The 46,119-nt window shown below is 47.6% G+C and carries 35 protein-coding genes; 22 read left to right on the plus strand and 13 right to left on the minus strand.

Annotated features, from left to right (window positions below; all coding sequences use genetic code 11):
- The coding region (locus tag VIM72_RS23930; protein WP_332005343.1) for a phospho-sugar mutase at window positions 1–1,557 on the plus strand (1,557 nt) is incomplete at its 5' end.
- Between the two features lie 89 nt (window positions 1,558–1,646).
- Window positions 1,647–2,585 carry a DUF2279 domain-containing protein gene (locus tag VIM72_RS23935; RefSeq protein ID WP_332005344.1) on the plus strand — a complete coding sequence of 313 codons (939 nt, stop codon included), beginning with the start codon at window positions 1,647–1,649 and terminating at the stop codon, window positions 2,583–2,585.
- Window positions 2,586–2,589: 4 nt separating this feature from the next.
- Here the strand turns inward: VIM72_RS23935 and VIM72_RS23940 are convergent, their stop codons facing one another.
- Window positions 2,590–3,087 (minus strand): phosphoribosyltransferase family protein, encoded by a 498-nt coding sequence (locus VIM72_RS23940; protein WP_332005345.1) that lies wholly within the window; start codon window positions 3,085–3,087, stop codon window positions 2,590–2,592.
- A 213-nt stretch (window positions 3,088–3,300) separates the two neighbouring features.
- Here VIM72_RS23940 and VIM72_RS23945 point away from each other — a divergent pair, with 213 nt between their 5' ends.
- Window positions 3,301–4,617: a (Fe-S)-binding protein gene (locus tag VIM72_RS23945; RefSeq protein WP_332005346.1), complete on the plus strand. Its 1,317-nt coding sequence runs from the start codon at window positions 3,301–3,303 to the stop codon at window positions 4,615–4,617.
- 231 nt (window positions 4,618–4,848) lie between these two features.
- Window positions 4,849–5,826 carry a glycoside hydrolase family 18 gene (locus tag VIM72_RS23950; protein WP_332005347.1) on the plus strand — a complete coding sequence of 326 codons (978 nt, stop codon included), beginning with the start codon at window positions 4,849–4,851 and terminating at the stop codon, window positions 5,824–5,826.
- A 112-nt stretch (window positions 5,827–5,938) separates the two neighbouring features.
- Here the strand turns inward: VIM72_RS23950 and VIM72_RS23955 are convergent, their stop codons facing one another.
- From VIM72_RS23955 to VIM72_RS23980, 6 genes are all read right to left on the minus strand, one after another.
- On the minus strand, window positions 5,939–7,345 hold the full coding sequence (locus VIM72_RS23955; protein ID WP_332005348.1) for a PKD-like family lipoprotein: 1,407 nt from the start codon (window positions 7,343–7,345) through the stop codon (window positions 5,939–5,941).
- Between the two features lie 18 nt (window positions 7,346–7,363).
- Window positions 7,364–8,203 (minus strand): DUF4843 domain-containing protein, encoded by an 840-nt coding sequence (locus VIM72_RS23960; protein ID WP_332005349.1) that lies wholly within the window; start codon window positions 8,201–8,203, stop codon window positions 7,364–7,366.
- A gap of 10 nt (window positions 8,204–8,213) precedes the next feature.
- The gene (locus VIM72_RS23965) at window positions 8,214–9,668 is read right to left on the minus strand and encodes a RagB/SusD family nutrient uptake outer membrane protein (RefSeq protein WP_332005350.1); all 1,455 of its coding nucleotides are present in this window, start codon (window positions 9,666–9,668) and stop codon (window positions 8,214–8,216) included.
- A 10-nt stretch (window positions 9,669–9,678) separates the two neighbouring features.
- On the minus strand, window positions 9,679–13,158 hold the full coding sequence (locus tag VIM72_RS23970) for a SusC/RagA family TonB-linked outer membrane protein (protein WP_332005351.1): 3,480 nt from the start codon (window positions 13,156–13,158) through the stop codon (window positions 9,679–9,681).
- Between the two features lie 125 nt (window positions 13,159–13,283).
- The gene (locus VIM72_RS23975; protein ID WP_332005352.1) at window positions 13,284–14,327 is read right to left on the minus strand and encodes a FecR family protein; all 1,044 of its coding nucleotides are present in this window, start codon (window positions 14,325–14,327) and stop codon (window positions 13,284–13,286) included.
- A gap of 107 nt (window positions 14,328–14,434) precedes the next feature.
- Window positions 14,435–15,013: a sigma-70 family RNA polymerase sigma factor gene (locus tag VIM72_RS23980; RefSeq protein ID WP_332005353.1), complete on the minus strand. Its 579-nt coding sequence runs from the start codon at window positions 15,011–15,013 to the stop codon at window positions 14,435–14,437.
- Between the two features lie 195 nt (window positions 15,014–15,208).
- Between VIM72_RS23980 and VIM72_RS23985 the strand changes: the two genes are divergently transcribed.
- The 12 genes from VIM72_RS23985 (at window position 15,209) to VIM72_RS24040 (ending at window position 25,089) form a co-directional block, all read left to right on the plus strand.
- Complete coding sequence (locus VIM72_RS23985; protein ID WP_332005354.1) at window positions 15,209–15,988, plus strand: (Fe-S)-binding protein; 780 nt, start codon at window positions 15,209–15,211, stop codon at window positions 15,986–15,988.
- 23 nt (window positions 15,989–16,011) lie between these two features.
- Window positions 16,012–16,518, plus strand: a complete 507-nt coding sequence (locus VIM72_RS23990; protein WP_332005355.1) for a hypothetical protein — start codon at window positions 16,012–16,014, stop codon at window positions 16,516–16,518.
- A 214-nt stretch (window positions 16,519–16,732) separates the two neighbouring features.
- A complete protein-coding gene (miaB, locus tag VIM72_RS23995) occupies window positions 16,733–18,145 on the plus strand; it encodes a tRNA (N6-isopentenyl adenosine(37)-C2)-methylthiotransferase MiaB (protein ID WP_332005356.1) in 1,413 nt (470 codons plus the stop codon).
- A gap of 15 nt (window positions 18,146–18,160) precedes the next feature.
- Complete coding sequence (locus tag VIM72_RS24000) at window positions 18,161–18,475, plus strand: nucleotidyltransferase family protein (protein WP_332005357.1); 315 nt, start codon at window positions 18,161–18,163, stop codon at window positions 18,473–18,475.
- Complete coding sequence (locus tag VIM72_RS24005) at window positions 18,465–18,779, plus strand: DUF86 domain-containing protein (RefSeq protein ID WP_332005358.1); 315 nt, start codon at window positions 18,465–18,467, stop codon at window positions 18,777–18,779. Before VIM72_RS24000 ends, VIM72_RS24005 begins: the two co-directional genes overlap by 11 nt.
- Before the next feature lie 6 nt (window positions 18,780–18,785).
- Window positions 18,786–20,024, plus strand: coding sequence for a sigma-54 dependent transcriptional regulator (locus VIM72_RS24010; protein WP_332005359.1), 1,239 nt, complete (start codon window positions 18,786–18,788; stop codon window positions 20,022–20,024).
- A 22-nt stretch (window positions 20,025–20,046) separates the two neighbouring features.
- Window positions 20,047–20,568, plus strand: a complete 522-nt coding sequence (locus VIM72_RS24015; RefSeq protein ID WP_332005360.1) for an LptE family protein — start codon at window positions 20,047–20,049, stop codon at window positions 20,566–20,568.
- Window positions 20,569–20,601: 33 nt separating this feature from the next.
- On the plus strand, window positions 20,602–21,801 hold the full coding sequence (locus VIM72_RS24020; protein WP_332005361.1) for a hypothetical protein: 1,200 nt from the start codon (window positions 20,602–20,604) through the stop codon (window positions 21,799–21,801).
- Between the two features lie 5 nt (window positions 21,802–21,806).
- A complete protein-coding gene (secG, locus tag VIM72_RS24025; protein ID WP_332005362.1) occupies window positions 21,807–22,166 on the plus strand; it encodes a preprotein translocase subunit SecG in 360 nt (119 codons plus the stop codon).
- A 134-nt stretch (window positions 22,167–22,300) separates the two neighbouring features.
- Entirely contained in the window at window positions 22,301–23,353 is a 1,053-nt protein-coding gene (gene mltG, locus VIM72_RS24030; RefSeq protein ID WP_332005363.1) for an endolytic transglycosylase MltG, read from the plus strand.
- A 14-nt stretch (window positions 23,354–23,367) separates the two neighbouring features.
- The gene (locus VIM72_RS24035; RefSeq protein ID WP_332005364.1) at window positions 23,368–24,327 is read left to right on the plus strand and encodes a YihY/virulence factor BrkB family protein; all 960 of its coding nucleotides are present in this window, start codon (window positions 23,368–23,370) and stop codon (window positions 24,325–24,327) included.
- A gap of 153 nt (window positions 24,328–24,480) precedes the next feature.
- Entirely contained in the window at window positions 24,481–25,089 is a 609-nt protein-coding gene (locus VIM72_RS24040) for a redoxin family protein (protein ID WP_332005365.1), read from the plus strand.
- An 83-nt stretch (window positions 25,090–25,172) separates the two neighbouring features.
- On the opposite strand, the gene VIM72_RS24045 is transcribed toward VIM72_RS24040, so the two are convergent.
- Window positions 25,173–27,704 carry a M14 family metallopeptidase gene (locus VIM72_RS24045; RefSeq protein ID WP_332005366.1) on the minus strand — a complete coding sequence of 844 codons (2,532 nt, stop codon included), beginning with the start codon at window positions 27,702–27,704 and terminating at the stop codon, window positions 25,173–25,175.
- A gap of 125 nt (window positions 27,705–27,829) precedes the next feature.
- On the opposite strand from VIM72_RS24045, the gene ggt reads away from it, so the two are divergent.
- The 4 genes from ggt to VIM72_RS24065 are packed head-to-tail and all read left to right on the plus strand — an operon-like array spanning window position 27,830 to window position 31,566.
- Window positions 27,830–29,536, plus strand: coding sequence for a gamma-glutamyltransferase (gene ggt, locus VIM72_RS24050; RefSeq protein ID WP_332005367.1), 1,707 nt, complete (start codon window positions 27,830–27,832; stop codon window positions 29,534–29,536).
- 15 nt (window positions 29,537–29,551) lie between these two features.
- Entirely contained in the window at window positions 29,552–30,079 is a 528-nt protein-coding gene (locus VIM72_RS24055; protein WP_332005368.1) for a DUF1572 family protein, read from the plus strand.
- A gap of 6 nt (window positions 30,080–30,085) precedes the next feature.
- Window positions 30,086–30,508 carry a hypothetical protein gene (locus tag VIM72_RS24060; RefSeq protein ID WP_332005369.1) on the plus strand — a complete coding sequence of 141 codons (423 nt, stop codon included), beginning with the start codon at window positions 30,086–30,088 and terminating at the stop codon, window positions 30,506–30,508.
- Window positions 30,509–30,513: 5 nt separating this feature from the next.
- Complete coding sequence (locus VIM72_RS24065) at window positions 30,514–31,566, plus strand: hypothetical protein (protein WP_332005370.1); 1,053 nt, start codon at window positions 30,514–30,516, stop codon at window positions 31,564–31,566.
- A 54-nt stretch (window positions 31,567–31,620) separates the two neighbouring features.
- Here VIM72_RS24065 and VIM72_RS24070 read toward each other — a convergent pair whose 3' ends face one another.
- The 4 genes from VIM72_RS24070 to VIM72_RS24085 are packed head-to-tail and all read right to left on the minus strand — an operon-like array spanning window position 31,621 to window position 38,071.
- On the minus strand, window positions 31,621–32,610 hold the full coding sequence (locus VIM72_RS24070) for a DUF5007 domain-containing protein (protein ID WP_332005371.1): 990 nt from the start codon (window positions 32,608–32,610) through the stop codon (window positions 31,621–31,623).
- A 26-nt stretch (window positions 32,611–32,636) separates the two neighbouring features.
- A complete protein-coding gene (locus VIM72_RS24075; protein WP_332005372.1) occupies window positions 32,637–33,311 on the minus strand; it encodes a fasciclin domain-containing protein in 675 nt (224 codons plus the stop codon).
- A gap of 25 nt (window positions 33,312–33,336) precedes the next feature.
- A complete protein-coding gene (locus VIM72_RS24080; RefSeq protein WP_332005373.1) occupies window positions 33,337–34,896 on the minus strand; it encodes a RagB/SusD family nutrient uptake outer membrane protein in 1,560 nt (519 codons plus the stop codon).
- 19 nt (window positions 34,897–34,915) lie between these two features.
- Window positions 34,916–38,071, minus strand: a complete 3,156-nt coding sequence (locus tag VIM72_RS24085) for a SusC/RagA family TonB-linked outer membrane protein (RefSeq protein WP_332005374.1) — start codon at window positions 38,069–38,071, stop codon at window positions 34,916–34,918.
- Window positions 38,072–38,762: 691 nt separating this feature from the next.
- Between VIM72_RS24085 and VIM72_RS24090 the strand changes: the two genes are divergently transcribed.
- The gene (locus tag VIM72_RS24090) at window positions 38,763–43,553 is read left to right on the plus strand and encodes a translocation/assembly module TamB domain-containing protein (RefSeq protein ID WP_332005375.1); all 4,791 of its coding nucleotides are present in this window, start codon (window positions 38,763–38,765) and stop codon (window positions 43,551–43,553) included.
- 111 nt (window positions 43,554–43,664) lie between these two features.
- Here VIM72_RS24090 and VIM72_RS24095 read toward each other — a convergent pair whose 3' ends face one another.
- Entirely contained in the window at window positions 43,665–44,867 is a 1,203-nt protein-coding gene (locus VIM72_RS24095; RefSeq protein ID WP_332005376.1) for a bifunctional 3,4-dihydroxy-2-butanone-4-phosphate synthase/GTP cyclohydrolase II, read from the minus strand.
- 425 nt (window positions 44,868–45,292) lie between these two features.
- Here VIM72_RS24095 and VIM72_RS24100 point away from each other — a divergent pair.
- A partial coding sequence (locus VIM72_RS24100; RefSeq protein ID WP_332005377.1) for a TonB-dependent receptor occupies window positions 45,293–46,119 on the plus strand: 827 nt, incomplete at its 3' end.

Raw genomic sequence — 46,119 nt, forward strand, 5'->3', positions numbered from 1 at the left:
GTTGGTACCAACCGCATGAATAAATATACCCTTGGAATGGCCACCCAGGGCTTCGCCAATTATCTCAAAAAAACCTTTACCGGCGAAATCAAGGTAGCCATTGCACACGATAGCCGCAATAACGCCCGCTTTTTTGCAGAAACCGTTGCCAACGTTTTTGCCGCCAACGATATCAAAGTATTTCTTTTTGAAAGCCTGCGCCCTACCCCGGAGCTTTCTTTCACCATCCGCCACCTGAAATGCCAGGGAGGTGTGGTGCTCACCGCTTCCCACAACCCCAAGGAATACAATGGCTATAAGGCCTACTGGAACGACGGCGCCCAGCTGGTGCCTCCACACGACAACAACGTGATCCGTGAAGTGGAAAACATCGTTTCCCCGGATGATGTGAAATGGACCGGCGGCGAAGCCAATATCACCCTCATCGGGAAAGAAGTGGACGAGGCTTACCGTAAAGAGCTGCTCAGCCTGTCCATCAACCCGGACATCAACAAACAACAACACGATCTTAAAATAGTATATACGCCTATTCACGGCACCGGTATCACCCAGGTGCCCCAGCTGCTGGAACAATACGGCTTTACCAATGTAAACATTGTACAGGAACAGGCTACCCCGGATGGTAACTTCCCAACCGTGGTATACCCTAACCCGGAAGAATCCGAGGCCATGAACCTGGGCCTTAAAAAAGCCAAAGAACTGGATGCGGACATCCTCCTGGGCACCGACCCGGATGCGGATCGTGTAGGCATTGCCGTGAAAGACCTGAAAGGCGAATGGATCCTGCTCAACGGTAACCAAACAGGTGTACTGCTGTTTAACTACATCGTGGAAAACCGCAAAAGCAAAGGCCTGGCCAAACCAAACGATTATATTGCCAAAACCGTGGTAACATCCGACCTGATCGATGTATTTGCCGCCAAAAACAATATTACCTGCTATAACGTGCTCACCGGCTTCAAATGGATCGCAGACCTGATCCGCCGTAAAGAGCCAAAGGAAAACTTCATCTGCGGTGGGGAGGAATCTTACGGCTACATGATTGGCCAGAATGTGCGCGATAAAGACGCGATCGCTTCCGTTGCCATGATCTGTGAAATGGCCGCCTATGCACGCAGCCAGGGCAAAACCCTGTTCGAGCAGCTGATCGATATCTATATACGCTATGGCTATTACATGGAAAGTTTAATTTCCATTACCAAGAAGGGCATGAGGGGCGCCGAAGAAATCGCCGACATGATGCGCGGATACCGCGAAAATCCGCCGGTTACCATCAACGGTTCACCGGTTGTAACCCTTTACGACTACCAGTTGCAGCAGATCAGGGACATCAAAACCGGCGATGTCAAAGCGCTGGACCTCCCCAAATCCAATGTACTGCAGTTTGTACTGGAAGATGGCAGCAAAATATCCGCCCGCCCTTCCGGCACGGAACCAAAGATTAAATTCTACTTCAGCGTAAACGCCCCGCTGGCCAGTGCCGGCGACTACGACAAGGTGACCGCTGAACTGAATCAAAAAATAAACGGCATTATTCAGGATCTGAAACTGAAATAAGCCCTGTCATCTGAAATGATGACAAAGCCCGGGAATGTTGAAAAATAGAACTCCCTTTTCAGCATTCCCGGTATTGTTTTGATGCCCGCATGAAAAAACCACTGCTTATCCTGATCCTGTTGCTGCCTTTCCTGGGCAGCATGGCACAAAAAAAGGTGTCTTTTTCCACTATACCCGATACTACCATCCCCTCACGCGTATGGATCCTGGGCGGCGCTACGGCAGCCCTTTATGGCGCAGGACTGGCAGCCCTCAATACCGCCTGGTATAAAGGATACCCCAGGTCGGGCTTCCATTTTTTTAATGATATGGGAGAATGGAACCAGATGGATAAGGCCGGTCATGTTTTCAGCGCTTACTTTATTGGTAAATACAGCCGGGAGATGTGGCGCTGGTCGGGACTACCACGAAAAAAACAGATCTGGATCGGTGGCCTGAGCGGGTTTGCCTACCAGTCGGTCATAGAAGTGCTGGATGGCTACTCTTCTGAATGGGGATTTTCCTGGGGAGATATGGGCGCCAACGCCATTGGTTCGGCCCTGCTCATAAGCCAGGAGCTGGCATGGAACGAACAACGCATCCAGCTTAAATTTTCAGCGCATCCCCAACATTACGACGACCCCGTGCTGCAGCACAAAGCGGATCAGCTGTTTGGTACTACGTTCTGGGAAAGGACCCTGAAGGATTATAATGGACAAACATACTGGTTATCCGTAAACCTCTATTCTTTCCGGAAAGAAAGCCGATTGCCCAAATGGCTGAATATTGCGGTGGGATACGGTTCGCAGGGAATGATAGGCGGCCGTGATAACACCTGGACCGATGAACACGGCATCCCCCGCGACTATAGCCAACTTCAGCGTGTGCGGCAGTTCTATCTTTCACCGGATGTGGATTTCACTAAAATACCCACCCGCAAGAAAGGCGTTAAAGTAATTTTCCAGGTATTGAATATGCTGAAGTTCCCGGCGCCCACCTTTGAAATCAATTCAAAAGGGAATGTAAAGCTACACGCCGTTTATTTCTGATCCCCTATTCAAAATAAGCGGATACAATCTCCTCCCCGTTCATCTCCACCAGCACCATATCCTGTAAAGTGGTGGCCAGTGAATACCCGACAAAATCAACGGATAAAGGGAAGGACTTATGCTTACGGTCTACCAGCACAGCTGTCTGGATCTTCTTAGGCAGGAATTCCAGCAGCGGTTTCAGCGCATACAGCATGGTACGGCCGGAGTTGGCCACATCATCTACCACTACTACCACTTTATCATTAAAATCTATTTCCTCGGATACAACTACTTCACCGGGGTGCTGCTTATCCAGGCGCAGTTCTATGATCCGGATCTTCAGGGGAGATATCTGCTCCAGGATAGCTGCCAGCTTATGAGCGATGATCACGCCGCGGTCCCAGATACCGGCTAATATAATATCGGTACCATCGCTATTGTGCTCATAGATTTCATAAGCGATACGTTCAATTTTCTTTTGAATGATATCCTGTGTTAGAATGATGTTCCTGCTTTCCATGATTGCAAAAGTAAGCAATTAGCCATTAGCAGTCAGCACCCGGCAAAAAAATCAGATCCTCCAATGCTTATCCCCAACAACCGATAAAAATAAAAATCAAACTAATCAGCATAATCAGCATAATCCTGAGTCAGACAAAATTCGCGTTGATCGCCGGAGGCGATCCTGCGTTTAAGTAAAAAAGGCATAAATTAGGGAGTCAAATCTGAGCTAATGCGAATCGTACAAGAATTATTATTTGTGATCCTATTCGGAACCGCCGTGTATCTTTTTGCCCAAAAGGCAAGCCGGATAAGGAAAAACATATTGCTGGGACGTGATAAGGACCTTACCGATCACCCGGATCAGCGGTGGAAAAATCTCCTGCTGCTGGCTTTTGGCCAGAAAAAAATGTTCCGGAACCCACTGGTAGCTGTACTGCACTTTTTCGTATATGCCGGTTTCCTGATCATTAACATTGAAATCCTGGAAATCATCCTCGACGGTATTCTTGGCACACATCGTTTATTCGTTCCCGTATTGGGCGCCATTTACCCCGTGCTTATCGGGTTATTTGAAGTGCTCGCCGTACTGGTTATTACCGGTTGCGCTATTTTCCTGGTGCGCAGGAATATATTAAAACTGAAACGCTTCATGGGCCGGGACCTGAACGGGTGGCCCCGGTCGGACGCCAACTATATCCTGATCACGGAAATAGTGCTGATGCTGCTGTTCCTCACCATGAACACCGCCGACCAGGCCCTACAGGCCAAAGGTGCTGAGCATTATGTGGCTACCGGCAACTTCTGGGTATCAGGTATGTTTACCCCCCTGCTGAGCGGTATGTCTGAAAGCGCGCTCATAGCGCTGGAACGCGGTTGCTGGTGGCTGCACATCATTGGCGTGCTGGCCTTCCTCAACTACCTGCCCTACTCCAAGCACCTGCATATTATCCTTGCCTTCCCGAATGCATACTATGCCAGCCTGGAGCCTAAAGGCGAAATGGAAAATATGCCTGCCGTACAGCATGAAGTACAGCTGATGCTGCAACCGGAGCTGGCTGCCAATGCGCCCGCCTCCGATACCATGCCTAAATTTGGCGCCAAAGACGTAACAGACCTTACCTGGAAAAACCTGCTGGATGCCTACAGCTGCACAGAATGCGGCCGCTGCACCGCTGCCTGCCCGGCCAACATTACGGGCAAACTCCTGTCGCCCCGCAAAATAATGATGGATACCCGCGACCGCCTCGAGGAAGTAGGCCGCAACATCAAAGCCAACGGCGGCACGTTTAAAGATGATGGCAAGGCACTGCTGCGCGATTACATCCTGGAAGAAGAACTGCGTGCCTGCACCACCTGCAATGCCTGTGTACAGGAATGCCCGGTGAGCATTAACCCGCTGGATATTATCCTTCAACTGCGCCGCCACCTGGTAATGGAAGAATCCAGCGCACCAGCCGAATGGACAGGCATGTTCAGCAATATTGAAAATAATATGGCCCCCTGGAAGTTCAGTATGGACGACCGGGATAAATGGACCGGAGAATAAAAAACATAAAAAATAAGTAAGGTGTCTCAAAACAGAGGCACCTTTTTTTTGGGGTTTAAGCCAGGTTTGCTGCCATAGCCCGGGCACACCAGTTGGCACCGTAGCACTAACTCCTAAAAAAACCTTTCGGAAGGGTAAATTTTCCCACTTCATGTCTCATCTATTATAGAAAGACAAACATCAGTCGCTTTATCCAAAAAATCTGGGAAAATGTTTACAAACAAAAAAGTTATGAAAAAAACACAATTAGTCACACTCATAGGCTGCGCTTTGAGTATATTTTCTTGCTCCAAACAAGATATCGATAAAATAATTGGCAAAACAACAGCAGACGGGGTTTCACATTATTTAGAAAATCTGAAAGCATATAAAGCGAGCCCACATCCATTAATGGCAGGCTATTTCAATAAATTAGAAGAAACCGGCGACCAGAAGTTTAGTAACCTTGGCAATATACCGGATAGCGTTGATATCGTCGACATATTCACTAACATGCACCGTAGTAACGAAAAGCTATGGGCGAAAAAAGAGGCTATTAAAAAAGATATAGCACTTCTACAGGAAAAGGGGACCAAAGTAGTTAATGGTTTCTGGATGACTGACTACACACGATACAAACACGCAGACGGTACCCCTCTCGGAGATAACGAAAAGGATTATGCCTTCTTTGCAGATAGCATATATTTCTATTGTGCTGAATGGGGGCTGGATGGCATTGACATAGATATGGAACCTGATATAATTTATCCAAAAGCAAAAACAATTGGAATATTGAATGCTTTGAGCAAGCGTTTTGGACCACAATCACGCAATAAGAACCTCTTTATATTTGATACGGACCAGAGAAGCGGATCCCCTATATATAATATTTTTAATGAGACTAAAACGAATTATGACTATGTATTCTTCCAGGCATACAATTGCTCTGGTGACGCCTGGTATGGTGACTCCGCAGTGCTGACAGCTACCATGAACAGTTACACTAAAAATTTTGATAAGAAAAAGTTCTTAGCTTTTACCAATGGACAGAAAACATGTGCCTGGGATATAAGTAATTTCTCTGGAGGAAGCAGAGCACAAATAGTAGAATATGCAGACTGGGCTGTTAAAAATAAGGCGGGTGGTATTGGTGTATATGGAATCAATTACGATTATAACAACAATAACTATCAAAATGTAAAAGCTGCGATTAAATTAATGAATCCCTAGGGTTACAAAATGTGTCAGCTAATAATATTACCTGATTAAAAAAGAGGCCGTCTCACTGAAGTGCCCAAAAAAAGTTAGACACTTTTGGGGCACTTCAGTGAGACAGCCTCTTTTAATTCGCTCTTATAATCACATCCTTCGGCGCACCGGGAATACCATTTACCTGTTTGGTGGTTTCTCCATTATGCCCCGTACCAACATTCAGGTAATAAATACTACCGGGCACTCCTACCAGTAACTGGTTACCATTCTCCAGCAGTTTCAGCATCGTAACCGGTTTGCCGCCAAAGGCCGAAGCCAGTTCCTTCACATCTTTATTCAATGGGTTATACCGGTATACCTTATCTCCCTGCGAAAAATAAAATACCCCAACAGGCGATTCTGCCCATAATGTAGCGGCACTGATCTTATCTGCAATAACAGGCTTTCTTTTTTCCAGTGCATGGAACACAGGATCTCTATCCGTTCTGAAATCTACGCCAAACCTAAGCTCCCTGATCTGGCCGGCGCTGTCGCAAAACGCATAGCATTCGTTATCTTCAAAACGGCCCAGATGCAGCACATCCATCTTGAGGTTCTTAGGCGTAAACGCAGAATCCTTTACGATATAATTGGTATCAAGATAATTTCCCCAATCCATTCTCACCAGCTTCTTTTTTGTTTCCTCAAAACCCAGGAAATAACCCCTGTTATCAGGATCGCTGGCAATAATAGTGGAAGCCAGGCTGTAAGTGCCGGATAAAGGTATGCCCATATAGCCGTAGTAAGTAGCAAATGGAGCAGTTTCAGTAGCGCCGCGGTATAATTGCTTATTGATAATACCTGCGGGCACACCAAGACTGGTAGGAACAAATGTAGACACCTGCAAAGGGCCTGGATCTGAATAAAAATTCTGCGCCAGTGTTCTTATCCTGCTTAAATTATTCGGATCAATATAAACACCTCCTGTTTTAAAGGTAGCCCAGTAACCCGTAATGAGATTACCATAGTTAACATTCTTCATCATGGTAAGCTGCAATGCGCCGGCAGGGAGGGTATCGTGATTGATATTGGTATATACATCGGGTTGTACGGTACCATCTTCCTTAATAAAAGATATTTTGGAAGAAGTAACGTCATCGCTCAGCACAATGGTACCACGGGTAAATGCAGCCGTTCCGTTGATCACGAATTTATAGTAGTACTTCATCTCCGTAACGCTATCATACACGATATACAATGCAGGATAACGCGATGCGCCCAAACCGAATACAATACGCAGTTCCTGGCCGGTGTAATCCTGTGAGCCCATCTGCCCGGGAACGGAGATCTTCCATAATCCCTGGTAATTTTTATTACCGGAGGCCAGCACTACTTTAGGCGATATAATAAAACTATCGCCCACTACAGCGGTATAGGCAGTATCCAGTTGCGTGATCACCGGCTCTGCCAGCGGGTGATAATCGTAATTGCCTTTGTCTTTGTAGCAGGCGGTGAACAATACCAGCATGCCAATGATATATAGAAATGTATGTTTCATATGCGATTGCGATTTTGGTTATTGTGGTACTATCCGGTTACCGTGTTCATCATGGAAGTAATACCTGCCATCAGAGGCGCTATATTCCAGCGGATATTTTTTATTCAGATTACCTGTATTATAGAAATAATAAGTGCCATCGGGCTCCCGTCCTATCGCATAGCCTTTGTCTTTATAATCAGCAGTACGGGTAATAGGATCCATCATAAAGGCGCGGAACTGGCGCAGGTAAAACAACGTTTTGGGAGTGGATTGCCAGTCGCTGTTATCCAGTTGCAGTTCAGTGGTACCGGAAGTACGGATAAACAGCTCGTGCTTCACGCGGGAATAAACGCCCAGCTCACCTTCCCATACCGCCCACCACAGCGGTTGTTCCAGCCGGTTGGAAAAGGTAACCTTTGCCGTATCATAGGAAGGGAAGTCGTTACCAAAAGAAGAAGAAGCTATTATCTTCAGCTTAAGCACTACGGAAGTATCCAGCAGCAGCGGATCAGTTCCGTAAATAATAAGTGGCAGGTAAGCCTTGCCTGAATCCGCAGGGATCTTATACGCGGTGTCCAGCGCCTTGTAATGCAGGCCCGCCGTGGCAGTAGAGCCATTGGCCACTATGCTGGCCTTAAACCACCTGTCGTACGGCGTCCGTTCCCCGGAAATCCTTACCGGGAGCAGAAGGGTATCTACTGATCTTTCAGGGAAAAGGGCAAAAGAAAAAAAGAAGCTATCTACCCTGGTACTCTTTTTATCATCAGTAAAATCAAAATAAACATTACTATTCTCACGGAACATCAGGTCATCCTGCTTTTTACATGCCATCAGCAGAAGACAGCTGAACATACTTATCGCTGTTATCTTTTTCATGTACAAAATTTTATCGGTTACCGTATGCGATTTCATCATCAGGAAGCGGCAGCACAAACACGCCATCTGAGGCAGGCGCCGGCTTTCCGCCCAATCCAAGTATGGGCCTGTTCAGGCGTTTGTACATATAAAACAGCTGCCCTTCTCCATACAATTCCTTACGGGCTTCCTTCAGCAGTTCGGTATAAAAGCCCTGTGCATCTTCCGGACCGCTGTATGGCCCGATGCCGCGGTGCAGGCGCACTTCATTGAAATAGTCCCATGCTTTGGCAGGATCACTGGCAAAGGTGCACTCCGCAGCGATGTAATAAATCTCGCTCAGGCGCAACGCCGGTCCCATCAGGTAATGCAGGTTATCGTCTGTACGTTTGTATTTTTCCAGTTGCAGGTAAGTGACCGAGCTGACTGATTGCTCGCTGAACCACTGCTTAAAGCGAAAGTCCTCCCCGCCCACTCCTGCTACTTCATAAATATTCTTTCCTTCTGTGGCAGATATAAACAATCCCTGCCCGTTGCCTTTCCTGAACAGGTCGTTCATGGCATCCTTACGGTTGGGCATGTAAAAACCAAAGATCAGTTCCTTATACAGGATCCTGTCTTTCTTTGCATCATTGCCGTTCATGAAGTCTTCCTGCCTTGTCCATGGGAATTTTTTGGCATTAATGATCTCAAGCGCATTCTGCAAGGCGTTCACCTTATCATTCTTATACAGGTACACTCTTGCCAGCTCGCCACATACGGCGTAGTAATTTAAACGGTGCCGGCGCTGTTGCACAAACATCTCTCCCTGATCTTCCGTGGTAGAGTCTGCGATCATGTAGCCCACTTTGTAACCGGGATTTAAGATCGGGTCTGTGCCACGTAGTATTGCTTTTGCTGTGGTGAGATCTTTGATCACAGAATCCAGCAGGGCTGTAACGGTTTGCATGGGAGCCGCATTCTTTGAAAACTCTGTTACATAAGGTACTCCGTTGGCGGCCGGTTTACTGGCAAATGATGGCGCGAATAACCGCAACGCATCAAAATGGCACCAGGCGCGCATTGCCAGCGCTTCTCCTTTGATCAGCCCATAGTTAACATTGGAGAGGATACTCTTTTTCTGATCTACTTTAGAAAGAATCAGGTTGCTGTTGGCAATCACTTCATACAATCTTTGCCAGATCTTATCTTTCCTGTTTATCAGCTCTTTGTCTTTATAATTATACATAGCAGCCTGGCGGTAACCGGCATTATCGGTAACAGGAACGGAGTAGTTCTGCGCCAGCACATCCGGCAATCCGCCCATCAGCTCCTTACCATAGATATCTTCATTTAAGCACAGGCTGTAAAGCCCGTTCACGGCATCTTTGAAGCCATCTTCTGTCTGGAACAGCTCATCTCCGGATACTTCCGAAATCGGTTTTATATCCAGCCATTTACTGCAGGAAGTAGCAAATAATAAAATGAGGACTAAATATCTTTTCATAAATAATGATTTAGAACCTTGTTTGAAGTGAAAAAGTAAAGCTCCTGGCAAACGGGTAGTCAATACCTCTTTCCGCTTCTACGGTAGACCAGTAGCCGATATCATTCATATTGAGCGACACGCGCAGGCTCCGCATTTTCAGGCGGTTGTAGAAAGTAGCAGGCGCTTCATAAGAGAGATAAAGCGATTTAAATTCCAGCCTGTTTTCTTTTTGCACAAAGCGGGAAGAAGCCCTGGTAAGCGTTTGGTCGGCAATATTCTTGTAGAAGGTAACATCGCCTGGTTGCTTCCAGCGGTCGGTTAATACGCGGGAATCCACATTAAACCTTGGATCTGCATTTTCCACGCGGTCCAGTAAGGTCTGGTTATAATAATCGCCACCGAATTTAGTATAGAAGCTCACCTCCAGCATCCAGTTCTTATACACCATGTTGCCGCCAAAAAAGCCTTCCAGCTTTGGCGTCTGATCACCCACCGGTACCGTATTCTTCACATCATAGATATAGGTTTTGGTGCCATCCGGGTTCAGGAAAACTTCTTTACCGTTTTCCGGATCAATACCCAGTGATCTTACTGCGTAAATAGTGTTCATGGACTGCCCCTCCTTGTAACGCAGCAACGATAAGGATTTCAGTTCATCTTTTTCATTCTGCTGTTTATCAATATCATCGTTGTATGCTTTCAGTGCATTGGAAATTTTGGTGATCACGTTGGTGTTATGCACCATATTGGCATAAAGGTTTACCGACATCTCCCGGTTACGGTATACGTTGCCGCGGATGTTGAATTCGTAGCCCTTGTTCACCATTTCCCCCAGGTTCTCCTTATACTGGTAAAAGCCGGTGGAAGGCGCTACATTGATGTCTGCCAGCAGGTCTTTGGTGAGCTTATAATAGTAGCGTGGCGCTATATACAGTCGGTCGTGGAACAGGCCCAGTTCTGCACCGAGATCGTAGTTCTGTGTGCGTTGCCATTTCAGGTTGGAGTTACCATACGCTTTAAAATGCGCACCTACACCGGTAGAGTACCAGTCGCCGGTATAATACTCATATGTAGTGTTGGACAGATAGGCAGGGAAAGATACTTCTCCTGTTAAACCGGTGGTAGCCCTCAGTTTCAGTTGCGAAACGATGGTATTGCGCAAGAACTTTTCATTGTGAAGATTCCATCCCAGTCCGTACGACCAGAAAGGCGCCATACGCGCATCTACACCAAATTTAGAAGACCCGTCCACGCGCAGGGTAGCGTCCATCAGCAGGCGGTTCTGGTAGGAATAGTTAATGCTTCCGAATGCGCCGGCCAGGCGTTCTTCATACGTTTCACCCGTAGGGGCTTTGTCTCTTTCATACGTCCGCGCGAAGGTGATATCTGTAAACCTGTCGTTGGTAAAGCCCTGCGCCTTAAAAACCTTCAGCGAGCTTTTTGCATCCTGCATATTGAGGCCCAGCGAGGAGTTAAAGAAGTGATCCCCGATCCCTTTGTTATAGTTCAATACCAGGTTACCATTGTACTGGATCTCGTCACGGTCGCTGAAAGTATACGTACCACGGTCTTTCAGGTCATCCCCTTTTTTATCAAAGAAGTCGTTGCTATAGGGAGAAATAAACTGATCCCCGGTGGAGCGCCGTTTTGTTAAGCTGAAATCGCCCCGCAGCCTCAGTGTGTTGGTGATATTATACTCTGCGGAAAATGCGTCTGTAAATTCCAGGTATTCCGATTTGTTGAAACTGGCCAGTGTAGCTTCATACATGGGGTTCAGCACGGTATTGAGCTTCATGCCGTTGGTCTGGTAATCGGGCACATTCCACCTGTCCAGTTCACGCAGCAGTTTGCCGGTAGAATCCGTTTTAGGGAAATAAGGATTCATGCGGGCATAGGTAGAAAATTCACGGTATGGGGATTCGCGCCCATTCACCTGTGAAACGGTGAACTGGTTGCGGAACAATACTTTATTATCCTTCAGGCTGTATTGCAGGTTGGTAGCAAGGCTGTAGCGATCGCGCCCGGAGCCTTTCATAACACCGGCATTGGTTTGGTAACGGCCATCGATGATGTATTTGAGCGCCTGTGATCCTCCTTCCAGGGTTACCGAATGTTTATGACCAAAATCGGTGGCCAGTGGTTGCGACAACCAGTAGGTGTTTACTCCTGCCAATACATTCCTGCGTTTGGCGTAGTACTGCATCTGCAAATCGTCCGGCGACTGCCCCAGGGCATTTTCGTATACCCCTGACAGTCTCTCATACTCCAGCTTGTCTGCTCCGTTGAGCAGGTGATAGGCAGTGAGGTCCGGCGTAGTAACGTTCAGTTCATAGCCATAGGTGAGCGACAGCTTTCCTTCTTTCGGCGGGCGGGTAGTGATCACCAATACGCCATTGGCTGCACGGGAACCGTATACAGCGGTAGCAGCGGCATCTTTCAGGAGCGTTACTGCGGCGATCCTGTTGGGATCAAGGTCATATACAGATTGTACCGGTACAGGGTAGCCGTCGATCACAAACAACGGCAGGTTGGGTGTGCTGTTGATCTGGTTGCGCGTAAGCTCCGTTGTTTTACCGGTAGGCAACGCGGTAGTGCCTCTTACATTGATGTTGGGCAGGGCGTTGGGATTGGAGCCGGAGAAGTTGTTCTCCACGAGCTTAAAGGAGGGATCAAACGATTGGATGCTGGCCAGGATGTTCTGCGGGTTAAAACGTTTTAGCTCTTCTCCCGTAATAGTAACGGCCGACCCGGTAAAATTATCTTTCTTGATATTCTGGTAACCGTTTACTACCACATCTTTCAGCGACTGCATATCCGTAAGCAGGGTAACGGCAAAAGTGGTACGTTTTCCGGTTTTTATTTCCTGTGTTTTAAAACCTATGTAGCTGAATACCAGTATAGCGTTATCGGGTACATCCTTCAGTTCAAAACGCCCATCGGCGTTGGTTTGCACGCCAATGCGGGTACCTTTTACTATCACGGTTACGCCGGGAATGGGCACCCCGTCTTCCTGTGTAACCTGGCCTTTCAGCGGTGGTTGCGCAGGCGTTTCAGGCATATGGGCTGCCGTTTCGGTGATGATGGCAGTAGCCGGTACAGCGGTTGTTTCCTGTTGTTTAGGACCGGGGGCTGGCTGCTTAACCGGTTCTTTCCGGAAAATGATATAATTGTTTGTTCCTGCTTCTTCCACTTCCAGGTTTAAGGGCGACAACAAGCGGTGCAGGTAATCCTCCATTTTAACCCCGGCTGTTTTAGGCGCCGGCACAGTTGCTTTCAGGTCTTTAATGGTGTTGCCGGTGTAGTTGATGCGGATCTTGTAGCGATCTTCCAGTATGGCAAATACCTCCTTCAGGGGAAGCAGCTGTTGCTGGGTAACCGGTTTGGCGGCGGCATACAATTTATCGTGCTGACGATGCAGGGGCGCCGCTGAAGCGGGCAACACACAAAGCTGTAGCAGCAGGGCCATAGCCATGCTTCCGCCAGCACGCCTGGCGTAAAATTCTATCATAGCAATAGATTAGGTTGGTTGAATAATTCTTACCTCGTTATTATGGCTGATTATAATTTCATTGGTACATAAGCTCCCCTCCCGGATGCGGCGGGCAGGGCATTGTTTATAATATCAGTTAAATACTACTCTTGGTTGATCCTATATGTATGAGCGCCCGTTTTTGTAACGGTTACCTGTAACGACCTGGATAATGTTTTGAAAAATACGTCCACATTATCTGTAGGTACTGTTCCTGTAAATGTTTGCCGGCCCAGGCTTTCTTCCTGTAGCTCAATAGTGATGCCCAGGTTGTCTTGCAGGGATTTAATTACTTCCGTAATTGGCGTATCTGTAAACAATAGCTTTTTACTTTGCCAGGAAGAATAAACTTCCGGGTCTACTTTTTTATTGGTCAGCTCATTGGTGGTGGCTGAATAAGTGATCATATCTCCCGGCTTCATGATAATAGGCGCTGCCGTATCGTGCCCGTGCGGGCGCAGCGCCAGTTTTACCACGCCGTTGTTTAATACCACCTGGGTTTGCACCCTCCGGGTATTTACATTAAAAGCGGTGCCTGTTACCTGCACGTCCATATCGCGTGTATGTACTATAAAACGCTGGTGATTACGTTTATGCGTTACCGTAAAAAATGCTTCTCCTTCGATCCATATTTCACGGGCATCTTCCGAATTCCATTTATCTGCATATCTCACGGAAGAATTAACATTCAACCGCACTTCCGAGCTGTCTGGCAGCAATATGGTTTTCAGTTCCCCCATGGCAGTGGCCTGGTGTATTTCCCCGCCGGAGAACAGGAAAAAAGCGGCTGCATACAATACTGCAATACCAGCCAGTACCGCCGCATAAGGCAGCCATCGCCTGCTTTTCATGGTATTTACTACCGGTTGCAGGGCAAAGATGCCTGGTTTGCCTGATTGCGCTGTTTTATCGATCGTTTGTATAATGCGGTTCCAGGTATCGGTTGCGGCATCGGCGCCCGGGACCCAGTCGGGTGCGCCTATTACCCGCAGCCATTGCCTGGCCTGCATCACTTCTTCACGCTTATCCGGATTACTGTGCATCCATTCCTCCCAGAAAGCGGCGGCCCTGGCGTCATTGTCCAGCACCCAGCTCCGGAAAGAAGATTCCTGCATAAAATCTGAAATAGTGAATTCCCTGAATCTCATCTTCAATACTTATAATGTAAAGCAAACCGGTGTTAAAATCTTAGCGTCCTGTTGCCACTTTTTTTTATTTTTTTTCTGTTCATGTTCAATTGTCTGTTCAACACTCATTAAAATGGCCATAATAAAAAGAGGGTGACCAGCTTATCGCTGTGCTTTTTGAGGAAGCGCAGCGCCTGTGATAACAGTACATAGGTAGCATTTATGCTGAGCGACATCAGCGCCGCAGCTTCCTTGGTATCCAGCCCCTGGAAATAGCGCAGGTGCAACACTTCCTGCTGCCTCCGGGGCAGCTGGTTGATCACCCTCACCAGTTTCTGCTGCTGTTCCTTTTCCGATTCCCTGTCCATAATAATATGCTCCGGGTTGGTGCTGAAGTCGGCTTTGTCCATCGACTGATCAAACATCCTGGGTACATACAGGGGCTTCAGGCTGCGGAGAATATTTCTTTTAAGACTGGCCAGCAGGTAAAAACGGATAGTATCATTAATGGATAAACGTTCCCGGCTGAACCATAGCGTCACAAAAAGATCGTGAATGCAATCTTTTACGATGGTTTCATCTGCGTGAACTTTCATGCCATAATTGAACAGTGCGGGGAAATGCTGTGTATAAATGAAAGACAATGCATGCTTATCGCCTTCCACTACTTTTATCCATAGCTCCTTATCATTCAGGCTGGCGTACAACTCAGTAGATTTAAAATTTGTGCGGTTCTATTTTTTATCTTTATATTCAATTCGTCTTAAAGATATAAACAGTAATAATAGTAAGCAAGTGTCGGAATTTAAAGGATGCACCGGAATTTTAGACAGTTGCATGACTTTTGGGCTTTTCATTTGATTGCATGCAATCAAATTTGGTATTAATTTAAAATAACTAGCATGCATATTAAGACAATGGCAGAATATGCCGCAAACGGAGAAACCCCGGAAGTGCTGTTCTGGGTGGGATGTGCAGGGAGTTTTGATCAGCGTGCCCAGAAAATTACCCGGGCATTTGCCACTATCCTTGAAAAGGTAGGTATCCGTTTTGCCATTTTGGGAAAAGAAGAAAGCTGCACCGGCGATCCGGCGAGAAGAGCGGGTAACGAATTTATTTTCCAGATGATGGCGCAAAATAATATCCAGTTACTGAATATGTATGAGGTGAAGAAAATTGTTACCGCCTGCCCTCACTGTTTTAATACTTTAAAAAATGAGTACCCTGCATTGGGAGGCAACTATGAAGTAATACATCATACCACTTTTCTCCAGTCGCTCATCGATGAAGGAAAAATAAAAGTGCAGGAAGGCGGCACTTTCAAAGGAAAGAAAATCACTTATCATGATTCCTGCTACCTGGGCCGCGCCAATAATATATATGAAGCGCCCCGTAAAGTGCTGGAAACGCTGGATGCCGACCTGGTGGAAATGAAACGCTGCAGAAGCAAAGGGCTTTGTTGCGGCGCAGGCGGCGCCCAGATGTTCAAGGAAGAGGAAAAGGGCACTACCCGTATCAACTTTGAGCGGGGACATGAAGCCGTAGCTACCGGCGCCACGGTGATTGCCTCCAATTGCCCTTTTTGTATGACCATGCTGACAGACGGTGTGAAAGACGCCGGTAAGGAAGACTCCGTAAAGGTACTTGACATTGCAGAGCTGATAGCCGGCAGCATGAAATGAATACATTTACCTAAATTTGTACCATGAATAGCAGCAACATCTTCCCTTCAGGCTTTTCTCCCGCCTCCAGGGTTTGGATATACCAGAGCAACAGACCATTCAATGAACAGGAGATACTGGAAATTAATGAACAGCTGCACCAGTTCACCAGCCAATGGAACGCACACGGCGCTCCGGTAAAGGGTTGGGGACAGGTAGTGCTGAACCAGGTAATTGTATTGATGGCAGATGAATCGCAGACCACGGTAAGTGGCTGCAGTACAGACAGTTCCGTTCGTATCATCAAAAGTATAGAAAAACAGTACGGGGTAAATATGTTCGATCGCCTCCTGCTGGGCTTTATTGTAAAAGATAAAATAGAGCTTTTGCCTATGGCCCAGGTGGCTTATGCCCTGGAAAAAGGCTATATCAACGAAAATACGATCTATCTTAATAATACCGTACTTACAAAGCAGGAGCTGGACACCAACTGGTTACAACCGTTGAAAGACAGCTGGGTGGCGAAAAAGCTCAAGGCTAAAACCGCATAAGAGACACCGTTTTGGGGCGCATCAAGTCCACCTTTACTCCACGCCCGGTGTATGGCCTGTTTGTATCCTATTTATGGTTTATTCGTATACAAGCCTGTTTCCGGGTCATTGGTATTCAATAATGGAATACTAAAGATCCGGAAATCTATTTTCTGCCATTCTGTCATTTTGTAATTTTTATTATCTATTTTTGCTTTCCAAAATTTTTGTCAGGATGCTTGATCTGGATACCAAAGTGCATGATGAAAGTCGCCAGGGAGAAGCTTATGCTCCTGCAACGACTGGCACCCAAACATATACTAAAAAATTCTACATTGAAAGTTACGGATGCGCAATGAATTTCAACGACAGCGAAATTGTTGCATCCATCCTGGGCGAAGAAGGCTACGGCCCTACCCGCAACGCCGAAGAAGCGAGCCTGATATTGCTGAATACCTGTTCTATCCGCGATAAAGCGGAACAGACCGTGCGTAAACGTCTTACCGAATTCAAAAAAATAAAACAGCAAACCCCGGGTATGCTGGTAGGTGTGCTGGGCTGTATGGCCGAACGTATCAAGGGTAAACTGCTGGAAGAAGAAAAGCTGGTAGACCTGGTAGTGGGCCCGGATGCGTACCGTAGTCTCCCTGCCCTGATCGCAGAAGCAGGTACCGGCCAGAAATCGGTGAATGTGTTGCTGAGCCGGGAAGAAACTTACGGGGATATCAGCCCGGTGCGACTGGACAACAACGGGGTTACCTCTTTTGTATCCATCATGCGGGGGTGTAATAATATGTGCTCCTTCTGCGTAGTACCGTTTACCCGGGGCCGTGAACGCAGTCGCGACGCCTATTCCATTGTCCGCGAAGCAGAAGAGCTGTTTGCCAATGGCTACCGGGAAGTAACGCTCCTGGGGCAGAACGTTGACTCCTACTACTGGACCAGCGACGACGGCAGTGAAACCATCACCTTTGCCATGCTGCTGGAAAAAGTAGCGCTCATCAATCCTTTGCTGCGCGTACGTTTCAGCACATCCCATCCGAAAGATATTACAGATGAAGTACTTTTCACCATGCAGAAGTATGACAACATCTGTAACTATATCCACCTGCCGGTGCAAAGCGGCAGCTCACGCATATTGCAGCTCATGAACCGTACGTATACCCGTGAATGGTATATCAAAAAGGTAGACCGTATCCGTGAACTGCTCCCCGACTGTGGCCTTTCTACCGACGTGATCGCCGGTTTCTGCACAGAAACAGAAGAAGATCACCAGGAAACCCTGAGCCTGATGCGCTATGCCGGCTACGACCTGGCGTATATGTATTTCTACTCCGAACGCCCGGGTACACTGGCAGAACGCCGGTACAAAGACGATGTTCCGGAAGAAGTAAAGAAAAGACGGTTGGCAGAAATAGTGGCGTTGCATCGCGAGTGCTCTCAGGAAAACATGCAGAAAGAAGTTGGCAAAACCTTCAAAGTATTGGTGGAAGGCACTTCCAAACGTTCTTCCGAACAGCTGTTCGGAAGGAATGATCAGAATAAGGTAATCGTGTTTCCGAAGGAAAACTTTAAGAAAGGCGATTATGTGATGGTGAAAGTGGAAAGCTGCACATCGGGTACTTTGATCGGGAAAGCTGTAGTTTAGTATAAATTTAATAGTATGATAAATCCGATTATTTCGCGTCATATAGAAGAGATAAAAGATACTTGCGATAAGCATCATGTAAAATATCTGTTTCTGATTGGCTCCGCGGCAAGAAATACCATGCAATCAGGAAGTGACGTGGATTTATTATACTCCTTTAAAGAAAAAGAAATACCTGGGGATCAATATGCTGATAATTTCTTTGACCTGAAAAATTCACTTGAAAACATCCTGAAAATCAAGGTAGACCTGGTAGCCCAGGATTATCTCAGAAATCCGTACTTCATCAACGCAATTAATAAAGATAAGACCCTGGTATATGAAGGATAGATCAATAGAAAAATATATGTATGATGTGATTGATTCGATCAATGCCATACAGGTATTTACTAAAGATGCAACTGATTTCGACACGTTTGTATCTTCCAGACTACTGACCAGTGCAATTGAAAGGGAATTACAGGTTCCCGATCTGAATATCAGTGAAGTACAAAAAATAAAAGCGACAAGGAACATCATTGTTCATGATTATGATGGGATCAATTACAGGATTTTGTGGGATATCATCAATAATCATCTTCCAATTTTAAAAAAGGAAGCCGAAGCTATTTTAAACCATCAAACATATGAATAACCGCTTATGGACATACAGGCTATAAAAAACAGGTTTGGCATTATTGGTAGTAGTCCTGCACTCAATTACGCATTGCAGGTGGCTGTTCAGGTAGCCAATACCGATCTCACGGTACTTATTAACGGGGAGAGCGGTGTTGGTAAAGAGGTTTTTTCACAGATCATCCATGCCCTGAGCGCCCGCAAACATAATCCGTTTATTGCCGTTAACTGCGGCGCTATCCCTGAAGGGACTATCGATTCCGAGCTTTTCGGGCACGAAAAAGGATCGTTTACCGGTGCGGTCGACAGCCGCAAGGGGTATTTTGAAACCGTTAACGGCGGTACCATTTTCCTTGATGAAATCGGTGAAATGCCGATGGGCACACAGGCCCGGCTGCTCCGTGTACTGGAAACCGGTGAATATATCCGCGTGGGCTCCTCCAAAGTACAGAAAACAGATGTGCGGGTAGTAGCCGCCACCAACCGCGATCTGCTGGAACGCACCCAGCAGGGAAAATTCCGCGAGGATCTTTACTACAGGCTCAACACCGTACCCATCCGGGTGCCGGCGCTACGCGACCGTAAGGAAGATATCCCGTTATTGTTCAGGAAATTCTCGGTCGATTTCTCCGAAAAGTATAAAACACCTTCTATACAGCTGGATGAAGAAGCCAGGAACATCCTGGTGAATTATCCCTGGAGAGGTAATATCCGTGAACTGAAAAATATTGCAGAGCAGATTTCCGTTTTGTCTTCAGACAAACTGGTCACCGCCAATGACCTGAAACGATTCCTGCCGGACCAGCCGGAGGTAAACCGCCTGCCCATGCTGGCGGCGCCGCAGCCAACCAGCGATTTCAGCAGCGAAAGGGATATCCTCTACAAGCTGTTCTTCGATATGAAGAAAGATGTGACAGAGGTAAAGAAAATGTTCTTCGACATCCTGCAGAACCCGAATATGGCCCATGCAGCGGAGTTTCACGCCGATAATCATGTGATGCACAACTACCCTGGCGTAGCTGAAATGAATACGCCTCCGGGCCCCGGCCTCGGACCGGCGCAACAACCCATTATCCTGGCGGATAATAAAATTGACCACCACGAAGAAGTGGAAGAAACACTGTCGATTGCCGATAAAGAAAAAGAACTCATTGTGAAAGCGCTGAAAAAACACAAAGGCAAACGCAAGGATGCCGCGCTGGACCTCGGAATTTCTGAAAGAACACTTTACCGCAAACTCAAGGAATATAACATCGCTGAATAAACGAATTAATCCAAGCACCACAATGATCAGCAATATCAAAGCATTTATAGCCATCAGCATAATGGCAATACTGGCAGGTTGCAGCGTAAAATACTCTACCACCGGCGCCAGTATTGACCAGGGGGCTACTACAGTGAACGTACGCTTTATTGAAAACAGGGCGCCCATCAATAACCCGACCCTGAGCCAGAAGCTGACCATGAAGCTGCGCGACAAGATCACTTCTCAAACCCGCCTGACACAGGTGAATGAAACGGAGCCACGCGCCGACTATGAATTCAAGGCAACTATTACCGGCTACTCCTTTTCCAATGCGGCTGTGACCAATGTTGACCAGGCAGCTACCTCCAGGCTGAATGTTACCGTAAATGTTACTTTTATCAAACGCATAGGCGATAAAAAAGGCTTTACCCAATCCTTTTCCCGCTCCGCAGAGTTCCCCGCTACACAATTGCCCAGCAGCGTGGAAAACCGCCTGCTGGACGAGAATATCATTCCGGGTATCACGGATGATATCTTCAACAGGGCTTTTGCAAACTGGTAGTGTGTAATCATTAATTTATTACATTAGCAACCTATGACGGCAAACAGGATTATAGCACATGTGTTTCAGCAACCCTCCCTTCAGTTGGTAAACGAAGCGGCCATGGAGCAACTGGTAGCGGATCATCCGTATTTTTCCGCAGCCCGCCTCCTGCTGGCGAGAAAAATTTACCAGCAAACCGGCAACCTTCATCATCCCGCTGTTAAAAAAGCGCTGCTGTATTCAGACCAGCATCATTATGCCTATCAGCTGATCATACAGGAACAGGTGTTGCAGGAAGTGGAAAACCGTGTAGCCGCCGTTATCCCGGAAGATACCCTGCCACAGGAAGATACGGCAACAGCTGTACCGCAGTCTGCGGAAGAACCAGCCATATCCCCTGAACCGGAGGAAGAAGTACTTCCACCAGCAAGTGGTGAACCGGCTATAATCCACGAAGAAGAAACATTATCACCGGCATCCGTTCCTGCAGCCCCGGAAACAGGTACCTTTACACCGGAATTTGAAACAACAGCTACGGAAGAAGAAAATACAGCATTGACAGCAGCAACAGAAACCGTTCACACTCCCTCCGCAGATCATACCCCAGCGCCGGAAACGGCAGCCCCCATTGCGGTGGCTGATTTTGAACCGGGAGATGAAGAGCATACCGTAGAAACACCGCCGCCACCGGTGGCAATGCCTTCCCCTGCCAACGGGCAGGATAGTGAACAGGAGATCAAAGCCACCGACGGGGAGGAATCAGATGCCGCCGGCCCCATCAAAATATTCCCGCTGGCAACGGCAACAGAAGAAACAGAACTGGTATTTCAACCTTTATACACAGATGATTATTTTGCTTACAAAAGGCTTAAAAACCCTGAAGAAGCAGATGATTTAAATGAGCAAGGCGTGGCAGAAATGAAAAGCTTTACCTCCTGGTTACGGCAAATGAAAGACAACTTCGCCGGCAAAACCAATAAGGATTGGTATCATCAGCAATTACACCGGATTTATGATGAAGATGAAGAACCGGAAGTTTCCGAAACAGTGGAAAAAATGGCCATGGACTCCATTGTTTTCAACAATGATATCGTTTCCGAAACCCTGGCAGAGATCTGGGTACGGCAGCAGCAGTATGGCAATGCGATTAAGATATATCAAAAATTAAGTTTGCTTAATCCCGACAAAAACGCTTATTTTGCGCAAAAGATATTAGACCTAAAGTCAAAAACAGATAAAAATAAACAGTAATTTCTATGTTGATAATTTTCGGTATCCTGATCATATTAGCCTGTGTGTTGCTCGGCTTCTTCGTGCTGATCCAGAACCCCAAAGGTGGCGGGCTCTCCGGCAACCTCGGTGGTGTTGGCAATCAGGTGATTGGGGTGCGTCAGACAACTGACGTGTTGGAAAAAGGTACCTGGATACTGGCGGTAATTATTGCCGTATTATGCCTGACCTCTCCTTTCTTTATTGGTAAAGGCAGCAAAGTACAACAGGTAGCGCCAAGTGCGGTTGAAAGAGCATCCGCCGGCCAGCCAATTACACCACAGGCGCCATCTACTCCGTTACCAGGCACTCCTGCTCCGGCACCAGCGCCTGCTCCCGGCAAGTAATTAACATTATCAGAATAATAATATTTGAAACCTCGCCGTTAAAAGCGAGGTTTTTTTTAATGGCAACCGGCGGAGTACATTGAAAAGCCTGGCTGATCGCCGATGTTGCCCCCTTGTAACTTCCAACTCTATCTATGGCGAAGAAAAGCAAACAATCCAGCGCTAAATCAGTATGGATAAGACGGATACTGGTCATTGCCGGCTGCCTGGCGGCAGGCGCCCTGGTATACACCTCTTACCGCGTATTCGGGCCTAACACCAAAGCCTTCGGCGACAGCAAATACTTTTATGTACGTACCAACAGCACCTACTCCGCCGTGCTCGACGGACTGGAAGAACAAGGGATTATCCGCAACCGCAGCAGCTTTAACTGGGTGGCGGAACAACTGGACTATCCCAACCGCGTAAAAGCAGGCCGCTATAAAATTACCCGCGGTATGAGCAACTTCGATATTGCCCGTATGCTCCGTTCGGGGAAACAATCACCAGTGGTACTGGTGATCAATAAGCTGCGTACCAAAAATGATTTTGTCCGCAAAATCTCCAACAACCTGGAAGCAGATTCCAATGTAATGCGCTCCCTCATGAACGACCCGGTATACCTCCGCCAGTTTGGACTGGATACCAACACCGTGATGTGCGCCATTATACCAAATACTTTTGAGTTTTACTGGAACACCGGCGCTGAAGCCGTGTTCAAAAAACTGGAAAAGGAAAGGGAAGAATTCTGGACCCCGGAAAGGAAAGATAAAGCAGCCAAACTGGGCCTTTCTATGAACGAGGTCACCGTACTTGGCTCCATCGTGGAAGAAGAAACCAATAAAAACGACGAAAAGCCTATCATTGCCAGCGTGTATCTCAACCGCTACCGCAAAGGCATGCGCCTGCAGGCAGATCCTACCGTGAAATTTGCCCTGCAGGATTTCGGCCTGAAAAGGATCCGTGAAAATCATACCCTCTTCGATTCTCCGTATAACACTTACCGTTATGCCGGGCTTCCTCCCGGACCGATTTGCACGCCCTCGGAAAAAACTTTAAATGCCGTATTGAATACCCCGGAAACAGATTACCTTTATTTTTGTGCCAGGGCCGATTTCTCCGGCTACCATGCTTTTGCAGCCACCTATGCCGAGCACCTGGTAAACGCAAAAAAATACCAGGCAGAACTGAATAAAAGAGGTTTCTAAATAAAACAACAAATTTGGCCTTCAAACCCGAAAACATCATCTTTCGTTCAAAACCCTACCGCCGGTTGGTGGAAAGGACTAAAACCCTGATCCTTCCCGGGTTTGAAGGCATCCCTTTATACGACGTACTAAAACATTTCGGCCAGGAAACGAAAAGCCGCGGGCTTGGCGACCGGGCAAGGGCTATCTCCTTTAACTTCCTCCTGGCCATTCCACCGTTTTTTATCTTCCTGTTTACGCTGGTGCCTTACATTCCTGTACAAAACATAGAGCCTACCCTCTATGACCTTGCCGAGGATCTTACCCCCAACTATAATACCTACATGATTGTGCGGGGAATGATCCACGACTTCCTCTACACACACCGCAACGGGCTGCTCTCTATCGCATTCCTGATGGGATATTTCTATTCCTCCAACGGGGTAATGGGCATACTCCGTTCCTTTGGGAAAATACAGGGCGCCGGGTTCAGGAAAAGAAAATGGTGGCAAAACAGGCTCATTGCCCTGCAACTCACTGCCATCCTGGTACTGCTGCTGCTCATTACTGTTGCCCTTATCATTGCCCAGGGCGCCACGCTCCGCTGGCTGTTCAACCTCATCGGCATCCACAGTACCTTGCTGAGAAACGTGATCGACATTGCCCGCTGGGTGCTCATCATTATGCTTTTCTATTCCGTTAACGCAGTGCTGTACCGCATTGGCGCTGCCACTACCAAACGCTGGAAATTTATTACCGCCGGCGCAGCCGTGGCTACCATATTCATGATCCTCGTTACGATAGGGTTCTCCTGGTTTGTCAATAATTTCGGCAACTACAACAAAATTTATGGGTCTATCGGCACCATCCTGGTACTCATGCTCTGGATCTTCTTTAACTCCTTTATCCTCCTTGTTGGGTTTGAGCTGAATGCCAGTATCAGGAGCATCAGCGATGCAAAACAGGAAGAAAAAAAACAATCCCTTTCTGCATAATCTACATTATCAGCCCCCTTCTCCCCCTTACCTGATAAATATTTTTATCTTACTATTATTTATTATATCTTAAATGATTATTTGTCTTCAAAAAAGACAGAAAATATACTGTGCATTTTACTATATTTAGTCAGGACCTGAAAACCATACGCTATGATTAAGGCCACCTTTTATTTATCCTGCTGTACCATTTTATTTTCCTCCTTTCAGCCAACCCGGGAAGTACCCCTGGAACCAGGATCTCCCTTACCAAAATCAGAAATAACCTGTACAGATATTTCCGGGAAAGAGATCTCCTTAGGCGCTGCAAAAAGGAGTAACGGGCTACTGGTGATCTTTGGAAGTAATCAATGTCCTTATATGCTGCGCAACCAGGAACGGCTGCGCAATATCTGCCAGTATGCGTCAAAAAACAGCATCGGTGTAATTATGATCAACTCCAATGAAGCCGCGCGCAGCGATAATGAATCCCTTGCCGCCATGAAACAGTACGCAGCCGCGCAGCAATTCAAATGGTATTATGTGGTAGACAGGAATGCTTTACTGGCCAACGCTTTCGACGCTAACCACACCCCTGAATGCTTCCTGTTCGATAAAAGCAGCCGGCTCGCTTATAAGGGAGGAATTGATGACAGTCCCGGTAATGCAGATGCGGTGAAAACTCATTTATTGCAGAACGCCATCAATGAGATGCTGGCCGGCAAACCTGTCAGTGTAAACACTTCCCATAGTATGGGCTGCAACATAAAAAGGAATCTTTAAAATTTACCGGTGATTTCCTGTTTCTTTTTTTCAGGGAGATGAGATACTGCCGTATACCATCTCCCTGAAAAATCAACAACATATTACTGGCCTACCAGGAAAACTGCATTACTGAACAACAGTTTGCCGTTTTCCCAGAAACTTCTGAACAAAGGATTATCTGCCAGGATGATGACGGACCCGCTGCCTATTTCCTTCACACCAAACAACAAACCGTCTTTCAACTGTTGCCGCGTAGATGCACCTACAAAGCCCGCGAGATAGCTGTCTTTCTTTAACACGCCTACATTCCAGCCCCCATTCTCAATAAACTCATATAAATGGGCATCCTGCTTCAGCGTATAATAAAACGCGGGATAGCCAAATGCCAGCGGATGCGTGGTATCCAGCTGCACTTTATAAATAGCGCCGGGAATAAATTGTTTGATGCTTTCACGTTCCCTGTTGGCATATGGTTTCAGGGCATCATACGGGTGCGCTGCAGCAGCTTTTTCTTTTGCATCTTTATCTTTTTCTTCCTCTTTCTTCAGCTTTATGCCCCAGTCGGCCCCAGCCACCTGCACTGCCGCCGATTCCAGTGCAATCAGCTTTCCACCGTTATTTACCCAGTCTTTCAATTTGTCAGTAGCAGCTTTATCTTCAAATATTTTATAGTCTCCGTCGGCTAAGATCAATACATCTGTCTGGTCCCAGTTGATATCATCCACATTTCGTTCATCCACTACCGTTATAGGAAAATCCAGCTGTTGTTCAAAGAAATGCCAGATCTCTCCCATGCCCAGGGAGGAGATGCCTCTTCCGGCCAGCAGCGTAACTTCCGGCTTACGGATAAAGCGGATCTTATCGGAGCCAAAGTCCATTCCTTTGTCTACAAAACCGGTGGCGACAGCCTCCAGTGAAATCTTGAAATGATTGGCCTGCATGGTGATAAAGCGGTCAAACTGATCACCTTTTGCCGTATTTCCCGAACGGGTAATCACAAGTGTTCCTGCCGGGTAATCCTTACCACCGGCGGTGAAAGGCGTTTCCGTAAATCTCACTTTAATATCGTTTTGCAGCAGCGACGACAGGAATTTCACATCGCGTAAGCTGTTCCATTTAGCGAGATAGGCATATGGTTTCTGCGCAGATAAAGGCGTGTTATTACGCGTTACCGGTGCATCTGCTGCAGGCGTTAACGGCTGTTTTACCGCATAGGAAGTTAACCCGTATGCATAAGGCAGGGCCCATGCAGTGATATCGTAAGTAACTGAATCCGTTAGGCGGGACACCGGTTCAAACAGTACGCGCAACATGTTGGAATGCGGCTGATAAGCGTTGATCACCAGGTCTTCCTTATCGATGGTAAACGTTTCCGTTTTGCCTGTAAAATAATTGAAACCGCTGGCACTGCCGGTACCGGCGCCGAAGCCAACAGTAATATTGTTTTTACGCAGCAGCTCTGCCAGGGTGTTAAGCTTTTCTGTATTGCCGCCGGCTTTCACCACGTACGATTTATATCCGCCCTGCGGCGTTTTTTGTGCGGCTTCAAAATACTGTGCATACTCGCTGAGGATCTTTGCCGCCTGTTGCGACGCCACTTCAACGGTAGACATGCTGGTGGCAAAATGATGCGCGATGCGGTCTGTCAGTGTAAGCGTATCGCCATCCCTTTTCAGCACCGCTACGCCGGCCCTTCCGCTCCCGCCCTGCTCATAGGTCATACCAATGGCGCCGTTATACATAGGATAAGTATCGCCATAACTGGGATAGAAAAGATCAAAACGTTCCTTGGTAAAATACAGCCAGCCCTGTTCGTCAAAATACTTTGCATTATTTTTCCCGATGAGCACCTGCAACTGCCGCTGCCAGGGAGTGATGGCGTCGTGAAAAGGTTCTGCCGCAGGCGCAAAATAATAAGGCGCCTCTATTTCCTGCTCATGGAAATCCACATGCAGCTGCGGCATCCATTGGTTGTATTTAGCCAGCCGCTGCTGCGATTCCTTTTGTGTTTGCCAGGCCCAGTCGCGGTTCAGGTCAAAATAATAATGATTGGCCCTTCCACCCGGCCAGGGCTCATTATGCTCCCTCGACCAGCGGTTTACATTAGGCGTAACGCTGCGGGTATTGTTATAAAAGTTCACATATCTTTCACGGCCATCGGGATTAAGACAGGGGTCAATGATCACCACGGTATTCTTCAGCCATTGCTGCGTTTGTGCATTTCCGTTATTCACCAGTTCATACAGCGCTTTCATGGAGGCTTCCGTAGAAACCGCCTCGTTGCCATGTACATTATAGCTTAGCCATACAATTACCGGTTGGTTGGCAGCGCTGTTGCCTTTTGCATTAGACATATCGAGGCTGTGTTGCCGGATCTCCTCCAGCCTGCCTGCGTTTTCCGGAGAAGCTACAATAGCCATCAGCAACGGCCTGCCTTCATAGGTAGTGCCATATTGCTCCAGCTTTACATTCTTTGCGGTAGCTGCCACCTGCTTAAAATATTCTACCACCCTGTAATGTGGCGTAAACTGGGTTCCCAGGGGATAACCGAGAAACTGGTCTGGCGTTGGCACCTGGGCGGTTGCAAAAAGAGCGCCCAGCATAACGAAAGCCATTAATAAAAGTCTGCGCATATAAAGCCTGCAATTGGATACTGTAAGTTAGGAATTGTTTTCCGGTGATAATTATTCGCCTGCTTAAATTATTAAATTTCCCATAATTCAGCGCATATCGTTAATTTCGATGCAAACAGACACCCATGCGTTTCCTTATCATGCTGGGGATGACGGTATGCACATTACACACCGCCTGTGCCCAGCAAACAACAGATGAACTACATCCTTACGACTACAGTATTGAGAAAGATATTAAGGTATTGCACGGGGCAGTGGTATCTGCACATCCGCTGGCGAGCCGCGTAGGCGCCATTGTACTGCAACAGGGCGGCAATGCCGTAGATGCTGCCATTGCCACCCAGCTGGCGCTGGCAGTGGTATATCCCGGCGCCGGTAATATTGGTGGCGGCGGGTTCCTGGTAGGGCATCTGAAAAACGGGCGCAATATTGCTATCGACTACCGGGAAACCGCGCCGGCAAAAGCGCACAGGGATATGTACCTGGACTCACTCGGTAATCCCATCACCCAGCTAAGCCTTGACGGGCACCTCGCCGCAGGTGTGCCCGGCACCGTGGCCGGTTTATTCGCCGCCATGAAATATGCGAAACTGCCTTTTTCCAAACTGATAGATCCCGCCATCCGCCTGGCAGAGAAAGGATTTGTGATCACCGCCTCAGAAGCCGCAGGGCTTAACAGCGCCAGGGCAGATTTTGAAAGACTGAACACCACTAAAACCGCTTTTGTAAGGGAACAACCCTGGAATGCCGGTGATACCCTGGTGCAGAAAGAACTGGCTCATACCCTCACGCTTATACGAAATAAAGGAGCCGCAGGATTTTACCAGGGAGAAACCGCTGCCAGCATCGTAGCAGAAATGAAACGTGGCAACGGCATCATGACCCTGCAGGATCTGAAAAATTACAAAGCAAAGGAAAGAACTGCTGTGGCATTTAACTATAAAGGCTATACGATTGTAACCATGCCCCTGCCCTCCAGCGGTGGCATTTGCCTGCAACAGCTCATGGGCATGGTGGAAAACTATCCCATCTCGCAGTGGGGCTTCCAGTCGCCACAAGCCGTTCAGCTGATGGTGGAAGCAGAAAGACGCGCCTATGCCGACCGCGCCCAGTTCCTCGGCGACCCCGATTTTGTGAAAGTACCTTTCTCCCGGCTCACAGATAAAAAATATCTCGCTGCCCGTATGCAGGACTTTACGCCAGGCAAGGCCGGTTCCAGCGAACAAACCAAAGCAGGGGTGCTGCCTGAAAGCGAAGAAACCACCCATCTCAGCATCATTGATGCCGATGGCAATGCCGTAGCAGTAACCACCACACTCAATGGCCACTTCGGTAGCAGAACAGTAGTAGGTAAAGCAGGCTTCCTGCTGAACAATGAAATGGACGACTTCAGCGTAAAACCTGGCGTGCCCAATATGTACGGACTGGTAGGCGCCGAAGCCAATGCCATTGCTCCCGCCAAACGCATGCTCAGTTCCATGACGCCTACCCTGGTGCTGCAAAAAAATGAGGTGCTGTATTCCCTGGGCACACCTGGTGGCTCTACCATCATTACCTCCGTGTTCCAAACGTTAATGAATACACTGGAATTTGGGCTTACGCCATCAGAAGCCATCAACAAACCCAAGTTCCATCACCAGTGGCTGCCCGATGAAATTGCCGTGGAAAACGGGTTCCCCGACAGCACCATCCAGGTTCTGGAAGGAATGGGCTACAAGGTGGTAAAGCGCGGCCCCATAGGTCGTACAGAAATTATTAAAAGAGCGCCTGAAAGCCGCTACCTGGAGGCATCCGGTGATACGCGCGGGGACGACAGCGCTGCAGGATATTAATCTAAAAATACTGATATGTCTATTCAATCCATCTACTTGCAAAGCGTGCTAAAACGTTTTGAAATCCACCGGGAGCTTGGCTTTAAAACCATACAGCGACTGAACAAAGACCAGCTCAACTGGCAACCGGAAGGTGAACCCAACAGCATTACCATGATCATTAAACACCTGAATGGGAATATGTTGTCGCGCTGGACCGATTTCCTCACCACAGACGGAGAAAAACCGGGCCGTAACCGCGACCAGGAATTCGAGGAAGACAACTACAGTTATGAACAGATTGTACAATTGTGGAACGAGGGCTGGGATTGCATGCTTAACGCCCTCCGCGGGCTACAGGACACGGATCTCGACAGGACGGTATTTATCCGCAACGAGCCTCATATTGTGATAGACGCGATTAACCGGCAGCTGGCGCATGTGCCCTATCACGTGGGCCAGATCGTATATATCGGGAAAATGATCCTGAAAGATAAATGGGAAAGCCTGTCCATCCCCAAAGGCGGATCAGCAGCTTTCAATAAAGCCAAAACAGGGAACTGAACATTCATGAAAATACGTCACCTATTTGCCGTTATTACGGTATTCCTCCTGTTCGCCGCCTGCCAGGGGAAAAAGAACAATGAACTGCTGATGAATAAAAAGTGGCGGGTATATGATGTGAAAATTCCGCCGGAATCGCCCATCAGCAACACACAGTATATACAGGCACAGGACCTGAAAAAAGGTTATTACCGGGATGCTTATTACCAGTTCCTGGATAATAACGTATTTGTGGCTACCATTGCCGGCAGGTCCGACACCGGTAAATACTTCATTCTCAGCAACGGCGCCATGATCTCCGTTACGGCAAAAAACGGCGACCGCAAGGTGGAAAACCTCGTTACAGTTACCAGGCTTACGGATGATTATTTCGACATGCAGGTAACTTCTACCGACTTCCAGTTTATTTTGTGCACGAAGAAAGAATAACGGCTATGTTGTATACGGATCATACACCCGGAAGAACGGTTACACAGGAAGGACGCAGCTGTCTTTTCTTTTCAGGGTTTGCCTATCTCGGGCTGCATCAGCTGCCGGCCTTTAAGCGCCTGCTGGCAGAAGGCATTGAGCAATATGGCACCCTGTTTCCTTCTTCCAGGTCCGGCAACTTACGTTTATCTATATACGAAGAAACAGAACATGCTCTTTGCACATATCTAAAACAGCAATCGGCGGCCGTTCTTTCTTCCGGCTACCTGGCATCCCAGGCCGCTGTGCAATATGCCGTCAGCAACCGGCAGCCATTGTATGCACCGGACGCGCATCCTTCGTTGTGGTACCAGCAACCGGTGCTGCCGGACATGAGCCGGGAAGAGTGGATTACCCGGACCATTGAAAAAGTGAATGCACACCCGGATCATCATTTTGTGATCATCACCGATACCGTGAACCCGCTTACCGGCGCTATCCATCCCTTTCACTGGCTGCAGGAGCTGCAACGCAAGGTGCTGGTACTGGCAGATGACTCCCACGGCATTGGCATACTGGGCCCCGACGGACAGGGCGCCATTCACTTCTTACCGGAAACCCCGTATGTAAGATACCTGCTCTCCGCCTCACTGGCAAAGGCATACAGCATTGCCGGCGGAGTGGTGGCAGGTCGTGCAGCAGATATCGCCGCCGTGAAAAAGCTGCCTGTCTTTTCCGGCAGTACCCCCATGATGCCGGCGCATGCCCATGCCTGGCTGCATTCGGGAGACCTGGCTGCAAAGATGCGCAGGTCACTGCAACAAAACATCGCTTACTTCCTTCATCTTTCCGCCAATACCAGGGTGCATAACCCGCATGGCCTGCCCATGTTCATCCTGCCTCCCGGCGATGCGCTGGTGCACTACCTGCAGGAGAGGGATGTTATTATTTCCAGCTTCGCCTATCCACAGCCACATAGCCCGGTAATTAACAGGGCCGTAGTTTCTGCACTGCACCTGCAGGAAGATATAGCCACGCTGCACCAGTTCCTGCAGGAGTTTGGGATCACAAAAGTATAGGCAATAAAAAAACGGGAAGTTACCCTCCCGTTTTGCTCTCGCTATACTTACCATTTAAGGGGTTACCTTCACTGTTTTAGGCATCCTCAGCTCCACCACATAGGTCCCTGCTTTCATCAGCCGGAAGGCAAACAACGGGTTCACGCTGCCCTCTTTGGCCGACACATTTTTATCTACCGATACATAAGCAGAAGGAATACGGTAATACATCAGGTAGTTCCAGTTGGTACCGCCGCTGGAATAACGGCTCAGCGGGAACGGCGCGATCTCAAAATTACAGATCATAGCAGTATCTGTATACTCAATCGGGTGAAACCTGGCATAGTTCTCAAAAATGGGACGGTCGCCACGCTTAATGATCTCGCCTTTCTTCGGGTTGAATGGCTTACCATCCTTATCTGTTATTTTCAGGATAACGGAAGCGCCGCTTTCATTCACCCTGGTCACTGTCATTACCGGCGCGCCCATTGGTACGGTAGGAGAACCATCATTCGGGAAGAAGTTACAGTTGGCGGTGGTTTCAGTAACCAGTGGCGGATCAACAGTAGTGAGGGTACCAATGTTCTTATATACTTTTGAACCGGCCACATTGGATACCTCCACATCATATTCATAGGTAACATCCAGCGGTAAACTATCCGTAGCGCCATTGAACACAAACTGGCCGCTGGACAGGAATACATAAGGCTGCAATTTTTTCAGCTCCCGTTTTTTATTCACCAGCTCAATGGTAGTGTCCTTTGCAGGATCTACCGCTGCCGTATATACGTAAACAGGGTATTCTTTATAAAATTCATCTGCATGTTTTTTATTATCCGCCCTCCTGATATCCAGCAGCTTCACCGTCATGGGCTGGGTAGTGCCATCTGCAAGGATGGCGCTTGTTTTCTGGAACGCATTACCACGTTGTACTTTAATCGGGGTGTCTGGTACATACAGGCCATCACTGAGGAAGCCTTCTTCTATCTTTTTACATCCCGCTATCAGCAGCCCCAGCAGCACAGCGGAGGTAAGCCATTTTTTTCCTTTATATTGATGCAACATACTTTTCAGTTTAATGATGATGATGACTATTTCCAGTAGAATACATGGTTGTTTTGCAATACATGCAATACCCCTGTTTTTGTAATGATACCGGTAGTTTGCAAGGTATACTGGATGTCCCTGTCTTCTTCAGGATAATCATCCGGGCGGGGATCAGGGTCCAGGCCGTTGATCACTTTAGTCAATGCCATATATTTCACACCGGCAGAAAAAATATCATCATAACCACCTGCTTTGATCAGCTTGAATGCGAAATCTTCGTTCACTTTATTTTTATATACCTGCGATTCCAGTGAAAGATCAGCGCGTACAATTTTCCCGTTAAAAACATAGGCCAGCAGGGAATCGCGCAGCTCGGGCGCCTTCAGGCTGTCGATGGTGTACTTAACGTTTTCATCATTCAATTCCTTTTGCAGCTGTGTGGTCCTCACACCCAGGAACTGTTTGATCGAGTAATCCGTAGGCGCTACAAAAGTGACATCGCTGTTGATAGTTTCTTTGAGCCCCGCTTTATCGATCAGCAGGATCAGCGTATCAAAGTTTGAATTTGTTTTGAGATAATCGTAAGTAGTAAGATCTGTATGATCATTGGTAGGACTACCGCCCAGGAAATAATCGTCCTTTTTACAGGCGGTAAATAAGAGGGCCACCAGTAAGATACCCCAGCCAGCCTTTGCAGTAAATATTTTCAGTTTGTTCATGTCAGTTCATTTTAGATTCAGGATGCTATTTCACTTTACCGAGCCAGTAATCATTTTGTTTGAGCACGCTGTTGTTGAGGAACAGCACGCGTCCTACCGGCCATTTCCAGCCACCGGCATCAAAGCGGTCCTGCGGGAAACCTGCCGCTGCATTCACATCGCCGTTCATCAGCATGCGTGTGCGCACCAGGTCGTACCAGCGCTGGCCTTCTGCATATAATTCGCGGGAGCGTTCCAGGAATGCTTCCACTTTAATATCGGTAACATCTTCCGGCAAAATGGGACTGGCCTGTGAGCGGGCTCTCACACGGTTGATGTCCTGTAAGGCAGCGCCTACATTTCCCTGGTCGGCATACGCTTCTGCACGCAGCAGCAGCAGGTCGGCATACCGCATCAGGATGATATTGGCATCTACCGAAGCATCGGTGAAGTTGCCCGGGTTGCGGTAGTTGATATTCTCCCGGTTGGGGCCTGCAAATTTACAGATCAGTACATCATACTGGCCGGCCGCATCGAGGTTGGTAAAGTAATAGCGGCGGCGCAGATCAGTACCATCTTCATCATACAGCAAATTGATCAGGTCAATATTCGGTGCATCTATTTTACTGTCCTTATTGGTGATAAAAGGGGTTTTCAGGATACTGTAATAAAATCCTTTCTGCACCTGTTGCTCGCCATCAGCTACCTGCATGTTGATTTCAAATATCCCTTCCATTGATTTTCCGTGGAAGATCTTCGGGTACATCTCTGCTGGCAGTAACTGGTACTGACCGCTGTTCTCTACTGAATCAACAGCAGCAATGGCATTGGTCACATCAGATATCACCTGTCCTTTATTCAGGAAGTTCCTCCACATATAAGCATGCGCCAGTAAACCAAAAGCGGCGCCCCTGTTGGCTCTTACCGCCCTTTCTGTTCCGCTCTTGTATTCCCAGGGCAACAGGCTGATGGCCTTTTTAAGATCAGCAATACAGGTATCGAGGATGGCCTTTTCATTGGTTCTCGGAATATTCTCTGCCCCTACCGGGTTGGGATCATATTTGGTCACCAATGGCACATCGCCCCAGATACGCACCATGTAGAAATAGCTGAAAGCGCGCAGGAAATAAGCTTCTCCAATATAGCGGTTACGGGTGCGGGTGGGCTGATCCGTGAATTGTGCATCCGGGATGTTGGGAATATTATGCAGCATAATATTCGCCTGGGTGATCACTTTATAGTAAGGCGACCAGTCGTGGTACGATTCCAGGTAAGAACCGAGAAAATCCGCCGTATTCATACCATCTCCACCTTTTACCAGGAATCTTACATCGTACACGTTATAATCAGAGAATTCGTAGGCAGGTAACGAGCCATACGCAAAGTGCGACATACTCTGATCCCAGGCCGTATTGGTAGTCAGCGCCCTGCGTAGTAATGCATAACCGCCTGCCACGCCTTGCTCCGCATCCCGCTGGTTTTTCCAGAAAACAGAATTATAGGGAGAATTGATCGGCTCCTGGTCCAGCAGCTTCTTACAGGAAACAAACGGCGACAACAGCAGTCCTGCAGCTATTACCGTGAATATATTTTTCAGACAGTTCATATCTTCTTCTTTTTAAAAATTAAAAACCAACATTTACACCAAGGGTGAACTTACGTGGTATAGGATAACCGCCACCGGTGTAAGTACCTTTTTCGTCTACTGCTTCGGCATCAGGAACGCTTGACCGCTGGAACATCTTCACATTATCTACCACGCCATAGATCTGGAGCTTGCTGAGCTTAGTACGCTCCAGGAACTTAGGACTGAACTGGTAAGCAAGATTCAGGTATTTGATACGCAGGTAGGAACCATCTTCCACAAAGGCGGAAGAAAAAGGCAGGAACTGGTAGTAATAATGTTCACTGTAAGGGATCACTTCCGCATACTTGCTCTGATCTCCTTCTTTATGCCAGCTGTCGATAGAAGAAGGATCTACTGCAGCAATAGTTGCATAGCTGTTGGTTAAGCCTATCAGCCTGTCGGACATGTACTTGTTATAGATATCACGTTTAAGGGTAAACGTCATGTACACCTGCAGGCTCCAGGGGCCGTAAGAAAAGGCGTTGGTAAAGCCGCCGGTGCAGGCCGGGTTAGGATTACCGGCGCGCACTTTATCGTTCCAGTCCCACACATCATAATCGCCGTTCTGGTCTTCCCAGATAAAGTCGCCTGCCTGCACGGTATGGTTACCGCCCCAGTAGGTAAGCTTTTCACCGGTGTAGGGGTTAAACGGAATATCTTTTTCACTGGCGTAAACGCCCTTGTTCTTAATCAGGTAAAACTCGTTGATAGCGCGGCCTTTGGTAAGCACATATGTCATACCGGTATTGTTATCCGGTACTATCAGGTCGCGGTTACCATTGGGTAATTTAACGATCTGGTTTTTGATGAAAGATAAGATCAGGGTAGAATTCCACTGGAACTTGCTGGTAGGCGGCGTAATCCGGCCCTGCACGGTAAATTCCACACCGGTGTTACGTACATCCACCGCATTGGTATTCACCTTATCATACCCGGAAGTAGACGGCAGCAGGAGATCAAACAACAGTTTGGATGTTCCCCTGTTAAACGCGTCGGCAGTAACGTTCAGTCTCCCGCCAAAGAAGCTCGCATCCACGCCTATATTGGATTGAATGGCCTGTTCCCAGGTAAGACCGTCCTGCGCCACCCCATCGGAGAAGTTGGGCGTTACGGCATTCACACCGTTGTAGGTACCGCCGGTTGATCCGCCATAGGTCCCCTGGTTGATGCTGTAGTTATTATACTGGAGGTAATATTGTTTTGGTAAGCTTCCTGTTACCCCATAGCTACCGCGGATCTTGAAGTATTCCACCCAGCTTTTGAAAGGTGCCATAAATGGTTCGTCTGAAATGTTCCAGCCGGCAGATAAGGAGGGGAAGTAGCCCCAGCGGCTGTTACGGCCGAAGCGGGAAGAGGCGTCTGCACGATAGGCAAACGACAGGAGGTATTTCTCTTTATAGTTATAATTCACACGGGAGAAAAAAGATAACATACCGGACGACTGGTAATCAGACCCGGAAACGAGGTTGCCATATACATCCCTGTACATCATATAGCTGAGGTTATAGCCCTGCACCACTTTCACATTATCATTGCTCAACGCGCCGCTGCCAATACCGGTAAACTCATTTCGGATATTATTGATGGTGTTACCCAGCAGCACATTCAAATGATGATCTTTATTTACCACATCCGTTGAATAACTCAGGGTGTTATCGAGGTTCAGGTTTTCATAACGCGATTTTCCGCTTTGCGCATAAGATAACCCCGCGGTGTTCAGTTCTCCCGGCCTGAAAATATCGCGGGTATTGATGCTGGACTGAACAGAGCCGATAGAGGAAAAGCGCAGATTTTTGGAAATGTCGTAGTTCACGGTAAGACTGGCAGTGATATCATCATTGATATTTTTATCACGGCCGGACTCCAGGTCGCCAGTGAAGTTTTTGCGGTCGGTTTCAGAGATATTAAAGAGAGAGGAAAGATACTGGCCATTTATTAACGGGATCACGTTCTCGCCCGGGAACACGCCACGGCCGCGGGATCTGTCGCCCCGGCTCAAACGGAACAGGGAAGACACATTCAAACGTGGCGACAATTTCACGCCCATGGCAGCGGAAACGGTATAGCGTTTAAAGCCGGTACCACGGATCGTTCCGTCCTCATTGTAATAGTTACCGCTGATACGGTAGTTGGTAGTTTCTGATGCACCGGAAACAGACAGGTCGTAGTTCTGGATGATACCGTTCTGGTAGAAGAGATCCTGCCAGTCCACCGCCCCGCTGAAAGCGGGATTGAGACTGTCGGTCAGCATCATGGGAATACCATTCACTTTCTGCTGGTCTGAAAGATACTTTTGCAGGTAGTCCATTTTGAACCATCTTTCTTCCGCACCGCCGTATACCGTTTCAAACTTTGGTTGCTGCGTAAGCCCTGCATAGGTGGAAAAGTTCACCTGTGGCTTGCCCTGTTTACCGCGTTTGGTTTTTACGATCACTACGCCATTCGCACCGCGGGAGCCATAAATAGCTGCAGCGGAGGCGTCTTTCAGGATATCGATAGATTCAATATCGTTGGGGTTCAGACCGGCGATATAGTTGGTACCCGTATTATCAAATGCCGCGGCATCATCCAATGACACGGGGATATCGTCTATCACAAACAGCGGGGAGCTCAAAGTACGGGCGGCGCTGGCATTGCGGCTGATGGAGGTATTTCCCCTCACCACGAAAGAGCCTCTTACGCCCGGCTCACCTGTAAAATTCTGTACGTTCAAACCGGCGGCACGGCCCTGGAGCAGCTGGTCGAAGCTGGGGGAAGGCAGGTTTTCAATGTCCTTTCCTTTTACGCTGGAAACCGCTGCCGTTACGGTTTTGCGCCGTACCTCCTGGTACCCGATCACCACCACATCTTTCAGGCTTTTGGCATCCGGCTTCAGGGCAACAGTGTAGGATGCTTTCCCCGACAACACCACCGTTTGCGTTTCAAATCCTATAAATGAAATGGAAAGTTTGTTGGAATTACCTTTCAGGGTAAGCGTAAACTCGCCACTGGGACTGGTGGCTACACCATTATTGGTACCTACTTCTTTTACAGATACGCCGGGTAAGGGCCCACCTTTATCATCTGTAACGGTACCTGAAATTTTTCGCTCCTGGGCCCATGCCTGCAGGCATAGGAATCCCATTAGCACTAGTAGTAGCAACTTTTTGTGCATAGATTCTGGTTTATTGAATTATTCTGGAATTATCAGACTGGTCGACTGAATGTTTACGGTAATTTGTTCACTGGTGAAATAATCGTTGTTGCTGTGTTACCCGAACGGGTGAATTACAATTGTTGCTGGCTGTTGCTATTCTTTTAAGTTTGGTTGAATAAATCCGGTTGCTAAAAATGTTTGTTCACTGAAATGCTACACTCTTTTTGATTGCTCACTCGTACTTCATTGTTCTGGGAGGAAATTTAGAAATGTTAAAGTTTTCCTAATAGGGCGGCAGTGATTAGTGACATTAGCATGACGGTAGTTTTTACCCCGCAGAAAACGGGTTTATTATTATCTAAGTAATTGATAATTATCTTCAATGAAAAAACATTATTTTATTTACTCATCTATTTATGATAAAATAACATTATTAAATAATAAAATAACACCATTAAAATAAAACAGGTCCGACAATTTTATGATAAACTACCGGGCCTGTTTTCCAGGTTTGTGCTTAGCTTTTAACAGCACCCCCATAGCATATACTCACTGGCACCTATATACGAAATCGTTTAGCTGCGCCCTTTACCGGTTACACCGGAAATCTATCTTATTTATCGGCTAAATGGCATTGACTGCCAACTATTAATTATTTTTGCCGGATAAACTTTGCCGCCTGAAAAAAGTACGGAAAATATTATCTGTCGTGTTACTGTGTTTGTTAGGCCTTGTCATCCTGATCGGAATACTGGTCAACATCCCCGTGGTGCAGAATTTCCTGGTGCATGAAGTGACCAGCCGTTTGTCGCAGCAGCTCAAAACACGCGTGGAAATAGACCGCGTGAGCTTCCGGCTGTTCAACAGTATGCAACTGGAAGGCGCATTGATTGAAGACCAGCATAAAGACACCCTGTTGTACGCAGGCAAGCTACAGGTGCGCATTACCGACTGGTTCTTTTTCCAGGAGAAACCCATTATCAAATTCATAGGGCTTGAAAATGCCGAAGTGAACCTGCTGCGCTCCCGCCAGGATTCTGTATGGAACTATCATTTCCTGGAAGAAGCGTTTGGCTCCTCCAAACCGGATACCAGCAGTAAATCTTCCGGCGGCCTTTCCCTGGACCTGAAAAAAATTGATCTTAAAAATATCCGGTTGAACCAGGTGGACGCCTGGGTGGGTGAGGATATGCGGGCATCTGCCAAACGCATTTATCTCGATGCCAAAAACCTGGATCTCCAAAAGCACAACATCGACATACAGGAGCTTACGCTTACTGAGCCTAACTTTATTATCAGCAGCTATGCCGCTTCTCCCCTGCGCCACCGGCGGAAACCAGCCCCGGATCATCCCGTGCCGGATACCGGGCAGCTGCAGCAACTGCGCTGGAACAATGCCAACTGGAAACTGATCGTAAAAGAGCTCAATATAAAAAACGGCATCTTCGGTGTGGATAACCCTGACGATAGCACGAAAATAGAGCCCGGCTATTTTGCCCCGCACCATATCCGGTTCAACGAGATCAATCTCTCCCTCACCAATACCAGCCTGGTAAAAGACAGTGTGATCGGGGATCTTACCCTCCGTACAAAGGAACGCAGCGGCTTTGAAGTAAAGAAACTGACCAGCCGGTTTAAAATGTCGCCCGTGGAAATGGAATTTTCACAGCTCGACCTGGAAACCAACCGCAGTCATATCGGCGACTATTACACCATGCAGTACAGCGATATCAGCGATATGAGCGATTATATCAATGATGTGTTCATGCAGGCCCGGTTTAAAAACTGTAAGCTGTCGTCAGACGATATTGCTTTTTTTGCACCACCCCTTTCCACCTGGAAAAAAGAAATTACCCTGAGTGGTAAAGCCAGGGGACCAGTGAGTAACCTGAAGGCATCGGACATAGACCTCACCGCCGGCGCCACCACCCGTTTGAAAGGAAGCCTGGAAATGCGCGGGCTGCCCGACATCTTCGAAACATTTATCGATTTTCATACAGAAGAACTGGTCACCACCGGTAATGATGTAATGCAGATCATGCCCGTGGTGAAGGACATTGTGAATACCGTGCGCATCGACCGCCTTTCAAATATCCGCTTCCAGGGAAGCTATACCGGTTTCATCAACGACTTTGTGGCCTATGGCCAGTTCCAGACCAATCTCGGTAAAGTGAACTCCGATCTGAACTTTAAAACCAGCCGCGATGTTCCCGTTTACTCCGGGAGCCTGAAAACCGTGAACTTTGATATCGGCAGTCTCTTTAACAATGCCAATCTTTCCACCATCTCCCTGGATGCCAAGGTAGACGGCGCAGGCTTTAACTTTAAAACACTGAAAGCCACCGTGGATGCAGATGTCCAGGAAATATCCCTGTTTGGCTACGATTATCGGAATATTAAAACTAAAGGGGAAATGAGCCGCAAGTTCTTTAACGGCTCCCTCACGGCCAACGATCCCAACCTGGATATGGATTTTGCAGGGACCATTGATTTTAACGCCGCCCTCCCCGAATTCAAATTTAATTCAGAGATCCGCAAAAGCGACCTGAAAGCCCTGCATATCACGGAAGATTCCGTGACCTTACAGGCCAAACTGGAACTGAACTTTGTGGGTAGTAATATCGACAACTTCAATGGTACCGCCAGGATGTACGAGGTATCCGCCTTTAAAGACAACCGCCGCCTTGAATTTGATTCCCTGTATGTATCGTCGCATATGGACGGTAACCAGAAGCTGCTTGAATTTTCCGGTAGTGAGATCGGCGGCTTTGTGAAAGGACAATACAGCTTCCTGCAATTGCCTGACGCTTTTAAACTGCTGCTGAACAAATATTATCCCAGCTACTTCAGTGCGCCGCAAAACACCGTTATCAACCAGGATTTCACCTACGCTGTTAACTTTGGCGAAGTGGATAAACTGCTGAGCGGCTTTACCAAACAGTTTTCCGGGTTTGACCATGCCACCGTAACCGGCGCCCTCAATACCATGAACGGCGGCAACCTGGCATTGAACATCCAGGTACCGGAGGCCGGTTACCAGGGATATCATGTACAGGATCTGCAGATTAAGGGAGATGGCAACTTCAATAAGGTCAATATCAGTACAAGCATTGGCAAGGTACTGTCAGGTAAAAACGTGATCCTCGAAAACCCGGTGATACTGGCCAGTTCAGGGCACGATACCTCCTTTGTAAAAGTAGACCTGGCCGCAGAAGATACCTCCTCCCTCGATGGCTTCTATGCACGGATCATTACCGTGGCCGATGGGCTGAAGATCAATTTCCTCAACAGCGCTTTTACTGTGAACGAGCGGCAATGGAATGTTACTCCCGGCAATGAAATATACTGGAGCAAACATTTTCTCACCGTAAAAAATCTGCGGGTAACCCGGAATGATCAAAGCATTACGGTGGAAACCAATGAGTACAATCCTGACGAATCAAAGTTCATTGTGACCCTGAAAAACCTGAACCTGGCAGATGTGATTCCCTCCCAGCTGATCACTACACGGGTGGAAGGAATTACCGACGGTACTATTAATATTGCAGATCCCACCGCAAACCTCGACATCAATACCGCGCTCAGAACGCGGGAGCTGCGTATAGACAATGATTCCATCGGCCTGTTGAATATAGACGGTACCTATCATCATCTTACCGGTGATGCTACGTTTAACATCCAGTCGGACAATGCGGGGATGGCTTTCCTGGCGCAGGGTAAAATCGGGTTGTCGGCCTCCAACAACGGTATCGACGCCAGTGTTAAGTTCAACGGCGCCTCTATCAGCCTGCTGAATAAATACCTTGCAGGCTATGTATCCAATATTACCGGTACGGTAACCGGCGCCTTAAATATAGGTGGCACCACGCAGCTGCCTTCCGTTAAAGGCGCGCTCACACTGGATACCGTAGGGGTGACGGTAGATTACCTGGGCACCCATTACCGCATTCCCAAGCTGAATGTGAATGTAGACGATAACCTGATTGAATTCGGTAACTTCCAGCTGGTAGATAAATACAACACGAAAGGTACCGCCAGTGGCTATATCAGCCATGATCATTTCGATAAGCTCAATTTTGATTTTGATGTTACCGGCCGCGGCTTCCTGTTCCTGAATACCAGCGCTACAGACAACGACCTGTTTTACGGAGATGTGCTGGCCGATGGTAAAGTATATTTCTCCGGCCCGCTGAACGATATGCAGATGCATATTCTTGCGCGCCCGATCAAAGGCACCCACTTCTATCTTCCTATGTCCGACAGCAAGGATATCGGGAAATATGACTATATCACATTTAAAACCTACGGTACCGAGATCGTTGAGAAGAAGAAGAAAAAAGACAATACCAAACTGACCGTAAAGCTGGATATTGCCGCCAATCCTGATGCGCAGATCGATGTGATCCTGGACGCCACCACCGGCGATATCATTTCCGCCAACGGTACTGGTAACCTGCAGATCACTGTGAATACGGAAGGCGACTTCACCATGTTCGGTAACTATGAGATCAATAACGGTTCCTACAATTTCACTTTCCAGCGCCTCACCAGCTGGAAGTTCGATATAGAAAAGAACAGTACCATTACCTGGAACGGCGATCCTTCAGAGGCCAGGGTAAATATTATGGCCAAGTATTCGCTGCCAAAGGTAAGTTTGTATAACCTGGTAGGCCAGGGTACCAATATCAGCACCGACAAGCTGGCTACCCGCACAGAAAAAGTGGATGTGCTCATCAACCTTCGCGGGGCCCTGCTGAAACCCGACATCACTTACTCCATTGAATTGCCTGAAGTAGGCAGCCTGGCCTATGAAAGCGGGGTGGCTGCCCACCTGAAAGAGATCAACAACGACCAGAATAAGGCATTGTTCCAGGTGTGGGGCCTGCTGTTCTCCAACCAGTTCCTCCCGGATGACGCCACCACAACGGCTGCTGCGAATGTGGGCATTACCGGTAAAAACAGCGTGGGACAGGCGCTGTCTGCACAGGCGCAAGCCATCCTGAACAATATTACCGGCGCCCTGCTGAAAGGCAGCGGCATCGGGGTGAATGTAAATTACCGTGCCTATAACGTGGGCGGGCCGCAGGATAATTCCTCGGTAGACCGTAACCAGGTAAGCGCAGGTATTACCAGTAACTTATTCAACAACCGTTTCCGTTTGTACGCCGGCGGCGATTACGACTGGGGTAAAACGGCTACTTCCGCCAATACCAACCGGTTTGCCGGCGATTTCCGCATTGAATACCTCCTTACGCCGGATGGCCGTTTCCGTATCAACGCTTTCAGCAAAACGGATTACGACGTGTATAACCTTAACAACCGTACGAAATCAGGTGTGGGTATTTCCTATATCAGGGAGTACAACCGCTTCAACGAGCTGTTCAACGACAGGCGGCGCAGGCGCACGCCGCTGCTGGATTCCCTTCGCCGGGCAGCGATGCTGAAACAGGAGCAGCAGGATTCCCTACGTGCCAAAACAGATACTACCGGCACTGAATAATGTCTTAAACTACAAAGGAGCAACAACTGCTGTTGTTACTCCTCCGAGTGGTTTAGTTTTCAGGAATGTTACCATTCCTTATTTTACGCGTTCCCAATGATGGTCGCCCATTTATCCTTTAAGAATTTCATGCCCCAGTTTGTCGCGCTTGGTTCTGAGGTAATTCTCATTATGCGGGTTGGGATGGATTTCGATGGGTACGTTTTCCACTACTTCCAGGCCATAACCAAGTAAACCGGCGCGTTTGCGTGGGTTATTGGTGATAAGGCGGAGTTTGCAGATACCGAGGTGGCGCAGGATCTGTGCCCCTACTCCATAATCGCGTTCATCCATTTTAAAGCCCAGTTCCAGGTTAGCTTCCACGGTGTCCATGCCTTCTTCCTGCAGCTTATAGGCTTTCAGTTTATTCATCAGGCCAATACCTCTGCCTTCCTGGTTCATATATAATATAAGGCCTTTTCCTTCTTTTTCTACCATTTGCATGGCTGCGTGCAGTTGTTCGCCACAGTCGCAACGCAGCGAGTGCAGGATATCTCCTGTTACGCAGGAGGAATGCACCCTTACCAGTACCGGTTCATCTTTTTTCCAGTCGCCTTTCTTCAACGCCATATGGATTTCACCGGAGTTGATCTGTTTAAAAGCGATCAGTTCAAAGTTGCCGTATTTGGTAGGCATTTGTACTTTCACGCCTTCCTCTATCAGCGTTTCTGTGCTGAGGAGGTAAGCGATCAGGTCTTTTATGGAGATGAGTTTAAGGTCGAATTTGGTAGCGATTTCGCGGAGTTCCGGCAGGCGGGCCATGGAGCCGTCTTCATTCATGATTTCCACGAGTACGCCGGCAGGTTCAAACCCTGCGAGGCGGGCCAGGTCTATAGTGGCTTCCGTGTGTCCTGAACGGCGTAGAACGCCGCCGGATTTTGCTTTCAGCGGAAATATATGGCCTGGTTTACCCAGATGTTCCGGTTTGGTATTGGGATCGATGAGCGCCTGAACGGTTTTGGCCCTGTCGTGTGCAGAAATGCCGGTGGTGCAGCCATGTCCGAGCAGGTCTACCGAAACGGTGAAAGGGGTTTGGTGCAGGGCGGTGTTATCGCGTACCATGAGGTCCAGTCCCAGTTCTTCGCAGCGCTCTTCCACCAGCGGTGCGCAGATGAGCCCACGGCCGTGGGTGCTCATAAAGTTGATAATTTCGGGTGTTACATTGCGTGCTGCCGTGATAAAATCACCCTCATTTTCACGGTCCTCGTCATCTACCACGATCACCAGTTTACCGTTTTTTATATCTTCTATTGCTGCTTCTATTGTATCTAACATATAATATTCCCTCCGGGTCAGTAATGTTGAATTGCGCAAAGTTACAACTTATACATGTGAAAAGTTGCTGGCGGAGGTAAGTGCTATACTATAGGAAACCCGCTGTGGGAATGTTAATTATACACAAGAATTTTAACATATAACAATATATAAGTATTTAATAGCCATTTATACACCTGAAACCGGATAAAGTTCACTGTGGGCGTAGATATTTCTCATTATTAATATCTCATATTTGAGAAATCGTAATTATTGGGGAAATTCTTGAATAATCCTTTTATTAATATTGATATAGCTAGATGCCATTTAAATTTTGATATGCCCATTGAGATATCCACAGTGTACTTAACAATTTGTTAATTCAACGTTAAAATTTTCACAGGAAAATTGTTCAACTTTGCCGGATGAATCAAATTTTGGATCTTATGAGATTTAGAAAATTACTCCTTACCTTTTCTTTAATGTTTGTTGCCTTCATCACCTTTGGTCAGGTAACCACTTCCAGCATCACCGGAAGTATCAAAGATGATAAGAATGAAGGTTTGATCGGGGCCACGGTTAAAGCCACGCATATGCCATCAGGAACGGTATATGGTACTGTAACAAGAGCCGACGGTAACTATACCATTCCGGGTATGCGTATTGGCGGCCCGTACAAAGTTGAAATTTCCTATATCGGCTATCAAACCAAAGTATTGGAAGGTATTAATCTTAGCCTGGGTGAAGCTTATGTTATCAACGAAAAGCTGACATCCGGACAAAACCTCCAAACAGTTAACATCGTTGGTGAACGCTCTGCAAGACTGGGCCAAAACAAAACGGGGGCATCTACTGTCATCAACACCCGTCAGTTAAGCACACTCCCTACTGTAACCCGTAACATCACCGACTTCACCCGCCTTACACCTCAAGCGAACGGAAATAATTTTGGCGGACGTGACGGACGTTATAACAATATCCAGGTAGATGGTGCGAACCTTAATAACAACTTCGGCCTCAGTAACGATCCAATGCCTGGTGGTGGTGCATCTCCGATTTCCCTGGATGCTTACGACCAGATTTCTGTTAACATCGCTCCATACGACGTAAGACAGTCCGGCTTTACCGGTGCTGGAATCAACGCTGTAACCAAAAGCGGTACCAACGAATTCCATGGTTCCATCTATGGCTTCTACCGCGATCAGAGCTTTAATGGTACGAAGGTCCACGATAACGTACTGACCTTCCCTAAAACCGAAAACAAAATCATCGG

It is taken from the genome of Chitinophaga sp. (genome assembly GCF_036569185.1).
Taxonomy (GTDB): Bacteria; Bacteroidota; Bacteroidia; order Chitinophagales; family Chitinophagaceae; genus Chitinophaga.

Coding starts and splice junctions, on each gene's coding strand:
- miaB (WP_332005356.1), top strand. CDS start 16,733: ATGCTTGATCTGGATACCAAAGTGCATGATGAAAGTCGCCAGGGAGAA.
- VIM72_RS24095 (WP_332005376.1), bottom strand. CDS start 44,867: ATGTTAGATACAATAGAAGCAGCAATAGAAGATATAAAAAACGGTAAA.
- secG (WP_332005362.1), top strand. CDS start 21,807: ATGTTGATAATTTTCGGTATCCTGATCATATTAGCCTGTGTGTTGCTC.
- VIM72_RS24015 (WP_332005360.1), top strand. CDS start 20,047: ATGATCAGCAATATCAAAGCATTTATAGCCATCAGCATAATGGCAATA.
- VIM72_RS23960 (WP_332005349.1), bottom strand. CDS start 8,203: ATGAAAAAGATAACAGCGATAAGTATGTTCAGCTGTCTTCTGCTGATG.
- VIM72_RS23975 (WP_332005352.1), bottom strand. CDS start 14,327: ATGAGATTCAGGGAATTCACTATTTCAGATTTTATGCAGGAATCTTCT.
- VIM72_RS23945 (WP_332005346.1), top strand. CDS start 3,301: ATGCGAATCGTACAAGAATTATTATTTGTGATCCTATTCGGAACCGCC.
- VIM72_RS23970 (WP_332005351.1), bottom strand. CDS start 13,158: ATGATAGAATTTTACGCCAGGCGTGCTGGCGGAAGCATGGCTATGGCC.
- VIM72_RS24010 (WP_332005359.1), top strand. CDS start 18,786: ATGGACATACAGGCTATAAAAAACAGGTTTGGCATTATTGGTAGTAGT.
- VIM72_RS23965 (WP_332005350.1), bottom strand. CDS start 9,668: ATGAAAAGATATTTAGTCCTCATTTTATTATTTGCTACTTCCTGCAGT.
- VIM72_RS24070 (WP_332005371.1), bottom strand. CDS start 32,610: ATGTTGCATCAATATAAAGGAAAAAAATGGCTTACCTCCGCTGTGCTG.
- VIM72_RS23985 (WP_332005354.1), top strand. CDS start 15,209: ATGCATATTAAGACAATGGCAGAATATGCCGCAAACGGAGAAACCCCG.
- VIM72_RS23935 (WP_332005344.1), top strand. CDS start 1,647: ATGAAAAAACCACTGCTTATCCTGATCCTGTTGCTGCCTTTCCTGGGC.
- VIM72_RS24055 (WP_332005368.1), top strand. CDS start 29,552: ATGTCTATTCAATCCATCTACTTGCAAAGCGTGCTAAAACGTTTTGAA.
- VIM72_RS24045 (WP_332005366.1), bottom strand. CDS start 27,704: ATGCGCAGACTTTTATTAATGGCTTTCGTTATGCTGGGCGCTCTTTTT.
- VIM72_RS24020 (WP_332005361.1), top strand. CDS start 20,602: ATGACGGCAAACAGGATTATAGCACATGTGTTTCAGCAACCCTCCCTT.
- VIM72_RS24005 (WP_332005358.1), top strand. CDS start 18,465: ATGAAGGATAGATCAATAGAAAAATATATGTATGATGTGATTGATTCG.
- VIM72_RS24075 (WP_332005372.1), bottom strand. CDS start 33,311: ATGAACAAACTGAAAATATTTACTGCAAAGGCTGGCTGGGGTATCTTA.
- VIM72_RS24000 (WP_332005357.1), top strand. CDS start 18,161: ATGATAAATCCGATTATTTCGCGTCATATAGAAGAGATAAAAGATACT.
- VIM72_RS23940 (WP_332005345.1), bottom strand. CDS start 3,087: ATGGAAAGCAGGAACATCATTCTAACACAGGATATCATTCAAAAGAAA.
- VIM72_RS23990 (WP_332005355.1), top strand. CDS start 16,012: ATGAATAGCAGCAACATCTTCCCTTCAGGCTTTTCTCCCGCCTCCAGG.
- VIM72_RS24080 (WP_332005373.1), bottom strand. CDS start 34,896: ATGAACTGTCTGAAAAATATATTCACGGTAATAGCTGCAGGACTGCTG.
- VIM72_RS23955 (WP_332005348.1), bottom strand. CDS start 7,345: ATGAAACATACATTTCTATATATCATTGGCATGCTGGTATTGTTCACC.
- VIM72_RS24085 (WP_332005374.1), bottom strand. CDS start 38,071: ATGCACAAAAAGTTGCTACTACTAGTGCTAATGGGATTCCTATGCCTG.
- ggt (WP_332005367.1), top strand. CDS start 27,830: ATGCGTTTCCTTATCATGCTGGGGATGACGGTATGCACATTACACACC.
- VIM72_RS24065 (WP_332005370.1), top strand. CDS start 30,514: ATGTTGTATACGGATCATACACCCGGAAGAACGGTTACACAGGAAGGA.
- mltG (WP_332005363.1), top strand. CDS start 22,301: ATGGCGAAGAAAAGCAAACAATCCAGCGCTAAATCAGTATGGATAAGA.
- VIM72_RS23950 (WP_332005347.1), top strand. CDS start 4,849: ATGAAAAAAACACAATTAGTCACACTCATAGGCTGCGCTTTGAGTATA.
- VIM72_RS24060 (WP_332005369.1), top strand. CDS start 30,086: ATGAAAATACGTCACCTATTTGCCGTTATTACGGTATTCCTCCTGTTC.
- VIM72_RS24040 (WP_332005365.1), top strand. CDS start 24,481: ATGATTAAGGCCACCTTTTATTTATCCTGCTGTACCATTTTATTTTCC.